This window comes from Mycobacterium sp. 360MFTsu5.1 (genome assembly GCF_000383495.1).
GTDB lineage: Bacteria > Actinomycetota > Actinomycetes > Mycobacteriales > Mycobacteriaceae > Mycobacterium > Mycobacterium mucogenicum_B.
Window position 1 is genome coordinate 474,595 of the sequence record NZ_KB911462.1, and the last position, 55,034, is coordinate 529,628.

Annotated in this window: 61 protein-coding genes (2 of these 61 only partly in view); 36 read left to right on the forward strand and 25 right to left on the reverse strand. The window is 67.6% G+C overall.

What is annotated here, in order from left to right:
• Positions 1–147: the beginning of a lipid-transfer protein gene (locus tag H289_RS0102445; RefSeq protein ID WP_020099167.1), read on the reverse strand. The gene continues 1,047 nt to the left of window position 1, outside the view; 147 of the gene's 1,194 nt are visible here — the first part of the coding sequence; the start codon lies at positions 145–147; the stop codon falls past the left edge of the window.
• Positions 148–286: 139 nt separating this feature from the next.
• On the opposite strand from H289_RS0102445, the gene H289_RS0102450 reads away from it, so the two are divergent.
• Positions 287–1,336, forward strand: a complete 1,050-nt coding sequence (locus tag H289_RS0102450; RefSeq protein ID WP_020099168.1) for an NAD(P)H-dependent amine dehydrogenase family protein — start codon at positions 287–289, stop codon at positions 1,334–1,336.
• Between the two features lie 103 nt (positions 1,337–1,439).
• Here the strand turns inward: H289_RS0102450 and H289_RS0102455 are convergent, their stop codons facing one another.
• Positions 1,440–2,483, reverse strand: a complete 1,044-nt coding sequence (locus H289_RS0102455; RefSeq protein WP_029104706.1) for a zinc-binding dehydrogenase — start codon at positions 2,481–2,483, stop codon at positions 1,440–1,442.
• A 40-nt stretch (positions 2,484–2,523) separates the two neighbouring features.
• Between H289_RS0102455 and H289_RS0102460 the strand changes: the two genes are divergently transcribed.
• On the forward strand, positions 2,524–3,009 hold the full coding sequence (locus H289_RS0102460; RefSeq protein ID WP_020099170.1) for an SRPBCC family protein: 486 nt from the start codon (positions 2,524–2,526) through the stop codon (positions 3,007–3,009).
• 39 nt (positions 3,010–3,048) lie between these two features.
• Positions 3,049–3,900, forward strand: a complete 852-nt coding sequence (locus H289_RS0102465) for a patatin-like phospholipase family protein (RefSeq protein WP_020099171.1) — start codon at positions 3,049–3,051, stop codon at positions 3,898–3,900.
• On the opposite strand, the gene H289_RS0102470 is transcribed toward H289_RS0102465, so the two are convergent.
• From H289_RS0102470 to H289_RS0102485, 4 genes are all read right to left on the reverse strand, one after another.
• The gene (locus H289_RS0102470; protein WP_020099172.1) at positions 3,897–4,865 is read right to left on the reverse strand and encodes a patatin-like phospholipase family protein; all 969 of its coding nucleotides are present in this window, start codon (positions 4,863–4,865) and stop codon (positions 3,897–3,899) included. The genes H289_RS0102465 and H289_RS0102470 overlap by 4 nt on opposite strands.
• A 47-nt stretch (positions 4,866–4,912) precedes the next feature.
• Positions 4,913–5,128, reverse strand: a complete 216-nt coding sequence (locus H289_RS29515; protein ID WP_020099173.1) for a hypothetical protein — start codon at positions 5,126–5,128, stop codon at positions 4,913–4,915.
• A gap of 348 nt (positions 5,129–5,476) precedes the next feature.
• Complete coding sequence (locus H289_RS0102480) at positions 5,477–7,099, reverse strand: LCP family protein (protein WP_029104708.1); 1,623 nt, start codon at positions 7,097–7,099, stop codon at positions 5,477–5,479.
• A gap of 198 nt (positions 7,100–7,297) precedes the next feature.
• Complete coding sequence (locus H289_RS0102485; protein ID WP_020099175.1) at positions 7,298–7,720, reverse strand: lipoprotein LpqV; 423 nt, start codon at positions 7,718–7,720, stop codon at positions 7,298–7,300.
• Between the two features lie 187 nt (positions 7,721–7,907).
• Here H289_RS0102485 and H289_RS0102490 point away from each other — a divergent pair, with 187 nt between their 5' ends.
• Together H289_RS0102490 and H289_RS29520 are read left to right on the forward strand one after the other, a co-directional pair.
• Positions 7,908–8,465 carry a cysteine dioxygenase gene (locus H289_RS0102490; protein ID WP_029104710.1) on the forward strand — a complete coding sequence of 186 codons (558 nt, stop codon included), beginning with the start codon at positions 7,908–7,910 and terminating at the stop codon, positions 8,463–8,465.
• A 77-nt stretch (positions 8,466–8,542) separates the two neighbouring features.
• Positions 8,543–8,938, forward strand: coding sequence for a rhodanese-like domain-containing protein (locus H289_RS29520; protein ID WP_081633294.1), 396 nt, complete (start codon positions 8,543–8,545; stop codon positions 8,936–8,938).
• Here H289_RS29520 and H289_RS0102500 read toward each other — a convergent pair.
• The 3 genes from H289_RS0102500 to H289_RS0102510 all read right to left on the reverse strand — a co-directional run bounded on the left by H289_RS0102500 (position 8,915) and on the right by H289_RS0102510 (position 12,493).
• Positions 8,915–10,570 carry an alpha/beta hydrolase gene (locus H289_RS0102500; RefSeq protein WP_051128378.1) on the reverse strand — a complete coding sequence of 552 codons (1,656 nt, stop codon included), beginning with the start codon at positions 10,568–10,570 and terminating at the stop codon, positions 8,915–8,917. The genes H289_RS29520 and H289_RS0102500 overlap by 24 nt on opposite strands.
• Positions 10,571–10,675: 105 nt before the next feature.
• Positions 10,676–11,449 (reverse strand): enoyl-CoA hydratase, encoded by a 774-nt coding sequence (locus H289_RS0102505; protein ID WP_020099179.1) that lies wholly within the window; start codon positions 11,447–11,449, stop codon positions 10,676–10,678.
• A gap of 9 nt (positions 11,450–11,458) precedes the next feature.
• A complete protein-coding gene (locus H289_RS0102510; RefSeq protein ID WP_020099180.1) occupies positions 11,459–12,493 on the reverse strand; it encodes an enoyl-CoA hydratase/isomerase family protein in 1,035 nt (344 codons plus the stop codon).
• Between the two features lie 161 nt (positions 12,494–12,654).
• Here H289_RS0102510 and H289_RS0102515 point away from each other — a divergent pair, with 161 nt between their 5' ends.
• Positions 12,655–13,497, forward strand: coding sequence for a Bax inhibitor-1/YccA family protein (locus H289_RS0102515; protein WP_036419946.1), 843 nt, complete (start codon positions 12,655–12,657; stop codon positions 13,495–13,497).
• Positions 13,498–13,564: 67 nt separating this feature from the next.
• On the opposite strand, the gene purT is transcribed toward H289_RS0102515, so the two are convergent.
• Positions 13,565–14,767 carry a formate-dependent phosphoribosylglycinamide formyltransferase gene (gene purT / locus H289_RS0102520; RefSeq protein WP_020099182.1) on the reverse strand — a complete coding sequence of 401 codons (1,203 nt, stop codon included), beginning with the start codon at positions 14,765–14,767 and terminating at the stop codon, positions 13,565–13,567.
• 309 nt (positions 14,768–15,076) lie between these two features.
• On the opposite strand from purT, the gene H289_RS0102525 reads away from it, so the two are divergent.
• Positions 15,077–15,955, forward strand: a complete 879-nt coding sequence (locus tag H289_RS0102525) for an endonuclease domain-containing protein (protein WP_020099183.1) — start codon at positions 15,077–15,079, stop codon at positions 15,953–15,955.
• A gap of 148 nt (positions 15,956–16,103) precedes the next feature.
• Here H289_RS0102525 and H289_RS0102530 read toward each other — a convergent pair whose 3' ends face one another.
• Both H289_RS0102530 and H289_RS0102535 read right to left on the reverse strand, forming a co-directional pair.
• Positions 16,104–17,321, reverse strand: a complete 1,218-nt coding sequence (locus H289_RS0102530; protein ID WP_020099184.1) for an acetyl-CoA C-acetyltransferase — start codon at positions 17,319–17,321, stop codon at positions 16,104–16,106.
• A 42-nt stretch (positions 17,322–17,363) separates the two neighbouring features.
• Complete coding sequence (locus H289_RS0102535) at positions 17,364–18,332, reverse strand: SGNH/GDSL hydrolase family protein (protein ID WP_020099185.1); 969 nt, start codon at positions 18,330–18,332, stop codon at positions 17,364–17,366.
• Between the two features lie 206 nt (positions 18,333–18,538).
• Between H289_RS0102535 and H289_RS0102540 the strand changes: the two genes are divergently transcribed.
• From H289_RS0102540 to H289_RS29530, 7 genes are all read left to right on the forward strand, one after another.
• Entirely contained in the window at positions 18,539–19,591 is a 1,053-nt protein-coding gene (locus H289_RS0102540) for an alpha/beta hydrolase fold domain-containing protein (RefSeq protein ID WP_029104712.1), read from the forward strand.
• A 42-nt stretch (positions 19,592–19,633) separates the two neighbouring features.
• On the forward strand, positions 19,634–21,028 hold the full coding sequence (locus H289_RS0102545; protein ID WP_020099187.1) for a cystathionine beta-synthase: 1,395 nt from the start codon (positions 19,634–19,636) through the stop codon (positions 21,026–21,028).
• An 85-nt stretch (positions 21,029–21,113) separates the two neighbouring features.
• Positions 21,114–21,494, forward strand: coding sequence for a CD225/dispanin family protein (locus H289_RS0102550; RefSeq protein ID WP_020099188.1), 381 nt, complete (start codon positions 21,114–21,116; stop codon positions 21,492–21,494).
• A 12-nt stretch (positions 21,495–21,506) separates the two neighbouring features.
• Positions 21,507–21,935, forward strand: a complete 429-nt coding sequence (locus tag H289_RS0102555) for a DUF2752 domain-containing protein (RefSeq protein ID WP_020099189.1) — start codon at positions 21,507–21,509, stop codon at positions 21,933–21,935.
• A gap of 52 nt (positions 21,936–21,987) precedes the next feature.
• Positions 21,988–23,097: a DUF2189 domain-containing protein gene (locus H289_RS33300; protein WP_020099190.1), complete on the forward strand. Its 1,110-nt coding sequence runs from the start codon at positions 21,988–21,990 to the stop codon at positions 23,095–23,097.
• 84 nt (positions 23,098–23,181) lie between these two features.
• A complete protein-coding gene (locus H289_RS29525; RefSeq protein ID WP_081633284.1) occupies positions 23,182–23,652 on the forward strand; it encodes an RDD family protein in 471 nt (156 codons plus the stop codon).
• A complete protein-coding gene (locus tag H289_RS29530; RefSeq protein ID WP_020099192.1) occupies positions 23,652–24,146 on the forward strand; it encodes an RDD family protein in 495 nt (164 codons plus the stop codon). The genes H289_RS29525 and H289_RS29530 overlap by 1 nt, the downstream gene beginning before the upstream one ends.
• On the opposite strand, the gene H289_RS0102575 is transcribed toward H289_RS29530, so the two are convergent.
• Positions 24,130–25,296 carry an acyl-CoA dehydrogenase family protein gene (locus tag H289_RS0102575; RefSeq protein ID WP_020099193.1) on the reverse strand — a complete coding sequence of 389 codons (1,167 nt, stop codon included), beginning with the start codon at positions 25,294–25,296 and terminating at the stop codon, positions 24,130–24,132. The genes H289_RS29530 and H289_RS0102575 overlap by 17 nt on opposite strands.
• A gap of 84 nt (positions 25,297–25,380) precedes the next feature.
• On the opposite strand from H289_RS0102575, the gene H289_RS29535 reads away from it, so the two are divergent.
• Genes H289_RS29535 through H289_RS0102590 form a run of 3 tightly spaced genes read left to right on the forward strand, consistent with a single transcriptional unit; the run spans position 25,381 to position 27,576 of the window.
• Positions 25,381–25,899 (forward strand): DUF4190 domain-containing protein, encoded by a 519-nt coding sequence (locus H289_RS29535; RefSeq protein ID WP_020099194.1) that lies wholly within the window; start codon positions 25,381–25,383, stop codon positions 25,897–25,899.
• Positions 25,900–25,913: 14 nt separating this feature from the next.
• Positions 25,914–26,393 carry a TM2 domain-containing protein gene (locus H289_RS33845; protein WP_020099195.1) on the forward strand — a complete coding sequence of 160 codons (480 nt, stop codon included), beginning with the start codon at positions 25,914–25,916 and terminating at the stop codon, positions 26,391–26,393.
• 10 nt (positions 26,394–26,403) lie between these two features.
• Positions 26,404–27,576 (forward strand): cystathionine gamma-synthase, encoded by a 1,173-nt coding sequence (locus H289_RS0102590; RefSeq protein ID WP_020099196.1) that lies wholly within the window; start codon positions 26,404–26,406, stop codon positions 27,574–27,576.
• Here H289_RS0102590 and H289_RS29540 read toward each other — a convergent pair.
• From H289_RS29540 to H289_RS0102610, 3 genes are all read right to left on the reverse strand, one after another.
• Entirely contained in the window at positions 27,573–28,235 is a 663-nt protein-coding gene (locus H289_RS29540; RefSeq protein WP_020099197.1) for a GOLPH3/VPS74 family protein, read from the reverse strand. The two genes, H289_RS0102590 and H289_RS29540, sit on opposite strands and share 4 nt — an antisense overlap.
• Before the next feature lie 46 nt (positions 28,236–28,281).
• A complete protein-coding gene (greA, locus tag H289_RS0102605) occupies positions 28,282–28,776 on the reverse strand; it encodes a transcription elongation factor GreA (RefSeq protein WP_020099198.1) in 495 nt (164 codons plus the stop codon).
• Positions 28,777–29,040: 264 nt separating this feature from the next.
• Positions 29,041–29,463, reverse strand: a complete 423-nt coding sequence (locus H289_RS0102610) for a DUF4307 domain-containing protein (RefSeq protein ID WP_020099199.1) — start codon at positions 29,461–29,463, stop codon at positions 29,041–29,043.
• A 120-nt stretch (positions 29,464–29,583) separates the two neighbouring features.
• Between H289_RS0102610 and mca the strand changes: the two genes are divergently transcribed.
• From mca to H289_RS0102630, 4 genes are all read left to right on the forward strand, one after another.
• Entirely contained in the window at positions 29,584–30,450 is an 867-nt protein-coding gene (gene mca / locus H289_RS0102615; RefSeq protein ID WP_020099200.1) for a mycothiol conjugate amidase Mca, read from the forward strand.
• Positions 30,447–30,737 carry a hypothetical protein gene (locus H289_RS29545; protein WP_020099201.1) on the forward strand — a complete coding sequence of 97 codons (291 nt, stop codon included), beginning with the start codon at positions 30,447–30,449 and terminating at the stop codon, positions 30,735–30,737. Before mca ends, H289_RS29545 begins: the two co-directional genes overlap by 4 nt.
• A 75-nt stretch (positions 30,738–30,812) precedes the next feature.
• Positions 30,813–32,789: a thioredoxin domain-containing protein gene (locus tag H289_RS0102625; RefSeq protein WP_020099202.1), complete on the forward strand. Its 1,977-nt coding sequence runs from the start codon at positions 30,813–30,815 to the stop codon at positions 32,787–32,789.
• A gap of 10 nt (positions 32,790–32,799) precedes the next feature.
• On the forward strand, positions 32,800–33,162 hold the full coding sequence (locus tag H289_RS0102630) for a nuclear transport factor 2 family protein (protein WP_020099203.1): 363 nt from the start codon (positions 32,800–32,802) through the stop codon (positions 33,160–33,162).
• 52 nt (positions 33,163–33,214) lie between these two features.
• Here H289_RS0102630 and trhA read toward each other — a convergent pair whose 3' ends face one another.
• Complete coding sequence (gene trhA / locus H289_RS0102635) at positions 33,215–33,937, reverse strand: PAQR family membrane homeostasis protein TrhA (protein WP_020099204.1); 723 nt, start codon at positions 33,935–33,937, stop codon at positions 33,215–33,217.
• 116 nt (positions 33,938–34,053) lie between these two features.
• On the opposite strand from trhA, the gene H289_RS0102640 reads away from it, so the two are divergent.
• The 4 genes from H289_RS0102640 (at position 34,054) to H289_RS0102655 (ending at position 37,278) form a co-directional block, all read left to right on the forward strand.
• Complete coding sequence (locus H289_RS0102640) at positions 34,054–34,851, forward strand: (2Z,6E)-farnesyl diphosphate synthase (RefSeq protein ID WP_020099205.1); 798 nt, start codon at positions 34,054–34,056, stop codon at positions 34,849–34,851.
• A gap of 21 nt (positions 34,852–34,872) precedes the next feature.
• Positions 34,873–36,237 carry a hypothetical protein gene (locus tag H289_RS0102645; RefSeq protein WP_020099206.1) on the forward strand — a complete coding sequence of 455 codons (1,365 nt, stop codon included), beginning with the start codon at positions 34,873–34,875 and terminating at the stop codon, positions 36,235–36,237.
• A gap of 128 nt (positions 36,238–36,365) precedes the next feature.
• Positions 36,366–36,785 carry a hypothetical protein gene (locus H289_RS0102650; RefSeq protein ID WP_020099207.1) on the forward strand — a complete coding sequence of 140 codons (420 nt, stop codon included), beginning with the start codon at positions 36,366–36,368 and terminating at the stop codon, positions 36,783–36,785.
• Positions 36,786–36,876: 91 nt separating this feature from the next.
• Positions 36,877–37,278: a hypothetical protein gene (locus tag H289_RS0102655; RefSeq protein ID WP_020099208.1), complete on the forward strand. Its 402-nt coding sequence runs from the start codon at positions 36,877–36,879 to the stop codon at positions 37,276–37,278.
• Between the two features lie 63 nt (positions 37,279–37,341).
• Here the strand turns inward: H289_RS0102655 and coaA are convergent, their stop codons facing one another.
• On the reverse strand, positions 37,342–38,280 hold the full coding sequence (gene coaA / locus H289_RS0102660) for a type I pantothenate kinase (RefSeq protein WP_029104715.1): 939 nt from the start codon (positions 38,278–38,280) through the stop codon (positions 37,342–37,344).
• A gap of 63 nt (positions 38,281–38,343) precedes the next feature.
• On the opposite strand from coaA, the gene H289_RS0102665 reads away from it, so the two are divergent.
• The 6 genes from H289_RS0102665 (at position 38,344) to phoH2 (ending at position 44,793) form a co-directional block, all read left to right on the forward strand.
• Positions 38,344–39,576 (forward strand): hypothetical protein, encoded by a 1,233-nt coding sequence (locus tag H289_RS0102665; RefSeq protein ID WP_020099210.1) that lies wholly within the window; start codon positions 38,344–38,346, stop codon positions 39,574–39,576.
• A 9-nt stretch (positions 39,577–39,585) separates the two neighbouring features.
• Positions 39,586–40,041, forward strand: a complete 456-nt coding sequence (locus tag H289_RS0102670; RefSeq protein WP_155943998.1) for a hypothetical protein — start codon at positions 39,586–39,588, stop codon at positions 40,039–40,041.
• Positions 40,042–40,090: 49 nt separating this feature from the next.
• Positions 40,091–41,563 (forward strand): glycine hydroxymethyltransferase, encoded by a 1,473-nt coding sequence (locus H289_RS0102675; protein WP_029104717.1) that lies wholly within the window; start codon positions 40,091–40,093, stop codon positions 41,561–41,563.
• A 243-nt stretch (positions 41,564–41,806) separates the two neighbouring features.
• Positions 41,807–42,409: a DUF4190 domain-containing protein gene (locus tag H289_RS29550; RefSeq protein ID WP_196809969.1), complete on the forward strand. Its 603-nt coding sequence runs from the start codon at positions 41,807–41,809 to the stop codon at positions 42,407–42,409.
• Positions 42,410–42,467: 58 nt separating this feature from the next.
• Complete coding sequence (locus H289_RS0102685) at positions 42,468–43,289, forward strand: acyl-ACP desaturase (RefSeq protein ID WP_020099214.1); 822 nt, start codon at positions 42,468–42,470, stop codon at positions 43,287–43,289.
• 190 nt (positions 43,290–43,479) lie between these two features.
• Positions 43,480–44,793 carry an RNA 5'-3' helicase PhoH2 gene (gene phoH2 / locus H289_RS0102690; protein WP_029104718.1) on the forward strand — a complete coding sequence of 438 codons (1,314 nt, stop codon included), beginning with the start codon at positions 43,480–43,482 and terminating at the stop codon, positions 44,791–44,793.
• Here the strand turns inward: phoH2 and H289_RS0102695 are convergent.
• Both H289_RS0102695 and H289_RS0102700 read right to left on the reverse strand, forming a co-directional pair.
• On the reverse strand, positions 44,771–45,772 hold the full coding sequence (locus H289_RS0102695; RefSeq protein ID WP_036419947.1) for an NAD(P)H-quinone oxidoreductase: 1,002 nt from the start codon (positions 45,770–45,772) through the stop codon (positions 44,771–44,773). The two genes, phoH2 and H289_RS0102695, sit on opposite strands and share 23 nt — an antisense overlap.
• 28 nt (positions 45,773–45,800) lie before the next feature.
• On the reverse strand, positions 45,801–46,358 hold the full coding sequence (locus H289_RS0102700; protein ID WP_020099217.1) for a hypothetical protein: 558 nt from the start codon (positions 46,356–46,358) through the stop codon (positions 45,801–45,803).
• A gap of 154 nt (positions 46,359–46,512) precedes the next feature.
• Between H289_RS0102700 and H289_RS0102705 the strand changes: the two genes are divergently transcribed.
• Positions 46,513–47,388 (forward strand): polysaccharide deacetylase family protein, encoded by an 876-nt coding sequence (locus H289_RS0102705; protein ID WP_036419949.1) that lies wholly within the window; start codon positions 46,513–46,515, stop codon positions 47,386–47,388.
• Between the two features lie 230 nt (positions 47,389–47,618).
• On the opposite strand, the gene H289_RS0102710 is transcribed toward H289_RS0102705, so the two are convergent.
• The 3 genes from H289_RS0102710 to glpX all read right to left on the reverse strand — a co-directional run bounded on the left by H289_RS0102710 (position 47,619) and on the right by glpX (position 50,642).
• Positions 47,619–47,978 (reverse strand): hypothetical protein, encoded by a 360-nt coding sequence (locus H289_RS0102710; protein WP_020099219.1) that lies wholly within the window; start codon positions 47,976–47,978, stop codon positions 47,619–47,621.
• A 193-nt stretch (positions 47,979–48,171) separates the two neighbouring features.
• Positions 48,172–49,584, reverse strand: coding sequence for a class II fumarate hydratase (locus tag H289_RS0102715; RefSeq protein ID WP_020099220.1), 1,413 nt, complete (start codon positions 49,582–49,584; stop codon positions 48,172–48,174).
• Positions 49,585–49,613: 29 nt separating this feature from the next.
• Complete coding sequence (glpX, locus tag H289_RS0102720; RefSeq protein ID WP_020099221.1) at positions 49,614–50,642, reverse strand: class II fructose-bisphosphatase; 1,029 nt, start codon at positions 50,640–50,642, stop codon at positions 49,614–49,616.
• 90 nt (positions 50,643–50,732) lie between these two features.
• Here glpX and H289_RS0102725 point away from each other — a divergent pair, with 90 nt between their 5' ends.
• Positions 50,733–51,395, forward strand: a complete 663-nt coding sequence (locus H289_RS0102725) for a DUF4245 domain-containing protein (protein WP_020099222.1) — start codon at positions 50,733–50,735, stop codon at positions 51,393–51,395.
• Here the strand turns inward: H289_RS0102725 and H289_RS0102730 are convergent.
• Both H289_RS0102730 and H289_RS0102735 read right to left on the reverse strand, forming a co-directional pair.
• Positions 51,322–52,545 (reverse strand): AI-2E family transporter, encoded by a 1,224-nt coding sequence (locus H289_RS0102730; protein ID WP_020099223.1) that lies wholly within the window; start codon positions 52,543–52,545, stop codon positions 51,322–51,324. The two genes, H289_RS0102725 and H289_RS0102730, sit on opposite strands and share 74 nt — an antisense overlap.
• 32 nt (positions 52,546–52,577) lie before the next feature.
• A complete protein-coding gene (locus tag H289_RS0102735; RefSeq protein ID WP_020099224.1) occupies positions 52,578–53,342 on the reverse strand; it encodes an SDR family NAD(P)-dependent oxidoreductase in 765 nt (254 codons plus the stop codon).
• A gap of 267 nt (positions 53,343–53,609) precedes the next feature.
• Here H289_RS0102735 and H289_RS0102740 point away from each other — a divergent pair, with 267 nt between their 5' ends.
• The 3 genes from H289_RS0102740 to H289_RS0102750 form a co-directional block, all read left to right on the forward strand.
• Positions 53,610–54,113: a YkgB family protein gene (locus H289_RS0102740; RefSeq protein WP_020099225.1), complete on the forward strand. Its 504-nt coding sequence runs from the start codon at positions 53,610–53,612 to the stop codon at positions 54,111–54,113.
• A gap of 88 nt (positions 54,114–54,201) precedes the next feature.
• Positions 54,202–54,837 (forward strand): RNA polymerase sigma factor, encoded by a 636-nt coding sequence (locus H289_RS0102745; RefSeq protein ID WP_036420042.1) that lies wholly within the window; start codon positions 54,202–54,204, stop codon positions 54,835–54,837.
• A protein-coding gene (locus H289_RS0102750) for an anti-sigma factor family protein (protein ID WP_020099227.1) crosses the window boundary here: on the forward strand, positions 54,834–55,034 show its 5' portion. It continues 39 nt past the right edge of the window; 201 of the gene's 240 nt are visible here — the first part of the coding sequence; it begins with the start codon at positions 54,834–54,836; its stop codon lies off the right edge, out of view. Before H289_RS0102745 ends, H289_RS0102750 begins: the two co-directional genes overlap by 4 nt.

Here is a 55,034-nt window from a genome sequence, read left to right on the forward strand (position 1 = left end):
CACCTGGTCGTAGGAGATGCCGGCATCGGCGAGCGCCTTGTTGCCGGACTCGTTGGCCATCTGCGGGTAGTCCCAGCCCTCGCGGCTGCCGGGCTTCTCGAATTTGGTCATGCCGACGCCGACGACGAACACGCGATTCTTGGCCATGGGTTTCCTTTCGTTACTACCTGTAGTTCAGTCACGCCCGGCGGTTTTAGTCAAGACCCCAAAGGTCTGGTCTCCGACGCCGAGCCGGTGGTATACAACCTAGAACGTGTTCTAGTTCTGGCGGTGCTCGGGAGGGTTCATGGCGTTGCGGGTCGTGCAGTGGGCAACCGGCGGGGTCGGCGTCGCCGCGATCAAAGGCGTGCTGGAACATCCGGAACTGGAACTCGTCGGTTGTTGGGTGCATTCGGAAGCCAAGAACGGCAAGGATGTTGGCGAGATCATCGGCGTCGGGCCGCTGGGCGTCACCGCGACCAACAACATCGACGACATCCTGGCACTCGAGGCCGACGCCGTCATCTACGCGCCGCTGATGGCCAACCCCGACGAGGTCGCGGCGCTGCTGCGGTCCGGCAAGAACGTGGTGACGCCGGTCGGGTGGGTGTATCCGAGCGAGAAGCAGGGCGCGCCGGTGCGGGAGGCCGCGCTGGCCGGTGGCGCCACGCTGCACGGCACCGGCATCGCTCCCGGCGGCATCAGCGAGAAGTTCCCGCTGCTGTTCTCGGTGATGTCCACCGGCGTGACTTTCGTTCGCGCCGAAGAGTTCTCGGACCTGCGCACCTATGAGGCGCCCGACGTGCTGCGGCACGTCATGGGGTTCGGTGAGACCCCGGACAAGGCGCTGACCGGTCCGATGCAGAAGCTGCTCGACAGCGGCTTCATCCAGGCCGTCCGGATGTGCGTCGACGAGTTCGGCTTCAACGCCGATCCGAAGATCGTTGCGCGTCAAGAGGTTGCGGTGGCGACTGCGCCGATCGACTCGCCGCTGGGGCCCATCCAGCCCGGCCAGGTGGCCGCGCGCAAGTTCCACTGGGAGGCGGTCGTCGGCGACGAGGTCGTCGTGCGCGTCACCGTCAACTGGTTCATGGGTGAGGAAAACTTCGACCCCGCATGGGATTTCGGCCCCGAAGGCCAACGCTACGAGATGGAGGTCAAGGGAAATCCGGACTTCACCGTGTCGATCAAGGGCTTTCAGGGACTGGTCGGAGAGGACGGCCCCGAACCCGGCGTCGTCGGCACCGCCGCCCACTGCGTCAACTCCGTGCCCGCGGTGTGTGCCGCGGAACCGGGTATCGCCACCTATCTGGACCTGCCGCTCTTCAGCGCGAAAGCGGCGCCGCGACTGAGGTGAGCGCGACGTTTTTGCCCGCCCGCAGCGGCGTGTCGGCGTACAAACGCGCGCGCTCGCGGGAAGTTGGCAGGGGCTCGCGGGAGTAGGGGGGCTGGGGAGTGGGCTAGGGCTGGATGAGGATCCGGATCGGATTGCCTTCGGCCCGATCGAGTTTCGCGATGCCTTCGGCGACGTCCTCGAGCGGCACGATCTCGCTGATCGACCGGGTGAGGTCCAGGCGGCCGCGGGACACCAGCGTGGCCAGCGTGCCGATGTCGGCGTTCTGATAACCCAGGTGCCCGCGCACCTGCTTCTTGGTCAGGTTGAAGAACGACGTCGGGCCGATCGACGGGGCATCGGCGCTCATCCCGACGCCGACGAACCGTCCGCCCACGGTCAGCGCCGCCAGCGCCTGATCGAACGTCGACCCCTTGCCGACCGCGTCGAACGCGACGTCGAGCATCCGGCCGCCGGTGGCCGCACCGATCTGGGCCAACAGCTCCGGGTCGCGGGCGTCGAAGGCGTAGTCCGCGCCGACCTCCAGCGCGCGCTCCAACACCGCCGGATTGACGTCGACCGCGACGATCGGCGCCGCCCCGACCAACCGGGCCAACTGCACGATGTGTGTGCCGAGCCCACCCACGCCCCACACGCCGACGGACTCGCCGATACCCACCTGGCCGGTCCGCACGACGGCGCCGAACGGCGTCGATACCGCGTCGGCCAGGATCGCGGCCTGCTCCAGCGGCACGTTGTCGGGGACGCGCGTCAGCCCGAACGCCTGCGCGACGGTGTATTCGGCCCAGCCCCCGTCGTACGCGAACGCCATGAGCCGGATCCGCAGACAGTTGGACATGTCGCCGCGAAGACAGTTCACGCAGTCCATGCACGGCTTGCCGGCCGCGACGACGACGCGGTCGCCCTCGGCCCAGCCGGTGACGCCCGGTCCCAGCTTGGCGATGGTGCCCGACGTTTCGTGGCCCTGCGTCACCACCGGCAGCTGCGACGGGAACGTGCCGTTGATCAGGCTCAGGTCGGAGTGGCAGATGCCGCAGTAGGCGACCTTGACCAGCACCTCGCCGGGGCCCGGTTCCGGAATCGGAACATCTTCCACCACAACCTTTTTGGTGTCGGCATAGAACCGTTGGGCCCGCATCGTTGAGGTCATGACACTCCAGTGGTCAGCATCGATGGTTACGATCGCCATCATGGCGCAGGCATTGGTGGTCGAGCAATCACGAATAGTCCCCGTCGCGGTGGCCGACGCATTCAGCGGCACCGCACCGATCCCGTTGAACGAGCTGTTCTGTCGTTGGTACGGACCGATCCCGCCGATCAAGGCCGTGCGCAACCAGACCGGTCTCTGGGACGCGGTGGGGCAGACCCGGACGATCCTGTTGACCGGTGGCGGCAGCATGGCCGAGACCCTGACCTCGTACGACGAGCCGGACTCGTTCGGCTACACGCTGTCCGACATCAACGGACCGCTGGCGCCACTGGTGGGCGGCGTGCAAGGAATGTGGCTGTTCCAGGACGTCTCAGGTGGGCAGAATCCCCGCACCAAGATCACCTGGCGGTGGACTCTGCACCCACGCAGCTCGCTGACCGCTCCGCTGCTGCCGGTGTTCGGCAAGCTGTGGAAGGGCTACGCGGGCCGATCGCTGGAGCATCTTTCTGACCTCCTGGTGGGATGACGGTCCCACGGCGCACGCCGAATCCTGTTAGATGAACTAATGGCTAAGCGTGCGCTCGTTCTGGCTGGTGGCGGCATCGCCGGCATCGCATGGGAGACCGGCATCCTGCAGGGAATCGCCGACGAGGCCCCCGAGATCGCCGCGGCGATCCGGAATTCGGATGTGGTGCTGGGCACATCGGCGGGCTCGGCGGTCGGTGCTCAGCTGGGCAGCGCGCTGAGCATTGCTGAGCTGTTCGAGCGCCAGGTCGCCGCCGAATCGGCGGAGATCAGTCCGGGCATCAACATCGAGGCCGTCCTGACCACGTTCATCGACGCGATGTCGTCGACCAACGGCAGCCGGGCCGAACAGTTGCAGGGCCTCGGGGCAGCCGCGGCCGCCGCCGAGACCGTCAGCCCGGCCGTCCGTCGCAACGTCATCGAACGCCGGTTGCCGTCGCACGAGTGGCCCGACCATGACCTGCGCATCACCGGCGTCGACATCGACACCGGCGAGCTGGTGGTGTTCACGCGGGAATCGGGGGTGTCCCTCGTCGACGCCGTCGAGGCCAGCTGCGCGGTACCGGCCGCCTGGCCGGTGGTGACCATCGGCGGCCGCCGGTACATGGACGGCGGCATGGGCAGCAGCGTCAACATGATCGCGGTCAAGGACTGTGACACCGCCGTCGTGCTGGTGCCGGCTCCGTCGGACTCGCCGTCACCGTTCGGTGCGGGCCCCGGCGCGGACGTCAGGAGTTTTGCCGGCAGCGCCTTCGGCATCTACGCCGACGACCAGTCCCTCGCCGCCTTCGGCGTCGACCCGCTGGATCCGGCCTGTCGAATCCCGTCGGCGCAGGCCGGCCGGGCGCAGGGTCGAAAGGTGGCGGCGGAGGTCGCCGCGTTCCTGACCTAGTCCGCGAGGTCGAGGGAATCGAGTGCGGCGCAAGCCAATTCGTGCCCGATCTCGATGACCTCGGAGGCGCGGTAGAACTCCAGGCTGCGACACACCGTGCGTGGCACCTCGATCAACAGATCGGGTGGATAGGCCGCCAGGGTGTGTCGCATCAGTGCCGCCTGCGAGATTTCGATGGTGCGGTTCATGACCTCGAAGCCGCCGAGCCGCGGCACGTGCGTGTCTTCTTCGGTCTCGACCTCGGACTCGGTGGCGGCGTCGATGCCGTCGACCGCGTTGCTGAAGCGGCTCAGCACCGATCGTGCTGTGGGACCGTCGAGCAGGGTGCTCGCCGCGGCCCGGTCGATCAGTGACGTCGTGCTGCGTCGCATGCGGTTCAACAGCTCCGCGGTGGGACGCGGGGAGTCCGGCGTGGGATTCGGGTCGCTGGCGTTGAGGCTGACCGCGATGGTCAGGTCGGCGTTGACGGCCGCGAGCGGTGCCATGGGCAGGGGGTCCAGGATGCCGCCGTCGGCCAGTAGCCGGCCGTCGAGCAGATAGGGCGCGATGACGCCGGGGATGGCGATGGAGGCGCGGATGGCCGCGTCGATCGGGCCGCGCTGCAGCCAGACCGATTTGCCGGCGATCAGGTCGGTCGAGACGGCGGTGTAGGGGATCGGCAGGCTCTCGATGGTCCGCGGGCCGATGATCTCGCGGACGGCCGCCAGGATTTTCTCGGCGCGGAGCACACCGGCGGCGGTCAGGGATGGATCGAGGAGGCGGAGGACCGCGCTCTGCGTGAGAGCGCTGGCCCAGGAGGTGAATTCGTCGAGTTTGTCGGCGGCCTGCAGCGCGCCGACGAGGGCGCCCATTGAGGAACCGGAGATGCCGACGACGTCGAATCCGCGCTCGCGGAGCGCGTCGAGGACGCCGATGTGTGCGTAACCCCGGGCGCCACCGCTACCAAGGACCAGTGCGACCCGCATGGGCCTATTTTGGCGTGCGGATCAGACGGCGGCGAGACGAGGCCGCGTCAGCAGCGGATGCGCGAGAAGAACGCCGCCGAGATGAGCCCGATGATCAGAGCCACCTGCGGCTGTCCGCTGCTCATGGCGAAGAGGATGCCGCTGACGGCTGCTACTGCGATGAGCAGCAGGAGGATGCCCATGAAGAGCACTCGGCGCCCGTTGACCGCGCCACTGTGGACCCGGGCGACCGGTACGTGCTGAGGAGCAACCATTGAGCTCATCCCTTCGACAATGAGTGAGACACCCCATAGTGTGCACCATTGTGTGAGTCAAAGCACAATTACTGACCAGTAGTTGGGAAATGCGCCGCATTCGTTAGCTGATCTCATTGCTTTCGCGGCGTTTTGCCTGGTCGGCGGGCAAATTTGTTAGATGTGCTTTGTGTTCTGGGAATGGCGTAAGGGCCCGATTTTTGAGTCGCAAGAGGCTGCAAATTAATTCGTTGAACTAATCTAATTAGTTTGCGCGTGCAAGCGGTGGCTCTGCATCGCGAGCGTGCGTTCAGACCGCGGAATCGGCCGGTTCGACGGTCTGTGTGCACATTCGCGGCACGGAAAAGCTGACGTGCGTCAGTTGACGCAGGGGAGTCCGTCGTTGGCGCGCACCGGCGGCCCGGATTCCGGGGTCGGCAGCGTGGTGTCGTAGTTGGACGACTTGGCCGCGGCCAGGGACACGCTGTCCAGGGTGTCGGGCACCTGATAGCCCGGTCCCAGCGTGACGTGGATACGGCCGGCAGGCACCGACGGATCGGCGCGGACGGCGTCGATGCCCAGCAGTTCGGCCAGGTGCTTGGCTTCGGCATCGGTACCGGCGCCGAAGTCGACGGCCGTCGAACTGAGCTCGCCGTCCTGCGAGCTACGGGTCTGGCCCATGGAGTACTCGAGATCGCCCAGGATCTCCGACATCTGCCGGCCCAGACCCATCACGTCGGAACCGTTGATGACGTCGATGACGGCGGTCTTGGCGTTCTTCGACGTCGTACCGGTGCTGTCGGCGGCCTTGTCCAGCGTGGACGGCTCGGTCGACGTGCTGGGTGTGGACGTCGGTGCGCCTGCCGGCGGCTTGAGGCCGAAGGCCTTGGCGACCTCGACCTTGATGGCCATGGGGTCGACGATGTTCACGTCCTGGCCGTCGATGTTGTCGTAGCGCACGACGGGCAGCGTCCGGTACTGGACGTTCGCGCCGCCGGCGATCTCGCCCATGCGCTTGAACTGCTCCTGGCCCCAGCCGGCCGACAGCACGACGTCCTTCTGTGCGACGCCGATCAGCTGGTTCAGCTTGCCGAGGTCGCTGAACGAGCCGTCCTTCTGCAGCTGGTGCATCACCGAGATCAGGAAGGCCTGCTGGCGGTGGGTCCGGTCCAGGTCGCCGTTGTCCAAGCCGTGGCGCTGCCGGACGAAGGCGACGACCTGGGAGGCGTCGAGCATCTGGCGGCCGGCCGGGAAATCGGCGCCCGAGTAGTCGTCGTACACGGGGTGGTTCAGGCAGATCTCGACGCCGCCGAGGCTCTCGGCGATGTCATAGAAGCCGGCGAGGTTGACCTCGGCGAAGTAGTCGATGGGCGCGCCGGTCAGATTGCGGACCGCGGCCAGGGTGGCGGCGCGCCCGGCCTCGCGGCTCTTGCGCTCCAGCTCGGCCTGGTCGGTGACGCCCTTGTCCATCAGGTGCTGCATGGCGTTGGCCTTGGTCAGGCCGTACGCCTCTTTGATCTTGATGTGGTCGTATCCGGGGATGCCGGTGACCCGCACGTAGTCGTCACGCGGGATCGAGAACGCGACCACATGGTTGTCGGCGGTGATGTGCGCCAGGATCAGCGTGTTGGTGTTGTAGCCGCCGTTGTCCGAATCCCCGGCGTGCAGCTTGTCGAGCAGCGCCTGCGGCAGGTCGTTGCCCTGCTGGTCTTTGCGCGAGTCCAGGCCGATCAGCAGGATGTTCATCGCCCCGCCGGTGGACTTCGGTGCGTCCGCCCCGAGCGCGTCGCTGACCGTGATGCCGTGCAGTGCCCCGCGCACCGTCCACCAGCCCAGACCGGTCGTCGCCACCGCCACCGCGGTGACCAGCGTGAGCACCACGCGCCCGACGGTGTCCCAACCCACGCGGGTGCTGAGCAGGCTTTGCAGCCGGCTCCGGCGGTGCCGGGCTGGAAGACGGTGGCGCGCGGAATCGCTGCGCTGGAAATCGGAGGTGCTCAGATGCGACCTCGAGGGGATGCGGTCGTGGCGTTCATCTCGGCGGGCCTCGCGGGTACGTGAGGACCGCCGGTCGGCTCCGGCGGTCGGGAGTTTGCTGTCACCGCGGCCCGCGTGGATGCGTCAGAGCGATCGGACGGCAGTGCGACCGATTTTAGGGCAACGCCGCAGACTCAGCGAATCCTCAGTGAACGCCGGGTATCAGCCGCATTCACCTTTGGCGGCGCTGGTCGCGGCCATGATCACGCCGGCCTGCTGACCCGCGGTGAGCTCGGTCCAGGGGGTGTTGAAGTTACCGGGATCACGTGTTTCCGGCCGCTGCATGAGGTTCAGGTACGGCTCGACGAGCGTCGCCGGGTCGGCGTGCTGAGCGTCCATCCACAGCTTCGCGGCGTGGCAGGCCTGGCCGAACTCGGACTCGGTCGCCGCCGGCGGGGCGTCGACGGCGGTCGTCACGCCGCTCGGCGAGACGGCGGCGCCGCCGGGTGCCGGGTGTTCGTGCGACTGCGTGGGGAGCTCGGCGGGAGTGTGGTCGGGGGCCGCTTTCTTGTCCGGACCACAGGCTGTCAGGAACGTCAGTGCGGTGGTCGTGAGCAGCGCTGCCCGGATGACGTTGATCTGCATGCTTGCCAATCTAGATGCGTCGGCATTCAGGATCACCCTGACGCTAACCCTTTCCGGCAGGCCGTGCGGTCGTCACGATGGGGAACATGGCAGTGCAGAACGTGCAGAACGCGACATGTTGTCGGGCTTGAGCCCGGCCTTGTGAGGGCGCCAAGCCCACCGTTCGTTTCTGCATTGGAGTTCCGTCATGTCTGTCCTGACAGATTTTTCTGTTTCCGGTCCCACTTCCCTGGCCCCGACCCGCTTGCGGCTACCCGACCTGCTGCATGCCACCGATCGGTGCGCTGACGACGTGCTGAGCGGCCGCTACGACCGGCTGCTGCCGGCCGACGGCCTGCCCCTCCACGAACGCTGGTTCCGCCGGTTGTACGGCGACGACGAACTCGACCTCTGGCTGATCAGCTGGGTCCCCGAGCGCAGCACCGAGTTGCACGACCACGGCGGATCGCTCGGCGCGCTGACCGTGGTGTCCGGGGCGCTCGAGGAAACCCGGTGGGACGGTCGCGGGCTGCGGCAGCGCACGCTCGAGGCGGGTGACCAGGCCGCGTTCCCGCTGGGCTGGGTGCACGACGTGGTGCGGGCGGGTAGCAAAGACACCGCGGGAGTGTCGCCGGCCCCGCCCACCCTGAGCGTGCACGCCTACTCGCCGCCGCTGACCGCGATGTCGTACTACGACGTCACCGAGAGCCAGAAGCTGCGCCGCGTCTACACCGAACTGACCGACAAGCCCGAGGGGGACGGATGAGCGTGGCGAGCGAAGCGACGGGAAGCGTGGCCGAGCCGGGCGAAACGACGGGCAACCAGATAAGCCGGGTCGACGCCATGCTGAACGCGGCCCGCGAGCGGCTGGTCCGGCTGTCCGCCGCCGAAATCCCCGCCGCGCTGAACCGGGGCGCCATCCTGGTGGACATCAGGCCGGCCGCGCAGCGCGCCATCGAGGGCGAGTTCCCCGGCGCGCTCGTCGTCGAACGCAATGTCCTGGAATGGCGCTGCGACCCGACCAGTGACGCGCGCCTGCCGCAGGCGACAGGCGTCGACGTCGAGTGGGTGGTGCTGTGCTCGCAGGGCTACACCTCGAGCTTGGCCGCCGCGGCGCTTCAGGACCTGGGGCTGTACCGGGCCACCGACGTCGTCGGTGGCTACCGTGCGCTGGTCGATGAGGGACTGCTGGGCGGGACCGCCGCCTCGGTCCTGCTACGTGCCGGCGCTTGGGTGTAGCAGCGGACGCAACCGCTCCGTCTTCTCCGGGGTCCACCCCGGCGGCTGCAGCACGTCGGCCCAGGCGTTCGCGACATCACGGATGTAGACGTGGCCATGCCCGTCCGGCACATCGACCGCGACGGCCATGTCGGCCGACACCTGCAGGAACGTCACGACGGGAATCCACTCCATCCGCGGTGACACGTCCCGGCCGCGCGGTTCATCCAGCCAGTCGGGCCGGGCGAACAGCAGGTCGGGATTCCACCAGGCGATCGGGTCGGACGCGTGCTGCAGATACACCACCCGTGGGTGGTCCCACGGCGCGTTGGCCGGACGGTTCAAATCCTCAGGGCGAGAACCGAACCGGGCATTGCGGCCATCGTCGTAGATCGGCAGCTTTTCCAGGGACCCGGCATCGCGGTACCGGGTCAGCTCGGTCCAGATCGGATTGTTGAACGTCGGCCCGGAGAACAACGCGCCGTTCGTGCGGGCCACCAGGTTGTTCAGTGCCTGGAACGGCGCCTCACCGCCGAATGAACCGAGGCTCTCGCCGAACACGACCAGCTTCGGGCGCTTGCCCTCGGGCATCTGCCGGATCAGCGCGTCGACCTCTTCGAAGAGGTCCTGGCCGGCTTCCTGGGCGTTCGCCTTGTCGACGAGGAACGAGATCCAGCTGGGCAGGAACGAATACTGCATCGACACGATCGCGGTGTTGCCGTTGTACATGTACTCCAGCGACGCGGCTTCGGCTTCGTTGATCCAGCCGGTGCCGGTCGTGGTGGCGACGGCGACGACGGCGCGCTCGAGTCCACCGGTGCGCTTGAGTTCCTGCGCGGCCAGCTTGGCCGTCGCCCGGATGCCGTCCGCCGAATGCAGGCCCGCGTAGGTGCGGATGGGCTCGATTGCCTTGCTGCCGTTGAACTTCGACAGTTCCTCGACGCTCGGTCCGTTGGCTACGAAGATGCGGCCCTGGCGGCCCAGCGAGGACCAGCTGGCCAGTGAGCCGGGCCCGCCGGACCGCAAAGGTGTTGTCGGAGGCGGGTTGTCGGGGTCGTCCTCATCGTTGGCCGAGGCGAAGGTGTTGTTGATCCACGACATCGCGTAGTTGCCCACGACGCCGTTGAACACTTCCACCGATACGGCGACGACCAGCAGTACGGCCACCACGCCGGATACCCGCGGCGGTGCCACCCGCTCCAGTTGCCGCATCAGGAAACGCACCAATTTGCGGATCAGCTGGCCGATCTCGACGAAGCCGAACAGGAAGACGATCGAATACACCGCCGTGAGTGGGTGATCCCAGAACTTCATCCGGGGCACGCCCATCATGTCGCGGACCTCGTCCTGCCAGACGTGGAACCAGATGATCGCCAGCACCTGGCCGATGACGCCGATCCCGATCAGGACCAGCCACGCCCAGCGGGGTGCCTTGGGGCTGCTGTCCTTCGAGCGCATGTAGCGCACCAGCCAGACGCCGAGCACCCCGAGGCCGTAGCCGCACGCGCCGGCGGCGCCGCTGACGATGCCCTGGAAGAGCGGCCCGCGCGGCAACAGCGACGGGGTCATCGAGAGCCAGATGAAGGTCAGGCCGACGGCGGTGCCGAAGAACGTGTAGCGGCGAACCCACCAATCCGAGGGCGGCTCTTCCAGTTTCGCGACGAGTGACTCCTCGCCCGACGGCTCGGCTACCGCGACAGCGGCGCCGTCGTCGTCGGCGGGATCAGGCGGTGGTGCGGTGTCGGCCACCGATCGACTTTACCGATGCGTGAAGTTCGGCGCGCGCTTCTCGGTGAACGCCGCCATGCCCTCGGTCTGGTCGTCGGTGGCGAAGGCCGAGTGGAACAGTCGGCGCTCGTAGAGCAGGCCCTCGGCGAGAGTGCTCTCGAACGCGCGGTTGACGGCCTCCTTTGCCATCCGCGATGCGGAAAGCGACATGCCGGCAATGGTTTTGGCGACGGCGTTGGCCTCTTCGAGCAGCTTGTCGGCCGGTACCACGCGCGACACGAGGCCGCAGCGTTCGGCTTCCTCGGCGTCCATGTTGCGGCCGGTGAGGATCAGGTCCATCGCCTTGGCCTTGCCCACGGCGCGCGTCAGACGCTGGCTGCCGCCCATGCCGGGGAGCACACCCAGCTTGATCTCGGGCTGGCCGAATTTGGCGGTGTCGGCGGCGATCAGCAGGTCGCACATCATGGCCAGCTCACAACCGCCGCCGAGCGCGTAGCCGGCGACGGCGGCGATGGTGGGGGTGCGGGTCGCGGCGAACTTGTTCCACAGCGCGAAGAAGTCCTGCGAGAACACGTCGGCGAACGTCAGGCTCGCCATCTCCTTGATGTCGGCGCCCGCGGCGAAGGCCTTCTCGCTGCCGGTGATGATGATGGCGCCGATGCCCGGGTCGGCGTCGAGTTCGGCTGCGGCCGTGGTGACTTCGGCCATCACCTGGCTGTTGAGGGCGTTGAGCGCCTTGGGCCGGTTCAGGGTGATGGTGGCGACGCGGTCGTCGCGGGTGACCAGGATGGTTTCGAAAGTCATCAGGGAATCCTAGAAGGTGAGGTCGGGGTCGGCGGAGACGAAGTAGGCGTCGACGTCGGCTGCGGTGCAGTCCGAGAGGTTGGCCGGGGACCACTGCGGGTTGCGGTCCTTGTCGACGAGCTGGGCGCGGATGCCCTCCACGAAATCGTGAGACTTGTGCGATGCCATCGAGACTCGGAATTCCTGTACGAGGGCGTCCTCGAGGGTGGGCAGCTTCGCGGCGCGGCGCACGGCTTCCAGGGTCACCGTCAGCGCGATGGGGGACCGGGTGACGATCAGGTCGGCCGCGGCGTTGGCGGGTGCGGCGTCGCTGTTCCGCAGGTTCTCTACAATCTCCGCGACGGTGTCGGCCGCGTAGCACTCGTCGATCCAATGCTGTTGCGCCAGAAGCTCACTGGCCGGCGGCTCGACGGCGTACTTCTTGAGCGCCGCGTCGGGCCCATCGCTGATGACCAGGTCGCGGAAGGCGGGCAGGTCGGCCTGCGGGACGAAATGGTCGGCGAAGCCCAGGGCGATGGCGTCCGCGCCGGAGAACGGGGCACCGGTGAGCGCGGCGTGCAGGCCGATCAGGCCGGGCGCGCGGGACAGCAGGTAGGTGCCGCCGACGTCGGGGATGAAGCCGATGCCGACCTCGGGCATGCCCAGCTTGGTCTTCTCCGTGACGACGCGGATGTTGCCGTGCGCTCCTACCCCGACGCCGCCGCCCATCACGATGCCGTCCATCAACGAGATGTACGGCTTGGGGTAGCGGCCGATGTGGGCGTTGAGCAGGTACTCGTCGTGCCAGAACGTCCTGGCGTTGTCGTCCTGCGCCTTGGCGGAGTGGTAGAGCGCGACGACGTCGCCGCCCGCGCACAGGCCGCGCTCGCCGGCGCCGGTCAGCAGGACCGCGCGCACGCTGTCGTCGTGCTCCCACGCGGTGAGCGCCTCGGCCAGGCCCGTGACCATCACCTGGTTGAGCGAATTGATGGCCTTCGGACGGTTCAGCGTGACGACGCCGACGCCGTTCTCGACATTTACTAGGATATCCTCGTTTTCCGCCACGGTAAGCAATCTAGATCGTCGCGCAACCGCTGCGCCGACCAGGTACCGTTTCACAGTAAGTTCCCAGTTTCTCCGTCTCGCCGGGAACCAACACCCGAAGCCGTACGTTGAGTGGGTGTTCGTCAGCAGACGGACCACAGCTTCAGGAGAGGAACCCGACGGTGCGCGAGAGCAGCAACCCGATATTTCGTTCCCTGCCCAAGTCGCAGGGCGGATACGCGCAATTCGGTAGTGGCGCCGCCGCTTATGGTGCCCAGCAGACCATGGCCCAGCCATACACTCAGTACCCGCAGCAGCAGGCCGGGTTCTCCCGCCCGCTGACCATCGACGACGTCGTCACCAAGACCGGCATCACGCTGGCGGTGCTGACGGTCAGTGCGGTCGTTTCGTACTTCGTGATCATGTCGAACCTGGCGCTGGCCGGGCCCATCGCCATGATCGGCGCCATCGGCGGTCTGGTGATGGTCCTCATCGCCACGTTCGGCCGCAAGCAGGACAACCCGGGCATCGTCCTCACCTACGCGGTGCTCGAGGGCATGTTCCTCGGCGCCTTCTCGTTCGTGATGGCCAACTTCGCGGTGCAGGGCATCAGCGCCGGCGCCCTGATCAGCCAAGCCGTTCTCGGCACCTTCGGGGTGTTCTTCGGCATGCTCGTCGTCTACAAGACGGGCGCCATCCGCGTCACCCCGAAGTTCACCCGCATGATCGTCGCCGGCATGTTCGGCGTCCTCGCACTGATGCTGGGCAACTTCATCATCGGCCTGTTCAACGGCGGTGCCGGCATGGGCCTGCGCAACGGCGGCACCCTCGCGATCATCTTCTCGCTGGTGTGCATCGCGTTGGCGGCGTTCAGCTTCCTGCTGGACTTCGACGCTGCCGACCAGATGATCCGCGCCGGTGCGCCGGAGAAGGCGGCGTGGGGCGTCGCGCTCGGCCTGACCGTCACCCTGGTCTGGCTGTACGTGGAAATCCTGCGACTGCTGAGTTACTTCAACAACGACTAGCTCCGTTGACAGAGAAGGGGCGTCCGCTTCGGCGGGCGCCCCTTCTTCGTGTCGTGCTGTGTCGTGCTCAGACTGCGCGCGGCTTGACGCGGCCGGCAGCTTCGGCGGCGTTGCGCCGTGCGGTGTCGATGTCCTCGGCCCGCGCCAGGGCCACGCCCATCCGGCGGGTGCGGAAGCTCTCCGGTTTGCCGAACAGCCGAATATCGGTGCCCGGCACCTGCAGGGCCTCGTCGACGCCGTCGAAGACGATGCCCTGGGCCTCGACACCGCCATAGATCACCGCGCTGGCGCCCGGGCTCTTGAGCGACGTGTCCACCGGCAGACCGAGGATCGCGCGGGCATGGAGCTCAAACTCGTTCTGCCACTGCGTGATCATCGTCGTCATGCCGGTGTCGTGCGGCCGCGGGCTCACTTCGCTGAACCACACCTGGTCGCCCTTGACGAACAACTCGACGCCGAAAACGCCCCGCCCGCCAAGGTTTTCGGTGACCTTGTGCGCGATCTCCTGGGCGTTGGCCAGGGCGGCGGCCGACATCGGGTGCGGCTGCCAGCTCTCCACGTAATCGCCGGAGACCTGACGGTGCCCGATCGGCTCGCAGAACTGGGTGACGACGGCACCTTCCGCGTCGTTGGCCCGGACGGTCAGCAGCGTGATCTCGTAATCGAAGTCGACGAAGCCCTCGACGATGATGCGGGTGTTGGTCACGCGCGCGCCGCCCATGGCGTAGTCCCACGCCTTCGCGACGTCGTCCGGGCCGTCGAGCTTGCTCTGGCCCTTGCCGGAACTGCTCATCACGGGCTTCACGACGCAGGGGTAGCCGATGCCGCCGTCGATGGCGGCTCGGAGTTCCTCGAGCGAATCGCAGAACTTGTAGGGGCTCGTCGGCACGCCGAGTTCCTCGGCGGCCAGGCGCCGGATGCCCTCGCGGTCCATGGTCAGGCGGGCGGCCCGTGCGGTGGGGATCACCCGCACGACACCGGCCTCCTCGAGTTCCTGCAGCGCGGGCGTGGCGATGGCCTCGATCTCCGGCACCACGAGGTCCGGCTTCTCGGCCTCGATCAGCGCCTTGAGCTGGTCGGGATCGGTCATCGTTATCGTCCGCGCGTGGTGGGCCACCTGCTGGCCCGGCGCGTTCTCGTAGCGGTCGACGGCAATGGTCTCGACGCCCAAGCGCTGTAACGCGATCAGCACTTCGCGACCGAGTTCGCCGGAGCCGAGCAGCATTACCTTGGTCGCGTTCGGCGACAGTGGGGTTCCGATGGTGGTCATCGGGGGCAGAGTCTATGGGGTCGGGTCCGATTTGGGTTGCGCAAGGTCGGCGCGGTCGTGGTCCGCTGGCCCGTTGATCCTGTACTGAGGGCGTAGGTTTCTCGCGCTTTTGCGCCGTGGTTTCAGAGTCAAGGTGCTGATCGCGCATCGACGCATTGATCCTGTACCGATGGCGCGGGCTACTCGCACGAATGCGCCGCGGATACAGACTCAACGTGAGTTATCCACAGTTCGCAGTTGATCCACACTCCACGGCGGTGGCGGCGCTATCGAGACATTTCTGTCAGCGGGGCGGCAGACGGTTGCGTCGTGACCACCGAATCGGACCCATTCATCGGTAGCGAGGCGCTCGAAGGTCGATCGCTCACCCGCTACGAGCTGCGCCGCTACTACCGGGCGATACTGCCGAACATCTACGTGGACAAGCGAATTGACCCGTCGCTCTACCAGCGAACGCAGGCCGCGTGGCTGTGGTCTGGGCGCGAGGCCACCATTGCCGGGTATGCCGCGGCCGCCCTTCACGGGGCGAAGTGGGTGCCTGATGACGCACCGATAGAACTCATCCACGCCAATACCAGGCCGCCCAGGAACGTCATCGCCCGTGATGACCTGCTCTTCGACGACGAGAGCCAGTTGCTCGGCGGATTGCCTGTGACGACGCCGCACCGTACGGCATTCGACCTCGGTCGACGCGGGTCGCTCGTTGACGCGGTTGCCCGACTCGACGCTCTCGGTGCCGCCACCGGATTCAACGTCGACGCAGTGCATGAGGTGGCGGGGCGCCACCGGCACGCGCGAGGTTTGCGCCAACTGGAGCAGGCTCTGGGTCTCTACGACCCGGGCGCCCAGTCCCCGCAAGAATCCTGGCTTCGACAATTGCTTATCGCGGAAGGCTTTCCACGACCGCAGACTCAGATCCCGGTGCCCGGCCCCGATGGCCGTGCCAAGTACTTCCTCGACATGGGGTGGGAAGACATGATGCTCGCTGTCGAGTACGACGGCGAGCAGCATGCGGGCCAGATCGGCTACGACATCGTGCGCAGCGAGTACATCGCCGGCGTGGGGTGGACGGTGGTCAGAGTGGCCGCCGGACATCGCCGGGCGGAGATCATCGCGTGGGTGAATCGGGCCTGGGCGCGGGCACTCTATCGACGAAATCCCGCGGTGTTTCTGCCTTCGCGGACTTGAGTTGAGCCGTGGGCTCAGGGTCAACGCGAGCCAACCCCAAAAACACGTTGACCCTGTACGTGGGGCGCATGTCACTCGAACAAATGCGCCCTGAGTACAGGGTCAACGCGAGGCGGCGGGACGCCGCTCCAGAGACTGGTCCAGAGACTTACGAAAGCCGCTCGATGATCATGGCCATACCCTGGCCACCACCGACACACATGGTCTCGATGCCGAACTGCTTGTCGTGGGTCTGCAGGTTGTTGATCAGCGTCGCGGTGATGCGGGCGCCGGTCATGCCGAACGGGTGGCCGAGGGCGATGGCGCCACCGGAGACGTTCAGGCGGTCCTCGTCCATGCCCAGGGCACGAGCCGAGCCCAGCACCTGCACGGCGAAGGCCTCGTTGATCTCGTAGAGGTCGACGTCGTTGATGGCCATGTTGGCGCGGCCGAGGGCCTGCTTGACGGCCTCGATCGGGCCCAGGCCCATGATCTCCGGCGACAGACCCGACACACCGGTCGAGACGATGCGCGCCAGCGGGGTCAGGCCGAGGGCCTTGGCCTTCTCGTCGCTCATGATCACGAGGGCGGCGGCGCCGTCGTTCAGCGGGCAGGCGTTACCGGCGGTGATGGTGCCGTTCGGGCGGAACACCGGCTGCAGCTGGCTGATCTTCTCGTAGGTGGTGCCGGCACGCGGGCCGTCATCCTTGGAGACGACGGTGCCGTCGGGCAGCGTGACCGGGACGATCTCGCGCTCGAAGAAGCCGGCGTTGATGGCTTCCTCGGCCTTGTTCTGCGAACGGACGCCCCAGTGGTCCTGGTCCTCACGGCTGATGCCGGTGTGCAGGACGACGTTCTCGGCGGTCTGGCCCATGGCGATGTAGACGTCGGGCAGGACGCCGTCTTCGCGCGGGTCGTGCCACTCGGTGGCGCCTTCGGCCTGCTTGACGGTGCGGGCCTGGGCCTCGTCGAAGATCGAGTTCTTGCTGTTCGGGGCGCCGTCGGCAGCACCGACGCCGAAGCGGGACACGGTCTCGACACCGGCCGAGATGAACACGTCGCCCTCGCCGGCCTTGATCGCGTGGAACGCCATGCGGGTGGTCTGCAGCGACGACGAGCAGTAGCGGTTGACGGTGGTGCCCGGCATGAAGTCGTAGCCGAGCTCGACGGCCACGGCGCGGCCGATGTTGTAGGCAGCCTCACCGCCGGGCTGTCCGCAGCCGATCATCAGGTCGGCGACATCACGCGGGTCGAGTGCGGGCACCTTGTCCAGCGCGGCGCGCACCATCTGGGCGGCGAGGTCGTCGGGCCGCATGGTGGCCAGCGAGCCCTTGACGGCACGGCCGATGGGGGAGCGGGCGGTGGAGACGATGACGGCTTCGGGCATGGCAGGAGCTCCTAAGGATCCAGGAAATACTTCCTGGCGAATTTATCCCGTGACGGGAGCGACGATCGGCGCGGGTACGCCTGTCGTGCGCCGCCACAGGTGCGCCACGCCTGCCAGGCGGGCCAGCAGGCTCGTCACGTCCGCGGTCCGGGAGACCAGCGCGGATGCCGGCGGCGACTCAGTTGTCCACTCGCCCAACGCTTCACACAAGGCGGGTAGCAGCTGCTGGGCGGCCAGCGAGTATCCGGCGGCCGATGGATGGAACATGTCCGAGGAGAACAGCACCTCGGGCGCCTTGAGGAAATCGGGTGCCAGCAGGTCGGAGAACGGCACCGGCACGCCGCCGTTCGACCGGACCTGACCGGCTTGTGCGCGCGCCAGGCGCAGACCGCGGCTGCGGGCCACGAACCGTAGCGGCTGGGGGATGGCCGCGATGGCCCCGAAGTCCGGACAGGTGCCGACGACCACGACGGCACCGCTGGCGCACAGGCGCTGGACCGCGTTGCCGAGCCGCCGAGCCGACTGCCCGATGCCGTTGACGGCGGTGATGTCGTTGGCCCCGATCATGATGACCGCGGCGTCCGGGGGTGGGCCGGCGACGAACATGGCGTCGATCTGGCCGGACAGGCCTTTCGACGTCGCCCCGACGATCGCCTTGGTGGACAACCGGATTCGCTTGTCGGACTGCTGCGCGAGCCCGCGGGCGAGCAGGACGCCGGGCACCTCGTCGGCGTCTCGGCAGCCGTACCCGGTGGCGGTGGAGTCACCGAAGATCATCAGGTGCAGGTCGAACGGCACGCCGCGTTGCCACTTTTCGGCGGGTCCGCCCCCGGGGCTGTAGACGCCGTCGGCGCGCGGCGGGACCTCCCATGACTTGGGGATGACCCGGCGCGCCTTGGCCGCTTGGCCGCTCAGGAGGTTGCGGGCCCCGACGTAGACCGATCCCGTCGAGGCAATGGTGGCTGCGGTCGCCAGAGCGATTGTCGTCCGGCGCGGTGCACGTATGCCCACGGCGTTCAGTCTAGGTCGGTTGCGGAGATTCGCAGGTCGATGAACCGCGGGCAGCCCGGTCACGTAGTCATATCGACTGGGGCATTAATTCGGCGACTTTGATTGTTGATCTATGCAGCAGTGGCAAGCTAAGTTACGCGGGTTGTCTATTAAGTGACGTAAATAACGAAGTGCACCGGAACTACAAAGGCGTAGGAGTGGTGGCGATGACCGCACCGAGCAGGGTTGTCAGAACCCATAGTGTTGCTATAAGTCCTGTTAAGGGGCGGAAACCACGCCGCTACCCGGTCAGCGACGGCGCACCGGTAGAGATCGTCGAGGACGGTCCCAGCCTCGCCGGCCGCCTGATGTCGGTAGCCGCGACACTTGCCATCAAGTCAACTCTGACCATCGGCAGCTACGTCCCGAAGGCCCCCTGGCCGTGGGGGATGGTGGACTTCGTCGCTCGCGTCATGAGGCCTGAGCCGGGCACCGTCCGCGCCACGATTGGTTTGCCGAACTGTACGGCGCACCTGGTCCGCGCCAAGGGCGTGCTGCCGGCCGACGGCCGTCGCAGCGTCATCCTCTACATGCACGGCGGGGCATTTCTGACCTGTGGCGTGCACACCCACGGCCGCGTCGTCGGCGCGTTGTCGAAGTACGCCGACGCCCCCGTTCTGGTCGTCGACTACCGGATGATCCCGAAGCACTCGATCGGCGAGGCCCTTGAGGACTGCCACGACGCCTACCGGTGGCTGCGTCTGAAGGGCTACGAGCCGGATCAGATCGTGCTGGCCGGGGATTCGGCCGGTGGTTACCTGTCGCTGGCGCTGGCCGAGAAGCTCCAGGAGGAAGGCGAGCTGCCGGCCGCGGTGACGACGATGTCGCCGCTGTTCGAGATCGACAACGAGAGCCGGGCGCAGCACCCGAACATGAAGTCCGACGCGATGTTCCCGGCGCACGCCTTCGATGCGCTCATCGAACTCATCGAGGACGCCGCGTCGCGCCACATCGTCGACGGAAAGCCCGAAGAGGTGTACGAGCCGCTCGACCACATCGAGCCCGGCCTGCCGCGCACCCTGATCCATGTGTCCGGTTCCGAGGTGCTGCTCAACGACGCCCGCAAGGCCGCGCACATGCTGGCCGCCAGCGGTGTGCCGGTCGAGGTGCACGTCTGGCCCGGCCAGATGCACGTGTTCCAGCTCGCGGCCCCGCTGGTCAAGGAAGCCGACCGCTCGCTGAAGCAGATCGGCGAGTACATCCGCGAGGCAACCTGGTAATCCCGCATGCGCGACCCGGGTGCGGCCTGACAACATGTACCCATGCGCATCGCCAGGCACGTCAGTGAACTCATCGGCAATACGCCTCTGGTCCAACTGAACTCGGTTGTTCCAGCGGGTTCGGGGGTGGTGGCGGCCAAGATCGAATACCTCAACCCCGGCGGCAGCGCCAAGGACCGCATCGCGGTCAAGATGATCGACGCCGCCGAAGAGGCCGGACTGCTCAAGCCGGGTGGGACCATCGTCGAGCCCACCTCCGGTAACACCGGTGTCGGGCTCGCCATCGTCGCGCAGCAGCGCGGCTACAAGTGCATCTTCGTCTGCCCCGACAAGGTCAGCGAGGACAAGCAGAACGTGTTGCGCGCGTACGGCGCTGACGTCGTCGTCTGCCCGACGGCCGTGGCCCCCGACCACCCGGACAGCTACTACAGCGTCTCCAACCGGCTCGTCACCGAGATCGACGGCGCCTGGAAGCCGGACCAGTACTCCAACCCGAACGGCCCGGCCAGCCACTACGAGACCACCGGCCCGGAGATCTGGGCCGACACCGACGGCAAGATCACGCATTTCGTGGCGGGCGTCGGTACCGGCGGCACCATCACCGGCACCGGCCGCTACCTCAAAGAGGTCTCGGGCGGGCGGGTGAAGGTCGTCGGCGTCGACCCCGAGGGCTCGGTGTACTCCGGCGGTACCGGCCGGCCGTACCTCGTCGAGGGTGTCGGTGAGGACTTCTGGCCGTCGGCCTACGACCCGAGCGTCCCCGACGAGATCATCGCCGTATCCGACGCCGATTCGTTCGAAATGACCCGGCGCCTGGCGCGCGAAGAGGCCCTGCTGGTCGGCGGCTCGTGCGGTATGGCCGCGGTCGCGGCGATCAAGGTCGCCGAGCGCGAGGGGCCCGACGCTCTCGTCGTCGTGCTGCTGCCGGACGGCGGAAGAGGTTATCTGTCAAAGGTTTTCAACGACGAGTGGATGTCGTCGTACGGCTTCCTGCGCACCCGGCTGGACGGCTCGCCCGAGGAACACACCGTCGGCGACGTGCTGCGCGGCAAGTCCGGCGGGCTGCCGGACCTGGTGCACACCCACCCGTCGGAGACGGTGCGCGACGCCATCGGCATCCTGCGCGAGTACGGCGTCTCGCAGATGCCGGTCGTCGGGGCAGAGCCGCCGGTGATGGCCGGCGAGGTCGCCGGCAGCGTGTCCGAACGTGAGCTGCTCTCAGCGGTTTTCGAAGGCCGGGCGAAACTGGCCGACGCCGTGGCGCAGCACATGAGCCCGCCGCTGCCGCTGATCGGTGCCGGCGAGCTGGCTTCCGCGGCGGCCAAGGAACTGCGTGAGGTCGACGCCGTGATGGTCGTCGACGACGGCAAGCCCGTCGGCGTGCTGACCCGACACGATCTGCTGGGATTCCTGTCACAGGGCGGCTCGCGTAAATAGCCGCGTAAGTCGGGGGAGATTGACTTATCTTCTCCGATAGGGCGAGACATTCACCTCTCGCTGGTTCACCATTCGAAAGGCCGCAATGACCGAGTACCCGCCTCCGCCGCCCGGGAATTTCCCGCCGCCCCCTCCGGGGAATTTCCCGCCGCCGCCGCCGGGTGGTTACCCGCCGGCCGGTGGATATCCCGCTGCCGGCGGCCCGCCGGACAACAACCTGGTGTGGGGCATCCTCGTCACCATTTTCTGCTGCTTGCCCTTCGGCATCGTGTCGATCGTCAAGGCCACTCAGGTATCCGGGCTGTGGGCGCAGGGCCGGCCCGACCTGGCGCAGGCCGCCGCCGATGACGCCAAGAAGTGGGCCATGTGGGGCGCCATCGCCGGTGCCGTCGTGGCCGTGCTCTACATCATCTTCGTCGTCGTGCTCGGCGCGTTCTCGTTCTCGACGTCGTCCTATTCGGGATAGGTCACTCCTCCAATGCAACACCTGCAGCGGCCCAAGGCGGTTAGTCCGCTCCTTGGGCCGCTCGGTGTTGCGGCCGGCGCCGGCGTCGTGTGCTGCGCGATCTGGCTGAGCAATCCGACTATGCCGGGCGGCCCGATCCCGGTTTGTCCGACCAAGGCGCTGTTGGGCATCGATTGCCCCGGCTGCGGGAGCATGCGAATGCTGTATTCCGTGATGCACGGCGACCTTTCGGCTGCATTGCACTTCAATGCGGTGGGTCTGGTCGCCTTGGTATTGCTCGTCTGGTCCTATGGCGCTTGGACCTATGGCCGCATTGTGGGCCGAAAAATCACCAGTTGGCAGCATCGGGGCTGGGCCGCTCCGGCCGTTTTGACGGTAATGTGCATTTGGTTTGTTATTCGCAATGTGCCGATAGCGCCGTTCATTTCGTTGTACGTGTAGTTCACGTTTGTAATTGGAAACGCCACATCCACATCGCTCGGAGGGACGAAAGATGACGGACCAACCGACGGAAGGCACGCCGCCGGACGCCAATAAGCCGACGGAGTACATTCCGCAGCCACCGCCGGGTGGGTTCCCCCCGCCTCCGGGAGGCGCTCCGACGGAATACATTCCGCAGGCGCCGCAGGGTGGCTACCCGCCGCCTCCGCAGGGTGGCTACCCGCCGCCTCCGCAGGGTGGCTACCCGCCGCCGCCTCCGCCGCCCGGCGGATTCCCGCCGCCTCCGCAGGGTGGTTATCCGCCGCCGCCGGGGCAAGGTGGCTACGCCCCGCCGCCCCCACCGCCGGGTGGTGCCTACCCGCCGCCCCCGCCGCCGCAGGGCGGCTTCGCGCCGCCGCCTCCGGGGGCCTACCCGCCGGCCGGATACCAGTACGGCGCGCCGGGTGGTGCCGCCCCGTTCAGCGTCGGCGACGCGCTGTCGTGGGCATGGAACAAGTTCACCAAGAACCCGGGACCGCTCATCGTGTCGACGCTGGTCTACGGCCTCATCGTCGGTGTGATTGTCGGCATCGTGGAGTTCAGTGTGCTGGGCTTGGCTGAGACTTCGGTGTCGAGCTACTCGGCGGATGACGCCGGCTTCAGCTACTCGTACAACGTCACGTCACTGGGACCGGCCAGCATCGCCGTCTTGGTGCTCGGTTACCTCGTGCTGCTGGTAGTCGCGGCGGCCATCTCGTCGGCGCAGTACGTCGGCCTGCTGGGCATCGCCGACGGACAGCCGACCACCATCGGGTCCTTCTTCAAGCCGCGCTACATCGGCCCGATGATTCTGCTGACGCTCATCGTCGGTGTGCTCGTGGCTATCGGCTACGTGTTGTGCGTGATCCCTGGTTTGATCGTCGCGCTTTTCGCGATATTCGCGCACGCGGTCCTGGTCGACCGCGGCCAGTCGCCGATCGACTCGTTGAAGGCCAGCATCGAGATCGTGAAAGCCAATGTCGGACAGGTGATCCTGGTGTGGCTGGTGGCCGGCCTGATCGGAATCGCCGGTGCGCTCGCGTGCGGCGTCGGTGTGCTGGTCTCGGCGCCGGTGGCCTCGCTGATGCTGGTGTACACCTACCGTCGTCTCAGCGGTGGTCAGGTCGCCCCGCTGACGCCGTGACGTCGTGATCTGTTCGGGGGACGGGGCCGCTGGGTCGCGGCCCCCGAACAGGCATGACGGCAGTACCAACTGAGACGGGACGACTTGAACTACACACCATGGTGGGCCCGCGTGGTGGCCAGCCTGATCGACCGGTTCCCTCCGCTGTTCGTCATCGTCGTCGGCGGTCTGGTCGAGCGCTCCCAGCGCGTGACGAAATGCCTTGCCGACCAAGCGGACTACAGCATCGGCCCGTACTGCGCCACCGGGAACTCTGTTGCCGGCGTGCTGATCTGGCTGGCCGGCCTCATCGTCGCGCTGTTGTTCATGGTGTGGAATCATGGCTATCTGCAGGGCACCACGGGCTCCAGCCTGGGTAAACGGGTACTGCATTTCCAGGTGATCGACGAAAAGACGGGCCTGCCCGTCGGTTTCGGTCGCTCGGTGCTGCGGCAGCTGGCCCACGTCGCCGACGCCATCCCGGTGTTCGCCGGGTACCTGTTCCCGCTGTGGGACGCCAAGCGGCAGACCCTGGCCGACAAGATCATGTCGACCGTCTGCGTGTCGACGCGATGATGGCGTACGCCCCGTGGTGGCGACGAGCCGCTGCGGCCGTCATCGACCTGCTGCCGCTCGTGGTACTCACCGCCGCCGGCGCGGCGCTGGTATGGTTCACCCGAGATCGGCTGTGCGACACCGATACCTCCGCGTTCGACGGTGGCGCCCAATGCGGCGACGGCTACTCGACGCTGGGCTATGTCAGTCTGGTGGCCACCTGGGCGCTCATGGTCGGCTATCTGGTCTGGAACTTCGGCTACCGTCAGGGCCGCACCGGCGCCAGCCTCGGAAAGACCGTCCTGCGCTGCCGGGTGGTCGGCCAAACCTCGGGGGCGCCAATAGGTTTCGCGCGGTCACTGCTGCGGCAGGCGGTGCACCTGGCCGACCTGTCGATCGTCGGCTACCTGTGGCCGCTGTGGGACGCCAAGCGGCAGACCTTCGCCGACATGGTCATGGAGACCGTCTGCGTGACGCCGCCGCGCACGCGCACCCCCGTCAGCGGAACGCACTGACTCCCGTCAACGCCTGCCCGATCACCAGCTGGTGCACCTCGGACGTGCCCTCGTAGGTCAGTACCGACTCGAGGTTGTTGGCGTGCCGGATCACCGGGTACTCCAGCGTGATGCCGTTGGCGCCCAACAGGGTTCGGCACTGCCGGGCGATCTTGATGGCCTCGCGGACGTTGTTCAGCTTGCCGACGCTGACCTGCTCGGGCTGAATCTTGCCGGCGTCCTTGAGTCGGCCGAGCTGCAGGGCCAGCAGCTGCGCTTTGCCGAGTTCGACGGCCATGTCGGCGATCTTGGCCTGCGTCAGTTGGTATTCCGCCAGCGTCTTGTCGAAAACCGTACGGGTGCCGACGTAGTCCAGCGTCGCTTGCAGGCAGTCGCGGGCCGCGCCCACCGCACCGAACACGATGCCGAACCGCGCCTCCGACAGGCAGCTCAGCGGGCCGGACAGACCGCGCGCGCCGGGCAGCCGCGCGGACTCCGGCAGCCGGACGTCGTCGAGGCTGAACTCAGAGGTCACCGAGGCCCGCAGCGACATCTTGCGCGTCATCTCCCGGGCGCTGAAACCCGGTGTGTCCGTAGGCACCGCGAACCCCAGCACACCTTCCTCGGCGCGGGCCCACACCACCGCGACATCGGCGACCGAGGCGTTGGTGATCCACATCTTCGACCCGTTGAGCACCCAGTCGTCGCCGTCGCGGCGGGCGGTCGTGCGCATGCCACCGGGGTTGGAACCGAAGTCCGGCTCGGTGAGACCGAAACAGCCGATCAGGTCGCCGGCGGCCATGCCGGGCAGCCACTGCTCCCGCTGCTCCTCGCTGCCCCAGTGATGGATCGCGAACATCGCCAGCGAGCCCTGGACCGAGACGAGGGAACGAATGCCGCTGTCGACGGCCTCCAGCTCCTGGCACACCAGCCCGTACGCCGTCGCCGTCGAACCGCTGCAGCCGTAGCCGGTGAGGTGCATACCGAGCAGGCCCAGCTTGCCCACCTCGGCGGCGATCTCGCGCACCGGAACCGAACCGTTCTCGAACCACTCGGCGATGTAGGGACGCAGCCGCTGCTCGCCGAACTGGCGCACCATGGTGCGCAATTCGATGTCCTCGGCGCTCAGCAGGTCGTCGGTGCCGAGCAGATTGTCGATCGAGGCTGTCATGGTGCAGTTCTACACCGGGAGTTCGGCGTAAAGCGAGAGCAGGCCCCGGCTACGCTGGTCGCTCAGGGACAGACGGGGTGGACGATGACTGAGCAGGAACAGAACCAGGGCGCGGGCGAGCCGGAGGCGTCGACCCCGGCTTACGGCATGCCGCCGCTGCCGGCCTACGGCGGCGAGCCCTACCCGTCCATGCCGGCGCCCGAGCCGTTCCCGCCGCCGGCCGCCGGTTTCCCGGGGCCGGGTTACCCGCCGCCGGTCGGGCCGTATCCGCCTGCGGCCCAGGGCTATCCGGGTGTGCCGCCGATGCCCGGCATGATGCCGTTCGGTTATGCGCCGGTGCCGAAGACCAACGGGCTGGCCATCGCGTCGTTGGTCTGCTCGCTGCTGGGACTGGTGACGTGCGCCGGCACCTCGATCCTCGGCGTGATCTTCGGGCACCTCGCCAAGTCGCAGATCAAGCAGAGCGGTGAAGAGGGCGAGGGCATGGCTCTCGCGGGCTTGATCGTCGGCTACATCGGGTTGGCGCTCTTCGCGCTGATCGCCATCTTCTACTTCGGTCTGATCGCGCTCATGCTGGGCAGCAGCGGCAGCACCACCTACTAGACGGGACCCACACAATGACGAATCCGTACGAGCCGACGTCGCATGCATACGAACCCGGCGACAGTTCCAGCCAGCAACAGCCGGGTGAACCGCAGTTCGGGCAGCCGGAGTACCCGGGCTACCCGCAGCAGCCCGGGTACCCGCCGCCCGGCTACCCGCAGCAGCCGGGCTACCCGCCGCCGGGTTACCCGCAGCAGCCGGGCTACGGCTACATGCCGCAGTACGCGGCTGATCCGTCTGCGCCCTGGGGCCGCGACCCGCTGACGGGACTGCCGCTGTCGGACAAGTCGAAGGTGACGGCGGGCCTGCTGCAGATCCTGTTGGGCGGCTTCGGCGTCGGGCGATTTTATCTCGGCTACACGACCATCGGCGTGCTCCAGCTCGTCGTCTCGTTGGTGACCTGCGGCATCGGCGCCATCTGGCCTTTGATCGACGGCATCATGATTCTGATGGGGAACGTTCCCGACACCCAAGGGCGCAAGCTGCGCGACTAGGCTGGCGCCTGTGAGTGAGCAGCGCAGCCAGGCAGACCACTACCGCGCCTACGGACCCGCGACCCGGGCCATTCATGCCGGGTTCCGGCCGGACCCACAGACCGGTGCCGTCAACACCCCGATCTATGCCAGTTCGACGTTCGCGCAGGACGGCGTCGGCGGGCTGCGCGGCGGGTTCGAGTACGCCCGCACCGGCAACCCGACCCGGGCGGCGCTGGAGGCACTGCTGGCCGCGGTCGAGGGCGGGCACTACGGCCGCGCGTTCAGCTCCGGCATGGCGGCCACCGACTGCGCGCTGCGCGCCGTGCTGCGTCCGGGCGACCACATCGTCATCCCCGACGACGCGTACGGCGGCACCTTCCGGCTGATCGACAAGGTGTTCACGCAGTGGGGCATCACGCACACGCCGGCGCAGCTGTCGAACCTCGACGAGGTGCGCGCGGCGATCACCTCGAAGACCCGGCTGATCTGGGTGGAGACCCCGACCAACCCGCTGCTGTCCATCGCGGACATCTCGGCCATCGTGCAGATCGCCGCGACATCGGGCGTGAAGGTGTTGGTGGACAACACCTTTGCCTCACCGGCGTTGCAGCAGCCGCTGTCGCTCGGGGCGGACATCGTGCTGCACTCGACCACCAAGTACATCGGCGGCCACTCGGACGTCGTCGGTGGCGCGCTGGTGACCAATGACGAAGAACTGGACTCGAAATTCGCGTTCCTGCAGAACGGCGCCGGCGCGGTGCCGGGCCCGTTCGACGCCTACCTGACCTACCGCGGCCTCAAGACGCTGCCGCTGCGCATGCAGCGGCACTGCGAGAACGCCTTGCGGGTGGCCGAATTCCTCAATGACCACAAGGCCGTCTCGACGGTGCTGTACCCGGGTCTGTCGAGTCATCCGGGCTACGAGGTGGCGGCCAAGCAGATGAGCGGCTTCGGTGGCATGGTGTCGGTGCGGCTGCACGGCGGCGAGCAGGCTGCACGCGAATTGTGCTCGCGCACCGAGATTTTCATCCTCGCCGAGTCGCTGGGTGGCGTGGAGTCGCTGATCGAGCATCCGGGCGCCATGACGCACGCGTCCACCGCCGGCTCGCAGCTGGAGGTGCCGAACGATCTGGTCCGGCTGTCGGTCGGCATCGAGGATGTCGCCGACCTGATCGGGGACCTGGAGCAGGCCCTGGGTTAACCCAGGGCAGCCCGCACCGCGGTGGCCGTGACGGCGAGATTCACCTCGGCGACGCCGGTCTCGTACTCGTTGACCCAGTGGCCGCTGGCGATGTCGCCGGCGCGGGCATGCACCCACCGCCAGCCGCGGTCGTTGAGGCTCATCAGCGAGCCGAGACCGTCGACGGTGTGCAACAGCGTCACGATGGCCGCCGTCGCCGGTGCGGGCGGTCTGCGGTCGAACAGGGCCGACAGCATCTCCGCGCGCGCCTGGCCGACGCGCGTCCGGTCCGTCAGCGGCAAGGCATACTGCGCCCGGAACCTGTTGCCGCCCAACGGCTGACGGCGCAGCTGTCCCGCGCGCTCCAGCCGGTCGATGAGACTGTCCTCGGTGCTCTTGCGCAGTTTGGACATGACGTCGGCAGGTCGCCGCGGCCGCTGACGAAGCAGTTCCAGTGCCGGCGCGGACACCGGGTCGACGGCGTCGTTGCCGGAGAGGGCGACCAAATGGCCGTCGGGTGCGCCGTCACCTGGCGCGGCGGGCCGAATACGGCACGCCAGCGCCAGGTCCAGCAGGACGGCACCGGACAACACCCGGTGCCGACGTGGTTGATCCAGACCCGGCTGTGCGGACGAATTGTCCAGGAGCAGCAGATACAGGTCTTCGGCGATCTGAGCCATGGGCTGTCAGCTGGTGGCCGGCGGGGTAGCGCCGGCCGTCGCAGGGCTAGGCGTGATAGGGCTCGGCCTTGACCAGCGTGACCTTGACGGTGGCGCCGCTGGGGACCGTGTAGCTGCGCTCCTCGCCGACCTTGGCGTCGATCAGCGCGTGGCCGAGCGGCGAGTTGGGGGAGTACACCTCGAGCTTGCCGTCGGTGACGCCTTCCTGGCGCGTGGCGATGAGGAACGTCTCGGTGTCGTTCTGGTCGCCGTCGTAGTAGACGGTCACGACCGAGCCGGGCAGTGCCACACCGGACTTCTTCGGTGCCTCGCCGACCTTGGCGTTGTTGAGCAGTTCCTGCAGCTGACGGATGCGAGCTTCCTGCTGGCCCTGCTCTTCGCGGGCCGCGTGGTAGCCACCGTTCTCGCGGAGGTCGCCCTCTTCGCGGCGGTCGTTGATTTCGGCAGCGATGACCGGACGGTTGGCGATCAGCTGATCGAGCTCGGCCTTCAGGCGCTCGAATGCCTCTTCGGTGAGCCAGGTGACCTGGGTATCGGTCATGTCTGCTGCTCTCCTGTCGTAGTAAGCGTGCGTGTATGCCCGGGCGGTCTGTCCGGGGTTGCCCCGTTGCTTGGGGCCGGCGGTGCTGCGATTGCGAGGGCAGGTCCAGGTCCCCCCAGAAGGTGCCAGCAGGTGCCCGCTAATGCATCAATACACGGCCCCAGTCGGAACCGTGTACTGAGCAAGCGTACCACTTGGGCGTCTCCGAACGGTCATGATTTCGCAGTTCGGAGTTCGCCGGATGGTTGGTCAGCCGGCCGCCATTCAGGGCGCGACGAGGTACGACGGCACGTCGGTGCCGCAGCCGTAGACGTCGCCGACGACCGGCGGTTTTGTGGACTTCACGACCGCCGTCACCTGGACTGTCTTGGCCTCCGCCGGCACGACGAGGATCTCGCGCCGTCCGGTTTCGCTGCCGTCGAGAGCCCTGGCCCGCACGATGCACACCGCGGGTTGGGCCGGGTCCTCGCGGGTGACGGAGATCGTCACCGCAACAGTTTCGTTGTCGATGAGTTTGTAGGTGCTCAACTCACCCTTGACGGGCGATGTCCCCAGGCGCTGGAAACCGACGAACGCAAGCGCCACACCAGCGACGACGATGAGGAGCGTGAGGCCGATCGCGATACGGCGACGGGTCAGCCGGGACATGCGCTGGCGCCCGTAGCGGGCGGTCGGACGCTCGATCATGGCTGCTTTGGGTGCCCCATCGGTCGGTTCGGATTGCTTGGACTGGAACTATAGGACGCAGCGACATGGTTGGACTGCACCGAGTTGTCCCACCGAGTAGAGACAGTAGGTAAGGCACACGTGAGCGAACTGCGGTTGATGGCGGTGCACGCGCACCCCGACGACGAGTCGAGCAAGGGTGCGGCCACCATGGCCAAGTACGCGGCCAACGGCGCCCGGGTCATGGTCGTGACCCTGACCGGCGGCGAACGCGGCGACATCCTGAACCCGGCGATGGACCTGCCCGAGGTGCACGGCCGCATCCATGAGGTACGCCGCGACGAGATGGCCCGGGCCGCCGAGATCCTCGGTGTCGAGCACCACTGGCTGGGGTTCGTCGACTCCGGACTGCCCGAGGGCGATCCGCTGCCGCCGCTGCCCGAGGGCTCGTTCGCGGTGGTGCCGATCGAGGAGCCCGTCCGCCGGCTGGTACGGGTGATCCGCGAGTTCCGGCCGCATGTGATCACCACCTACGACGAGAACGGCGGCTACCCGCACCCCGACCACATCCGGTGCCACCAGGTGTCGATGGCCGCGTACGAAGCGGCCGCCGACCACGTGCAGTTCCCCGACGAGGGCGAACCCTGGAGCATCTCGAAGCTGTACTACGGCCACGGTTTCCTGCGCCGGCGCATGCAGATGCTGCAGGACGAGTTCGCCAAGCACGGCGAGGTCGGGCCGTTCGAGAAGTGGCTGCAGCACTGGGACCCCGAGCACGATCCCTTCGCCAACCGGGTGACGACCCGCATCGAGTGCGCCGACTTCTTCGAGCAGCGAGACCAGGCGCTGCTGGCCCACGCCACGCAGATCGACCCGAACGGCGATTTCTTCCGCGCGCCCATCGAATGGCAGCAGCGGCTGTGGCCGACCGAGGAGTACGAATTGGCCCGATCCAGGGTTCCGGTGACGTTGCCCGAGACCGATCTGTTCACGGGAGTATCGCTGTGATTTCTGTTCCGCTCACCATCCTGCTGGCCGAAGGTCCACGCCAGACGGGTCCCGACTTCGGCAAGGCCAGCCCGGCCGGGCTGGTGATCACGCTGATCCTGCTGATCGCCGTGGTGGCCCTGGTCTGGTCGATGAACCGGCACCTGCGCAAGCTGCCCGAATCCTTCGATCCCGCGCATCCCGAGCCGGATCAGGCCGTCGACGACGGCACCGTCGGCGGCGTGCCGCACGATGCGCCGGCGGGCGACACTGGGCCTGACAGCACTACAAAGCCGGAAGCTGGGTAAGACTCCAGGTATGGCAACGTCTGATGCACCGGCCTTCTCATCGCGGCTCGTACCTCACCGCTTGATCGGCGCCCGATGAACACCCTCGGCTCAGCCACCAGCCCATACCTGCGCCAGCACGCCGACAACCCGGTGCACTGGCAGCAGTGGACACCCGAGGCGCTGGCCGAAGCCGCGGCCCGCGACGTGCCGATCCTGCTGTCCATCGGCTACGCGGCCTGCCACTGGTGCCATGTGATGGCGCACGAGTCGTTCGAGGACTCGGACGTCGCTGCGGTGGCGAACGAGAACTTCGTCTGCATCAAGGTCGACCGGGAGGAACGTCCCGACCTCGACGCAATCTACATGAGCGCCACCGTCGCGATGACGGGCCAGGGAGGCTGGCCCATGACGTGCTTCCTGACGCCCGACGGCCGGCCCTTCTTCTGCGGCACGTACTACCCGAAAAGCAACTTCCTGCAGTTGCTTTCGGCTGTCACCGACACCTGGCGGAACCGGCGCGACGAAGTCGAGCAGGCCTCTGACCAGATCGCCACGGAGCTGCGCAAGATGTCGTCCGGGTTGCCCTCGGGTGGGCCGGCGCCGTCGCCCGAACTGTGCGACCACGCCGTCGCCGCGGTGCTGCGCGACGAGGACCTCACCCGCGGTGGCTTCGGCCGGGCGCCCAAGTTCCCGCCGTCGGCATTGCTGGAAGCGCTACTGCGACACCACGAACGCACCGGGTCCGCGCTCGATGCGGTGGAGCGCACCGGCACCGCGATGGCGCGCGGCGGCATCTACGACCAACTGGCGGGTGGCTTCGCCCGGTACAGCGTCGACGCCTCGTGGGTGGTGCCGCACTTTGAAAAGATGTTGTATGACAACGCTTTGCTGCTGCGGGTGTATGCGCACTGGGCGCGGCTGACCGGAAACCCGTTGGCGCGCAAGGTTGCCGATGAGACGGCGCGGTTCATCATCGACGACCTCGGCGACGGCGGCATGTTCGTCTCGTCGCTGGACGCCGATACCGCCGGGCACGAGGGCCTGACGTACGTGTGGACGCCGGCCGAGCTGGTGTCGGTGCTGGGCGACGACGACGGTCGTTGGGCCGCTTCGCTTTTCGAGGTCACCGACACCGGGACGTTCGAACACGGCAGCTCGGTGCTGCAGCTGCTGGCCGACCCCGACGATGCCGAACGCTTCGAGCAGGTCCGCGCGAAGTTGATGGCGGCACGGGCATTGCGGCCCCAGCCGGGGCGTGACGACAAGGTCGTCACCGCATGGAACGGCTTCGCCATCACGGCGCTGGCGGAAGCCTCGATCGCGCTCGGGAAACCCGAATTCCTCGACGCGGCAACGGGTTGCGCCTGCCGGCTACTGGACCTGCATCTCGTCGACGGCCGGCTGCGCCGGGCCAGCCTGGGCGGCGCCGTCGGCGACAGTGCCGGAATCCTGGAGGACTACGCGGCGCTGGCGACGGGCCTGCTGACGCTGCACCAGGTGACGGGCGACTCGTCGTGGCTGACTGCCGCGCACTCCCTCCTCGACACCACGCTCACGCACTTCACCGACCCCGACCGCGGCGGCCGGTGGTTCGACACCGCGGACGACGCCGAGGCCCTGCTGGTGCGTCCCGCCGATCCGGTCGACGGGGCGACGCCGTCGGGCGCGTCGTTGGTCGCCGAGGCGCTGCTGACGTTCGCGCACCTCGCCGCCGAACCCGAGCGATACATCAATGCGGCCGCCGCCACGCTGGCGGCCGCGACCCCGATCCTGGCCCGCTCGCCGCGCGGCGGCGGCCACTGGCTGGCGGTCACCGAAGCGGCCGTCCGCGGCCCCATCCAGATCGCGGTGGCGTGCGCCGGGCCGGATTCGGAATTGCTGAGTGCGGCACGCAGATTGGCGCCCGGCGGCGCCATCGTCGTCGGCGGTGCCGAAGGGTCGTCGGTGCTGCTCGACGGCCGTGGTCGCGTGAACGGTCGGGACGCCGCGTACGTCTGCCGTGGCCAGGTGTGCGACCTGCCGGTGACGACGGCGGGGGATCTCGCCGCTGCCCTCGGGGCGGCCGTGTAGCGTGCGGCGCATGCCCAGCGCTGAGCAGATCACCGAAAACGTCAACCGCTACCTGGACCTCGTCGACGTCGCCGACGCCGATGGGATCGCGCAGCTGTACGCCGTCGATGCCGCCATCGAGGACCCGGTCGGCGGTGAGGTGCACGTCGGCCGTCAGACGATTCACGGCTTCTACTCGAACATCGCGGGCACCAAGAACTCCCACGAACTGCACACGCTGCGGGTCTGCGGCCACGAGGCCGCGTTCTACTGGAGCCTGACCGTCAACGGCGCCATGCGCATCGACATCATCAGCACCATGAACTTCGACGCCGAGGCCAAGATCACGTCGATGAAGGCCTACTGGGGCCCGGCGAACGTCACCCAGCTCTGAGCGATTTGTGCACGATTTTCCGCGCTGGCCGCGGAAAATCGTGCACAAATCCCTAGGAGAAGACCGCGAACCACATCGCGATGTAGTGGCAGATGGCCGCGACCGCGGTGCAGGCGTGGAAGAACTCGTGGTGCCCGAACGTCCGGGGCCACGGGTTGGGCCACTTGAGCGCGTAGAGCACGCCGCCGATCGAGTACAGCGCGCCGCCGACGATCAGCAGCACGACGGCCGTGACGCCCGCGCCGTCGAGGATCGGGCCGATGAACCACGCCGCCACCCAGCCCAACAGGATGTACAGCGGCACGCCGAGCCAGCGCGGTGCCGTCGGCCACAGCATCTTGAGGGCCACGCCGGCCAGCGCCCCGCTCCACACGATCCAGAACAACAGCCAGCCGTCGGTGCGCACCGCGAGGAGCGCGAACGGCGTGTAGCTGCCGGCGATGAAGATGAAGATCATCGAGTGGTCGAGGCGCTTCATCCAGATGCGGGCGTTCTGCGATTTCCAGTTCACCCGGTGATAGGTGCCGCTGACGGTGAACATCGCCACGATGGTGAAGGTGTACAGCAACGTCGCCAATCCGGCGCGCGTGCCCTGCATGGCCCACGACACCGAAACCAGTGCGGCACCGGCAAAGAACGCAACGACCGCCGAGTAGACGTGGATCCAGCCGCGGGCGCGGGGCTTGCCGAAAAATTCGACGACGCTTTCCACGACCACGTCGGGAAGCGTTTCCGAATGGCGGAGCACCGCGGCGGCACGGTACGGCTTGGTCATGTTCGACGGTGCCTCAGCCCGTTCGGAGGCAGCCGGATCTGTATTGCTCGGAGCGGTCAACGTTCCTCCACTAACAGCCATGGGATACCCAGAAGTCCACAGTAGTCTGGTTTCTCGTGGACATCATTCCCCCGCGCCTCAAGGAACCGGCATACCGGCTCTACGAGCTGCGGCTGCGTCAGGAGCTTGCGCACTCGAAAGCGCAACTGCCACGCCATATTGCGGTGCTGTGCGACGGGAATCGGCGCTGGGCCCGTGAGGCAGGTCACGACGACGTCAGCTACGGCTACCGCATGGGTGCCGCCAAGATCGCCGAGGTGCTGCGCTGGTGCCAGCAGGCCGGCATCGAGATGGCGACGATCTACCTGCTCTCCACCGAGAACCTGCAGCGCGACCCGCAGGAGCTGGCGCCGCTGATCGACATCATCACCGACGTCGTCGAGGAGATCTGCGCGCCCGACAAGCACTGGACTGTGCGGACCGTCGGCGACCTCGAGCTGCTCGGTGAGGAACCGGCCAAGCGGCTGCGCGACGCCGTCGAGTCGACGGCCGAGCACACCGGCGCCGGTTCGTTCCACGTCAACGTCGCCGTCGGTTACGGCGGCCGCCAGGAGATCGCCGACGCGGTGCGCACCCTGCTGAGCAAGGAGCTCGCCAACGGTGCGACGGCCGAAGACCTCATCGAGGCGGTGACCGTCGACGGCATCTCCGAGAACCTCTACACGTCGGGCCAGCCCGACCCCGACCTCGTCATCCGCACGTCGGGGGAGCAGCGGCTCAGCGGGTTCCTGTTGTGGCAGAGCGCCTATTCGGAGATGTGGTTCACCGACGCGCACTGGCCGGCTTTCCGGCGGGTGGACTTCCTGCGTGCGCTGCGTGACTACACGCTGCGGAACCGCCGCTACGGAAAATAGCGTTCGTGCCAGACTGAAGACATGGCTGCGCTGTCGGCAGTGGTCTTCGCCCTGAGCTGGTGGCTGGGGCTGTACCTGCTGGCGCGCGATCCCCGCAAGCCGATCCTGGCGTGGTCCGCGGTCGGGTTGTGCAGCTTCGCCGTGGTGGTCGCCGTCGACGCGATCCGGCTGGCGGGCGACGCACCGACCGGCCCGCTGAGCCACATCGAGGCCTATCTGGCCGTAGTGCCCGGCATCGCCTGGCTCACCGTGCTGCTCGAGTTGTCCCGGCCCGTCGATTCGGCGCGCAGCCGGTGGGGCTTCGTCGCGGTGGCGACGGTGGCGGCCATCGCCTTGGTGGGCGCCGGGATCTCCGGCGGTGTGCACCCGCCGCTGCGGCCCGGGCACTGGGTCATGGTCGGTGCCATCGCCCTGTCGGCGTTCAGCGCGCTCGTGCTGGCGGTGCGACGGCTGCGCCGCGGTGCGTCGTCCCGCAAGATCGTCCCGGCGGTGGTGGCGGCGACCATCTTCTTCGGACTCGGCAACGCGATCCTGCTCATCCCGCTGGGACTCCTGCCGAGCTGGCTGGTGCTGGCGTCCGCGGCCTTCGACGTGCTGCTGCTCGGTATCGCGGTGGCGTGGTGGGACGCGTTCGACGAAGGTCAGGCCCTGCGCGCAGGCATGCGCCGCTCGCTGGTCGGCAGCATGGCGGTGGCCGTGCTGTTCGGCGGCCAGGTGCTGATCGGCCTGGCGGTCACGGGCGAGCATCTGGCGCTCATGGTGTTGTTGTTCACCAGCCTCGCCGTGGCGATCGCCATCAACGTGCTGGCCGACCCGCTGTCGGGGCTGCTGGACCGGCTGGCCTTCGCCCGCGAACCGGATCTGCGGGCCGACCGCGCCGCGCTGCGTCGCACCGAGGCGGCGCTGCCGCTGCGCGCCACCAACCCGCTGGACCACGTCGACGACGAGACCTTCGTCCGCCTGACCCGTCGCGCGCTCGGCCACTACGCCGACCTCTCCAAGCTCGTCGCCTCCCCGCTGACGACGCTGCCGGTGATCGACGACCGACTGGCCCGCCGCGGCGCGCCCGACCAGCCGCTGGAGCGCGCCAACGAGCTCAAGGATTTGCTGGCCGATCGCATCGCTGCCCTCAAGCCACGCGACGGCGGCGACTTCGGCACCACCGAGCAGTGGCGCCACTACAACTCGCTGTACTTCCCGTACGTCGTCGGGGTCCGGGCCTACGCGCAGAACGCCACCGCGGCCGGGCTCGACCCGGTGGCCCGGCAGGCGTGGCAGTGGTTCGTCACCGAAGTGCCGCAGCGGTCGCTGCACAACTGGCAGAACGCGGCGGCGCGAGTGATCGCCGCCGACTTGCGCGGTACCCCGGTGTCAACGCTGACCTAGGCACCTCGCGTCGCTGACCTGCGGTTGGCAGTGCCTGGCAGTAATCGGCAGCGTTTGGTGCAGACGGAGCGACCCGGTTCGAGCAGTGTCGTGGGTGTCCCCAACCGGCACCGCAAGGAGCGACCGCCATGACCGCAATCAACCCCGGGCTCCACACCCGCCCACTGTCCGACAGTTCCGATTCCCTGCTCCGTTTCGCCCTCCGCGTCGACGGCACGTTGTGCTCGCTCACCGGCCTGCTGATGGCGTTCACCGCTGATCCGCTGTCCCGGTTGTCGGGGCTGTCGGCGACGTCCGAATGGATCATCGGCGCGGTACTGGTCGTGTGGGGGTTTGCTCTGTACGTCATGGCCGCCGTGCCCAGGATTCGGCGCGTCGGGACCGGCGTGCTGATCGGCAACCTGATCGGCACCGTCGCGGTGCTGGGTGTGCTGGCTTCCGGAGTGCTCCCGCTGACCGCGGCAGGCAACGTCCTCGTGCTGGCCGTCATGGCCGTCGGCCTGGGCTGCGCCTGGCTGCAATACCTCGGAGTGCGCCGTCTGGCGTGACTCCCGTCCCGCCGGGCGGGGGCGTCGCTGAAAGAGGTTGCAGTTGACGTCCCCGCGCCGGCCTTCCAACCCCTCCACCGAAAGGAAACCCATGACCACCATCACCGCACCCGCCCGCGTCCGCTCCGACCGTCTGCTGCGTCTGGCCCTGCGCGCCGACGCCCTCATCAGCGGCACCGGCGGCGTCATCCTGGCGGCCGCGGCCGGCGCCATCGCATCGGAGTCCGGCATCCCGCGGCCGGCCGTGTACGTCCTTGCCACGGTCCTTGTCGTCTACGGCGTCGGCGTCTACGGGCTCTCGACCCTGGCGGCGGTGCGTCGTCCCGGTATCGCGGTGGCGATTGCCAACGTGGTCTTCACCATCGCCGCGGTGCTGGCCGTGATCGACGACGTCTGGCCGCTGACGGCGACGGGTGTGGCCATGCTGATCGTCAGCGCCGTCTACACGCTGGCCATGGCGGAGCTGCAGTACGCCGGCGTCCGTCGCGCCTGACCCCCCTGGGATTTGTGCACGATTTTCCGCGCCTACCGCGGAAAATCGTGCACAAATCCCTGTTCAGAGCTTGCGGAGGCGCAGCCGATTGATGGAGTGGTCGGCGTCTTTGCGCAGCACCAGCGTGGCGCGGGGCCGGGTCGGCAGGATGTTGTGGATCAGGTTGGGCAGGTTGATGGACTGCCAGATGTCGCGGGCGGCGAAGATGGCCTGCTCGTCGGTCAGCGTCGAGTAGTGGTGGAAGTGCGACTGCGGATTGGCGAAGGCGCCCGCCCGCATCGCGAGGAATCGCGACACGTACCACTGCTCGATGTCCTCGATGCGGGCGTCGACGTACACCGAGAAGTCGAACAGGTCCGAGATCATCAGCGCCGGTCCGGTCTGCAGGACGTTGAGGCCCTCGATGATCAGGATGTCGGGGTGCCGGACGACGACCTTCTCGCCGGGCACGATGTCGTAGATCAGGTGCGAATACACCGGGGCGGACGCCTGATCGGCGCCCGACTTGACCGCGGTGACGAACCGCATCAGTGCGCGACGGTCGTAGCTCTCGGGAAAGCCCTTGCGGTGCATGATCTTTCGCCGCATGAGCTCGGCGTTCGGGTACAGGAACCCGTCGGTGGTGACGAGGTCGACGCGCGGGTGGTGGCCGAACCGGGCGAGCAGCGCCTGCAGCACGCGCGCGGTGGTCGACTTGCCGACGGCGACGCTGCCGGCCACGCCGATGATGAACGGCACCGGGCGGTCGGGATTCTGCTGTGGTTCGCCGAGGAACTCCGCCGTCGCGGCGAAGAGGCGCTGCCGGGCGGCGACCTGCAGGTGGATCAGACGGGCCAGAGGCAGGTAGACCTCTTCGACTTCCAGCAGGTCGAGCTGCTCGCCCATACCGCGCAGGCCCAGCAGTTCATGAGCAGTGAGTTTCAGGGGAGTCGCCATACGCAGCGCGCGCCATTGGCGCCTGTCGAACTCGACGTAGGGACTCGGCTCGCTCGGCCGCGGCATGTGCCCAGTCTTGCAGTCATTGCCGGGCGATGAACGCGGGGGTACCGGCTAACGTGGGCGGGTATGAGCGCTGGGCAGATCCCGATGCCGGTTCCCGACACCGCCGCCGACGGCTTGATCCGCGAATACTTGCTGCTCGGTCTGCGGTTCGACCGCATCGAGGAGGGCTACGTCGACTCGTTCACCGGCGACCCGGCGTTGCGGAAGCAGGTCGCCGATGAACCCGCGCCGGACCCCGCGGCACTGGCCCGCCAGGCCCGCCGGCTGCACGGCGAGGTCGACGGTTCCGGGCTGGACCCGCAGCGCGCGGACTACCTGAAGGCGCATCTGCGGGCCCTGGACTGCGCGGGGCGCAAGTTCGCGGGGGAGGACGTCGGCTTCGTCGACGAGGTCCGCGACTACTTCGACGTGTCGATCGCCAAGGGCGACGAGGACCGCTACCGCGAGGCGCATCGCCTGCTCGACGAGGCGCTGGGCGGCAGTGGCCCGCTGGTGGAGCGCATGCAGGCCCACCGCTCGGGCGAGGAGATTCCGCCCGAGCGGCTCGAGGAGTGCATCCACGCGTTCTCGTCCGCGCTGCGCGACCGGGTCCGGGTCGACTTCCCGCTGCCGGACACCGAGACCATCAACTACGAGATCGTCACCGACAAGCCGTGGTCGGGCTTCAACTACTACGAGGGCAACTACCGGTCGACGGTGGCGGTCAACGCGGACCTCAAGCAGCAGATGTCCAACCTGCCGCGGCTGGTGGCGCACGAGTCGTACCCGGGGCACCACACCGAGCACTGCCGCAAGGAGGCGGGCCTCGTCGAGCTGGGCGGCCAGGCCGAGCAGACGATCTTCCTGGTCAACACCCCGCAGTGCCTGATGGCGGAGGGTCTCGCGGACCTGGCGCTGTACGCGGCGGTGCCCGAGAACTGGGGTGCGTGGGCCGCCGAGATCTACAAAGACCTGGGCCTGCGCTTCGATGGTGAACGCGCAGAAGCGATCTCACGGGCCAGCGCGGCGCTGGCCGACGTCCGCCAGGACGCCGCGCTGATGCTGCACGACGAACACCGCGACGCCGACGATGTGGTCGCGTTCCTGCAGCGCTGGCTGCTGACCAGCCCCGAGCGGGCCCGGCAGTCCATGCGGTTCCTGTCGTCGCCGCTGTGGCGCGCGTACACGTCGACCTATGTCGAGGGCTACCGGCTGCTGCGCGGCTGGCTCGACGCCCGGCCCGACGGCGTCAGCCTCACGGCGCGGTTCGGCCGCCTGCTCGACGAGCCGCTGATCCCGTCGTCCCTGCGGAGTTAGCCGCCGGTGGTGACCCTGCGGCGCGAAAGCGCCGGAAAGGCCATGCCGCTCAACATCTTGTTGGTGGGGTGGATGGCGATCGGGCGGGGCTTGTTTGTCCCCCTGGGTTGGATGACGGTGTTCGTCGTCCTCGTCTCGCCGGTGCTGCTGATCTGCCTGACGATGACGACCAGGATGATCCGGCAGCTGCCCGGGCGGGAGCTGACCCCTGCTCAGACCCGCGCGCAGGTGACCGTGTGGTCGGCGATGTTCGGCTTCGGCGTGTTCTGCGCAGACGGCGGCGACAGCGGCACCACGTCGTCGATCCTGATGAAACTGCTCGGAGAGCCGTCCTGGTCGGAAACCGCGAGCCTGGCGCTGTGGTGGGCCTGCGTCATCGCCGGGCCCGTCGCGTGGTGTGTGCTGTTCGCCAAGCTCAGCGGTAGCCGTGCGCCCGCCCAGCCGCCGTTTCCGCACCCCGGCTAGGCGTCACCCTGGGGCGGGAGCGATGCGACCAGCGGATTAGTCTGGGGGCATGACCTCTGACGCTTCCGTGTCCAACGCCGGCCTGGGTGCCGAGTACGCCGCCACCGCCAGCGAGGCCTACCAGGCGGCGCTGCGGGTCATCGAGCAGGTCGAGCCGCGGGTCGCTGCGGCCACCCGGAAAGAGCTTGAGGATCAACGCAGTTCGCTGAAGCTGATCGCCAGCGAGAACTACGCGTCGCCGGCCGTGCTGCTGACCATGGGCACCTGGTTCTCCGACAAGTACGCCGAGGGCACCGTCGGGCACCGGTTCTACGCCGCCTGCCAGAACGTCGACACCGTCGAGGCACTGGCCGCCGAGCACGCCCGCGAGCTGTTCGGCGCGCCGTACGCCTACGCGCAGCCGCACTCGGGCATCGACGCCAACCTGGTCGCCTTCTGGGCCATCCTGGCCACCCGCATCGAGGCTCCGGGCCTGGCCGAGCTGGGCGCCAAGCACGTCAACGACCTGTCCGAAGCGGACTGGGAGAAGCTGCGCAACAAGCTGGGCAACCAGCGTCTGCTGGGTATGTCGCTGGACACCGGCGGCCACCTGACCCACGGCTTCCGCCCCAACATCTCGGGCAAGATGTTCCACCAGCGCAGCTACGGCACGGACCCGCAGACCGGGCTGATCGACTACGACGCCGTCGCCGCTGCCGCCCGCGAGTTCAAGCCGCTGGTGCTCGTCGCCGGCTACTCGGCCTACCCGCGCCGCGTGAACTTCGCCAAGATGCGCGAGATCGCCGACGAGGTCGGCGCCACCCTCATGGTCGACATGGCCCACTTCGCGGGCCTGGTGGCCGGCAAGGTGTTCACCGGCGACGAGGACCCGGTGCCGCACGCCCACGTCACCACCACGACGACGCACAAGTCGCTGCGCGGCCCGCGCGGTGGCCTGGTGCTGGCCACCGAGGAATACGCCCCGGCTGTCGACAAGGGCTGCCCGATGGTTCTCGGCGGCCCGCTGTCGCACGTGATGGCCGCCAAGGCCGTCGCGCTGGCCGAGGCCCGTCAGCCCGAGTTCCGCAGCTACGCCCAGAACGTCGCCGACAACGCCAAGTCGCTCGCCGAGGGCTTCCTCAAGCGTGGCGCGACGCTGGTCACCGGCGGCACCGACAACCACCTGGTGCTGCTCGACGTGCAGTCGTTCGGCCTGACCGGCCGCCAGGCCGAGTCGGCGCTACTGGACGCCGGCGTCGTCACCAACCGCAACGCCATCCCGAACGACCCGAACGGCGCCTGGTACACCAGCGGCATCCGCTTCGGCACCCCGGCGCTGACCACGCGCGGCTTCGGCGCCGACGAGTTCGACAAGGTCGCCGAACTGGTGGTCGACGTGCTGAACAACGCATCGGCCGACGCCGGCCCGAATGGCCCGTCGAAGGCCAAGTACACGCTGGCCGACGGCACCGCCGACCGCGTCCGCGCGGCCTCGGCCGAGATGCTCGACGCCAACCCGTTGTACCCGGGCCTGACGCTCTGATCTTGACGCCGAACGTGGGGCCTATGACCGGAGGATCGCGAGATTCTCGGTCATAGGCCCCACTTTCGTGTGGTGCTGGCTAACAATTGCGCCTGAGAACCCGCCCCCTGTAGCTCCTCATCGGCTAGCGTCCTCAGCGGACACGCGCAATGCCGTGTCACCGGCACTGAAGGGGGCCTGGCGTTGGCTTTCTTGATTCCCATCGTCATTCTGCTCGTATCGGTCGGGGTTGCCATGTTTGCCATGGCGCCCGGCCGGAAAGAGCTGCCACCGACTGCGCAGGCAAAGCCGATTGGTCCCTTTGTCGCCCTCGCGTTGTTGTCGATCCCCGGCGCCGTCGCCGTCATCATCGGCATGAACTCCCTAGCCAGCCACGGCGGCTACGGGATGCGCACGTCGGGAAACGTCATCGCGATCGCTACCGGTGTGGTGCTCGTCATCGGCTCGTTCGTCGCGCTGATCCGCCGCGCCAGGTACAACGGCGCGGTCCGGCGTGCGCAGGCACGCGTCGCCATCGCGGCCCCACTTGGCTACACCCCCGAAGGTCAACCCATCTACCCGGTCGTCGGCTACACCCCGGACGGAACTCCGGTCACCGCCGACAGGGCGCCGGGAGTTCGGGTCCCCGGTGCCGCCGGCACGAACGGGTTGGCCACCGCCGCGTTGATCTGTGCGTTCTTCGTTCCGGTGGTGGGCGCGATTCTCGGTTTCGTCGCGCGGTCTCAGATCTCCCGGACAGGCCAGGACGGTAGTGGTCTGGCCCTGGCGGCGATCATCATCGGTCTGGTCCTGACGATCGCCAACGTGGCGATCGTTCTCGTGATGTTCAAGGGGCTGCATGGCTGACTGTTCTTTCGGCGGGGCTGATTTCAAAAACATGTGAACTCGGGTTACAGTTACTTTCATGGCTGAGAAACCGGTTGCCAACGCACTGACCCTCGAGCTCGAGCCCGTGGTGGACACCGAGCTGTCCCGGCACCTCGCGACTGAGGAAGCCTGGTACGCCCACGACTACGTGCCGTTCGAGCAGGGTGAAAACTTCGCCTTCCTCGGCGGCACCGACTGGGACGCCTCCGGTGTCACGCTGCCCAAGCCGGTCACCGATGCGCTGGAAATTCTGCTGATCACCAAGGACAACCTCGCCGGCTACCACCGTGAGCTGGTCGAACACTTCATCCTCGAGGACAAGTGGGGCCGCTGGCTGGGCCGCTGGACCGCCGAGGAGCACCTGCACGCCATCGCGCTGCGCAACTACCTGGTGGTCACCCGCCAGATCGACCCGACCGCCAACGAGGACGTGCGCGTCGAGCACGTCATGAAGGGCTACCGGGCCGACAAGTTCAGCCAGATCGAGACGCTGGTCTTCATGGCGTTCTTCGAGCGGGCGCACGCCGTCTTCACCCGCAACCTGCAGGCCCAGATCGACGAGCCGGTGCTCGCCGCCATGGCCGGCCGCATCGCCCGCGACGAAGAGCGGCACGAGGAGTTCTTCGCGAACCTCGTCTCGCACCTGCTGGAGACGCACCGCGACGAGACCATCGCCGCCATCGCGGCCCGGGCCGCCGGCCTTGAGGTCATCGGTGCGGACATCGACGCCTACCAGGACAAGGTCCAGGTTGTTGCTGACGCCGGCATCTTCGACGGTGCGGCGCTGCGCACGGTCATCTCCGACCGCATCAAGGCGTGGGGGCTGAGCGACGAACCGTCGCTCGCTCAGTTCATCTAGACGTCACAAAAGAGTCACGGCGCGCCAGTGAGCGCGCGGCCGTCGCCGGGGGTAGCGTCGCCGGTGATGGCTAGCGAATTGCTCTGCTATCCGGGCGGTACCCGATTAGAGATTGGGACCGGCCCCGGTCCAGGTACCGCTGCGTCCACCGAAGTACTCGTGTGGGGCCGCACGGGCCGAGGAGCGCCACGTGTCTGATTCGCAGGTCCGTACCTACGTGCTCGATACCTCCGTGTTGCTGTCCGATCCCTGGGCATGCACGCGTTTCGCTGAGCACGAAGTGGTTGTCCCCCTGGTGGTCATCAGTGAGCTGGAGGGTAAACGCCACCACCACGAACTGGGCTGGTTCGCCCGGCAGGCCCTGCGCATGTTCGATGACTTGCGATTGGAACACGGTCGGTTGGATCAGCCGATTCCTGTTGGGACGCAAGGGGGAACGCTCCAGGTCGAGCTGAACCACGTCGACCAGTCGGTGCTGCCCTCGGGCTTCCGCACCGACACCAACGACCACCGCATCCTCGCCTGCGCCGCCAACCTCGCGGCCGAGGGCAAGCGAGTCACGTTGGTCAGCAAAGACATTCCGCTGCGCGTCAAGGCCGGCGCGGTGGGCCTGACTGCCGACGAGTACCACGCGCAGGATGTCGTGACGTCCGGCTGGACCGGCATGACCGAGATGGACGCCTCGCCGGAAGACATCGACACGCTGTTCGCCGACGGCGAGGTGGACCTGTTGGAAGCGCGGGATCTGCCGTGCCACACCGGAATCCGCCTGCTCGGTGGCACGTCGCACGCGCTCGGTCGGGTCAACGCCGAGAAGCGGGTGCAGTTGGTCCGCGGTGACCGCGAAGTGTTCGGCCTCCGGGGAAGGTCAGCCGAACAACGCGTCGCCCTCGATCTGCTGCTCGACGAGTCCGTCGGCATCGTCTCCCTCGGCGGCAAGGCCGGTACCGGTAAGTCGGCGCTGGCGCTGTGCGCGGGGCTCGAGGCGGTGCTCGAGCGCCGCACCCAGCGCAAGGTCGTCGTGTTCCGGCCGCTGTATGCCGTTGGCGGACAAGACCTCGGCTACCTGCCGGGCAGCGAGAGCGAGAAGATGGGCCCGTGGGCGCAGGCCGTCTTCGACACCTTGGAAGGCCTGGCCAGCCCGGCCGTGCTGGAAGAGGTGCTGTCCCGCGGAATGCTGGAAGTGTTGCCGCTGACCCACATTCGCGGCCGCTCGCTGCACGACTCGTTCGTCATCGTCGACGAGGCCCAGTCACTCGAGCGCAACGTGCTCCTGACCGTGCTGTCCCGGCTGGGCTCGGGCTCTCGGGTGGTGCTCACGCACGACGTGGCACAGCGCGACAACCTGCGCGTCGGCCGGCATGACGGTGTCGCCGCGGTGATCGAGAAGCTCAAGGGGCACCCCCTGTTCGCGCACATCACCCTGATGCGCAGCGAACGCTCGCCGATTGCCGCGCTCGTCACCGAGATGCTCGAGGAGATCAGCCCCGGCACCCTGCCGTGACGCGGTTGTCGAGGATGACCTTGCCGACGGTCTCGCCGGACTCCAGCAACCGGTGAGCCAGCCCGGCATCGCGTAGCGGTACGACGGTGTCGACCACCGGGTGGATTGCCCTTGTGTCGAACAAGGGCAATACCTCGCGGATGACGCCGGCGACGATCGCGGCTTTCTGATCGGCCGGGCGGGCCCGCAGCATCGTGGCGGTCACGCTGGCTCGCTTGGCCATCAGCAGGCCGAGGTCCAACATCGCGGGCTCTGTGGAACCGCCGATGACGACCAGATGTCCGTCGGGTGCCAGGCAGTCGAGGTTGCGTGCCAGGTAGCTCGAGCCCACTACGTCGAGGATGGCGTCAACGCCCCGACCTCCGGTGGCCGACAGCGTGGCGGCGACGAAATCCTCGGTGCGGTAGTTGATCGCTGTGCGCGCACCGAGGTCACGCCCGGCGCGCACCTTGTCGTCGCTGCCGGCGGTCGTGATGACGTCAGCCCCGATCGCGGCGGCCCATTGAATGGCGAACGTGCCGATGCCGCCACCGGCGCCGTGGATGAGCACGGTGTGCCCGCCGGTGAGTCCGGCGACCATCGCGAGGTTGGAGTACACCGTGCAGGCCACCTCCGGGACCGCGGCGGCTTCGATCATGCTCAGCCCTCGCGGGATCGGCATCACCTGGGTCGCACGAACCGCCACCTGGTCGGCGTAGCCGCCGCCGTCGAGCAGAGCGCACACCTGGTCGCCCGGCGACCAACCGGTGACGCCTTCGCCAACTGCGACGATGGTTCCCGCACATTCCAGTCCGAGCGGCCGCGGCGCCCCGGGCGGCACCGGGTACCGTCCGCGCCGCTGAAGCAGGTCGGCGTTGTTGATCCCGGCGGCCTCGACGCCGATCACCACCTCGCCCGGGCCGGGAAGCACGGGGGCCACGGCTTGCCATTGCAAGACGTCTGGGTCGCCGGGGCGATCGAACAGCACTGCTGAGGGCATGTGAAACGTCCTTTGCCTGGTTGAGTGACTATGCGGCGGTTGCCGCGCGGTCGGCCGCCCAACGGGCGATGCTCTGGGCGTACCGCGGGGTCTCGACGCGGCAGTGGCGCCCGGAGGCGTCCTGACGGGCCGCGGCCGCCTCGGCGAAGGTCTGCCCGTGCTGGGCGATGAACTCCAAGAAATGTTCGGTGGGGTGCGAGGTGACCGTATTGGTGTAACGGCAGCGGTCACCGTCGAGCTGCTCCATGCGCAGCTCCCAGATGACCTGTGTGCTGGTCCACCCGAGCGGAGTCAACACATCAGACAGCGACACCATCCGGCAGTAGTGCGGCTCGGCGACCTCGAACCGGTACTGCTGCACCACCAACCCGGTGCCGATCATCTCCACGTTGATGGACATAGGGGTGCCGTCGTCGTCGACGGTATAGCCGGCTGCCTTGTGGTCGCCCGGGGCGCACCGCTGATATTCGTGTGTGGGCAGGGTTTTCAGCCACCGCGCGATGTCGACGTGATCGAACGGCGCCTGCACCTCTGCGGTCACCCGCGCCTGCGACAAGATCAGATCCTCACGAACCGCCGAACTCATGAAATGCTCCCTTCAATCCGATGTTGTGTGTGATCAACCCTGCTCGAAGGGAAACTCGGGCACCACGCCGCTAGCCGCACATTCGGCGGTAGTGCTAGCCCCCACACGTGCCGGTGTCAGGGACCAGCCAGCCGCGGCCGGTAGCATTTCTCCCGTGCCACGCCGACCCGATAGCCCGTTCTGGTCCTATTGGCGAACCGTCCTCGGCGTGTGCGCCGGTGTGACGATCGTCGTGGTCGGGTGCCAGACCGGCAATGTCGCCAAGGCAGACGAGGTCGACTGCAGCAAGTACAAGTGCATTGCGCTGACCTTTGATGACGGTCCCAGCCCGTACACCGACCGGCTGCTGAAAATCCTGCAGGACAACGACGCCAAGGCGACGTTCTTCGAGATCGGCAACAAGGTCGCCGCCAACCCCGCCGGCGCCAAGCGCGTCGTCGACGCCGGGATGGAGCTGGGCAGCCACACCTGGGAACACCCCAACATGACGACGATCCCGCCGGAGTTCATCGCGGGTCAGTTCAGCAAGGCCAGCGACGCCATCGAGAAGGCCACCGGGCAGCGGCCGAAGCTGGTGCGCACCGCGGGCGGCCTGATCAACGACCAGGTGCTCGCCGAGGCGAAGAAGCAGGGCCTGGCCGACATCAACTGGGACGTCATCCCGTTCGACTGGGCCAATGACTCCAACACCGCGGCGACCCGCTACATGCTGATGAGCCAGATCAAGCCGAATTCGGTGGTGCTGTTCCACGACACCTACTCGTCGACGGTCGATCTGGTGCAGCAGTTCATCCCGGTCCTCAAGGCCAACGGCTACCACATGGTGACCGTCAGCCACATGGTCGGCCACCGTGAGCCGGGCACCAGCTATGGCAGCCGGGAGAACGGCCCGCCGGTCAACGACCTGACCGACATCCCGCCGGCGGAGATTCCGACGCTGCCCAACACCCCGTCGCCGCCGCCGATGCCGAACATCCCGATCACCGACATCCCGGGCGCCAATTCCGGCGGCTCCAACAACGGTCAGTAGGTACGCCGAGCGGCTGCCGCAGAGGTAGGTGCCGCCACCGGAAGTACGTGGCTTCAATCACGACGGGCCGCGGCTGCGGTGACTGAACCCAGGTACTTTTTCCGGCCACCAACGGTTCCTGAGTGCAAAAACCACCGGCACGTTGCCATCGCGATTGAACTCACGGACTTTCCGCCCGGTTCGGCGCGGGCGCCCGCCAACGCATCCGCAATCCACGACGTGCGGGAAAGCTACGCAGTGGGGAAGCGGTCGACGATCGCGTCGACCATGGCCAGGAGTTCGGCGATGCGCCCGTGCAGTACGTCGAGATGCTTGTCGGCACCCTGCTTGGCCGCCCGGCGCTCCGTCACCGCCAGTTGCAGGTGCAACTCGGCCAGTTCGTCCTCGAGCAGTTCGATGAACAACCTGGCCTGCAGGACATCCGCATTGCGCTGACCCGGTGATGTCGTCACGAGTTTGAGGACCTCGGCCTGGGGTTTGGACAGCCGCTCGCCGGTGTGCGTGTGCGGCATGTGGAAGCGGCCGTGCGTCATGCACGGGACGGCATCCAGGCGGGCACCTCGGTGCGAATCGGTGAGGTCGGCCGTCATTGCAACACAATCGCAAACGCACGGGTCGAATCCCGTTTCCCGGCAGTATCTGTCCAGTAAGGAGCTGTTCACATTGGCTTCACCTGCGGTGTGAGAAGAGCCTGCGGGAGGGCAACAAAAAAGTGCCCCCTTCCGAAGAAGAGGGCACTTTCGAAGCGAAACTGATCGCCGACTGCTCTGGAGGCTCCTCGCGCTAGCGCTCGTCGCGGACCTTCGCCATGGCCAGCACGTCGAGGCGCTTGTCCAGCTCGGCCAGGGAGAGGTTCTCGCCGATCAGGCCGCGGTCGATGACCGTCTGCCGGATGGTCTTCTTCTCCTTGAGGGCTTCCTTGGCCACCTTGGCGGCTTCCTCGTAGCCGATGGCCGAGTTCAGCGGCGTCACGATCGACGGCGACGACTCCGCCAGCGTCCGCAGGTGGTCCTCGTTGGCGACGAGGCCGTCGATGCACTTGGAGGCGAACAGCCGCGAGACGTTGGACAGCAGCGTGAAGGACTCCAGCACGTTGCGGGCCATCATCGGGATGTAGACGTTCAGCTCGAAGGCGCCCGACAGGCCGCCGACGGTGACGGCCGCGTCGTTGCCGATGACCTGCGCGGCGACCTGGGTAACCGCTTCGGGCAGAACAGGATTCACCTTGCCCGGCATGATCGAGCTGCCCGGCTGGAGGTCCGGCAGCTGGATTTCGCCGAGGCCGGTCAGCGGGCCGGAGCCCATCCAGCGCACGTCGTTGGCGATCTTGGTCAGCGACACCGCGATGGTCTTCAGCGCGCCGGACGCCTCGACGAGTCCGTCGCGAGCGGCCTGGGCCTCGAAAGAGTCTGCGGCGGTGCGCAGTTCGGCGATGCCGGTCTGGTTCACCAGCACCTCGACGACCTTGGCGCCGAAGCCGTCGGGGGCGTTCAGGCCGGTGCCGACGGCGGTGCCGCCGATGGCCAGCTCACCCAGCCGGGGCAGCGTCGCCTTGACGCGCTCGATGCCGGCCTCGATCTGGCGGGCGTAGCCACCGAACTCCTGGCCCAGGGTGACGGGGACCGCGTCCATGAGGTGGGTGCGGCCGGACTTGACGACGGTGCGCCACGCGCGGGCCTTGTTGGCCAGCGACTCGTGCAGCACCTCGAGGGCCGGGATCAGGTGGCGCACAGCGGCTTCCGTCGCCGCGATGTGCGTGGCGGTGGGGAAGGTGTCGTTGGAGCTCTGCGACATGTTGACGTGGTCGTTGGGGTGGACCTCGACACCGTTGCGCGCCGCGATCGAGGCGATGACCTCGTTGGCGTTCATGTTCGAGCTGGTGCCCGAGCCGGTCTGGAACACGTCGATGGGGAACTGGTCGTCGTGCAGACCGTCGGCGATCTCACCGGCGGCGGCGATGATCGCGTCGGCCTTCTCGGGGTCCAGCAGACCCAGGTCCTTGTTGACCTGTGCGCAGGCGCCCTTCAGCAGACCCAGCGCGCGGATCTGGGTGCGCTCCAGGCCGCGGAACGAGATCGGGAAGTTCTCCACGGCCCGCTGCGTCTGCGCGCGCCACAGGGCGTTGATCGGCACCCGGACTTCGCCCATGGTGTCGTGCTCGATCCGGTACTCGGCTTCGACAACGTTGTCGGACATGTGCTCCCTTTTGTTGAGGTGAACGGAAACTACGGCAGGGGGTGTGCGGCGGAGAGGTCCCCGGTGAAGTCCACCGCGGAGTACTCGTTGAGCTTGGACAGCCGGTGGTAGGCCTCGATCATCCGGACGGTGCCGGACTTCGAGCGCATCACGATCGACTGGGTGGTGCAACCGCCGGCGAAGTAACGCACACCGTTGAGCAGGTCGCCGTCGGTGACGCCGGTGGCGCAGAAGAAGACGTTGTCGCCGGCGACCAGGTCTTCGGTGGTGAGCACGCGCTCGAGGTCGTAGCCGCGGTCGAGGGCCCGCTGGCGCTCGTCATCGTCGGTGGGGGCGAGGACGGCCTGGATCGCGCCGCCCATGCAGCGGATGGCGGCCGCGGCGATGATGCCCTCCGGGGTGCCGCCGATACCGGCCAGGATGTCGGTGCCGGATTCGGGGCGGCAGGCCGAGATGGCGCCGGCGACGTCGCCGTCGGAGATCAGCCGGATGCGCGCGCCGGCCTCGCGGACCTCGCTGATCAGCTGGGCGTGGCGGGGCCGGTCCAGGATGCACACCGTGACGTCGGCGACCGACTCGTTGAGGCGCTTGGCGACGCGGCGGATGTTCTCGCCGATGGGCACGGTGATGTCGATGACGTCTGCAGCGTCGGGGCCGACGGCGATCTTGTTCATGTAGAAGACGGCCGACGGGTCGAACATGGTGCCGCGCTCGGAGACCGCCAGCACCGAGATGGCGTTGGGCATGCCCTTGCTCATCAGGGTGGTGCCGTCGACCGGGTCGACGGCGAAGTCGCAGTCGGGGCCGTCGCCATTGCCGACCTCTTCGCCGTTGTAGAGCATCGGGGCGTGGTCCTTCTCGCCCTCGCCGATGACCACGACACCGCGCATCGAGACCGAATTGACCAGCTCACGCATGGCATCGACGGCCGCGCCGTCGCCGCCTTCCTTGTCGCCACGGCCGACCCAGCGGCCGGCTGCCATGGCGCCGGCTTCGGTCACGCGGACCAGTTCGAGGGCGAGGTTGCGGTCTGGGGCTTCCCGGCGCGAAGGCGTCATGCGCAAATTGTCCCATTAGCCGGTGTGCCCGGGGGAGCTGGGATACTGAGCACCGTGACGTCATCATCCCCGGAACCTGAGGGCCAGCCTGTGCCCGCGCCCGACGTGGTCACCGAGGGCCAGTCGGTGCCGGTGCCGCGCCCGGCGAAGGACCGGCTGCTGCAGGACGGCCGCGACATGTTCTGGTCCATCGCCCCGCTGGTGGTGGCGTGTATCGCGCTGGCCGGGATGCTCGGGATGTGCTCGTTCGCGCCGCAGGGTCCGGGCAAGGGGCCGGCTCCCCAGTACGACGCCCCGGCCGCGCTCAAAGCCGACGCCGCCGCGCTGCGCATCCCGATCCGGGTGCCGGAGCTGCCGTCCGGTTGGCACGCCAATTCCGGGTCGCGCGGTGCCATCGAAGCCGGTCGCACCGACCCCGTCACCAAGCAGCCGACGCGCGCGCTGACGTCGAAGGTCGGCTATCTGACCGCCGTGGGCATGTTCGTCGCGCTCGTCCAGAGCAACGCCGACGAGGAGAAGCTGGTGTCCTCGATCCACACCGGCATGTACCCGACCGGTGCGCAGGACATCGGCGGCGTGCACTGGGTGGTGTACGAGGGTGCCGGTGAAGACCAGCAGGGCACCGAACCGATCTGGACCGCGAAGCTCGACGGGCCGACGGGCCCGTCGCAGGTCGCGGTCAGTGGTTCGGCGAGTCCGGCGGACTATCGGACTCTGGCTGAGGCGACGCAGAAGGCGCAGCCGCTGCCTTAACCGGCGGCGTGCGACGGGCCCGGATCGCGGCGATGAGCCGTCCGAGACGGCCCGGGGCGCGGGGTGCGTCGGGTTCCGGCTCGCTCAACGGAACACCTTTGTAGACAGCGAGATACACGCTGATCGTGGTGACCACGACGATCATCAGCACGGGGCCGATCACCAGGCCCAGGAAACCGAACATCGCGATCCCGGAGAACACCGAGAGCAGCATCAGCGCCGAATCCAACCGGGCCGCCTTGGGCACCAGGATGGGCCGGAGCACGTTGTCGATGTTCGTGACCACGAGGACGTGGAACAGGATCACGAACAGGCCGCCGCCGACGTTGCCGAACAGCGCCAGGCCGATGCCGAACGGGATGCTGACGATGCCGCCGCCCAGCGGGATCACCGACAGCGCGCTCAGCAGGATCGCGAAGATGAAGAATCCGTCGTGGAAGCCCGCGATGTAGATCGAGATCGCGCCCGAAACACCTTGGGCCAGTGCGATGACGAACTGGCCGAGGACCGTGCCGCGCACCATCGCGCCCATCTTGGCCAGGTACAGGTCGGTGACGTCCTCGCCGAGGGGGTTGAGCCGACGGATCAACAGGATCAGTTCATCGCCGTTGACCAGCATCGAGATGAACACGTAGATGAAGATCACGGCACCGGCCAGCGCGCCGAACAGCCCGCCCGCCGCGGTCTGCAGCACGTTCAGGCCCCACTCGCCGGCGCGCTGCGCGAAGCTGACGATCCATTTCTGCACCGACTCGGGCGTCAGCGTCACGTGGTGCAGGTACGGGATTTGTGCCAGTAGGTCATTGGCGGCCTGCAGCGCCCGGGTGCCCAGCGCGCCCATGTCGTTGCGGCTGACCCAGTCCGACACGTTGCGGATCATGGTGGTGATCTGGACGACGCCGATGGCGACGGCCCCGCTGATCGGCACGACCACCACGAGTAGCGCCGCCAGCAGGGTCAGTGTGGCCGACAGGCCGGTGCTCAGCCGTGCCGAGAGTCGGCGGAACAACGGGGTGAACAGATAGGCCACCACTCCGGCCACCACGACCAGCATGAACTGCCCGCGCAGGAAGTAAGCGCCGAATCCGACCGCCAGGATCGTCGCGACGGCGAGCGCCCGCTTCTGGGTGACCGTGAAATCGGTGTCCATGACGGTGATTCTGACGGATCTGCCGCCGGTTGTTATCCCGACGCGAGCTTGAGGATGTGGCTCATGATGTCGGGGTAGCGCTTCAGGTGGGCGCCGCCGTTGAGGTCGAGCACCTCGCCCGTCATCCATGACGACTGCTCCGAGCACAGGAACAGCACGGCGTTCGCGATGTCCTCGGGCGTACCGGCGCGGCCCAGCGCGGTGTTCTCCACGTACTCGTCGACGACGCCGGGGACCATCGCCGCACCTTCGGTCAGCGGCGTGTGCACGAAGCCCGGTGCGACGGCGTTGACGCGAATTCCCTTGGGGCCCAGCTCCAGTGCGGCCACCTCGGTCAGCATCGACAGGCCCGCCTTGGCGGCGCTGTAGGCGCTCATCCCGATGGCCGGCTGGCGCCCGTTGAGCGACGAGATGCACACCAGGGACCCGCCTTCGCGGAGCTGCCGTCCGGCGTACTTGGTCACGATGAAGGAACCGGTCAGGCAGCAGTCGACGACGGCACGGAAATCTTCGACCGGCGTGTCCACGATGAGCCCGAAGGTCGAGAATCCGGCGCAGCTGACGACGGCGTCGAGCTCGCCGGCCTGCTCGAAGGCGGCGGCGACGGATGCCTCGTCGGTCACCTCGACCGTGACTGCGGTGTGCGGTTCACCGAGTTCGGCGGCGCGGGCCTCGGCGAGTTCGGCGTTCCGGTCGGCAATGGTGACGCGGTAGCCCTGCGCGGCCAGGCCTTGGGCAGTGGCCCAGCCGATACCGGATGCCCCACCGACGATGAGGGCGTTGCGCTGTGTGCTCACTGATTTCTCCCCTGCCGTGATCGACGACCGGCCAGACCGGGGCGCCGCAGTGTGAACAGATTAACAAATCTGTTCACACTGCGGTTTGAGTCGCGAATATGGCTGCCGGCCGGCTGCTTACTTGGCGTTCGGGTATGCGATGTCGAGGCAGCCCCGTCCCTGTTACGGCCGATTCCTGTCGTCGCGTAACGCTCACGCCGCGACAACACACTCAGTTTCGTAATCGTCGGCGGACAGCCCGCCGCGACGGAGCTGAAGGGGAAACCAATGACCGCGACCAAGATTCGGGACTACGCACAGTCGGCGACATCAGAGGCCATCGTGAACCGAATCGCCGGCGATCTCGCCCGCTACGGACTTGTCATCGTGATCGGCTGGATCGGCCTGCTGAAGTTCACTTCGTATGAAGCACAAGGTATTCAGCCGCTCGTCGCGCACAGTCCGTTCATGAGCTGGATGTACGACGTCTTCTCCGTGACCACGTTGTCGTCCCTGCTCGGTGTGCTCGAAGTCGGCACCGCGGTGTTGCTTGCCGTCAAGCCCTGGTGGCCGAGGGTCTCGGCGGTCGGCAGTCTGATCGCGGTCGGGCTGTTCGTCGCGACAATCAGCTTCCTGTTCACGACACCGGGGGTCGGCGAGGCGGCTGCGGGTGGGTTTCCGGCGCTGTCGATGACGGGCCAGTTCCTGATCAAAGACGTTGCACTGCTTGGGATTGCGGCGTGGACGCTCGCCGATGCGCTGCAGGCCGCGCGGACGGCTGATCGTGCCTGAGCAGTCCTTCGACTTCGGGTGCGATGGCGGTTGTCGGTACGACTTCGCCGGCCCGACTCATAGCTGAGCGACTATGCTCCCGGTCATCATGACCAGGGTCGTAGGTGACGAAGACGCCCTTGTCGCCGCGTTGAAGCGCGGCGACGAGAGCGCGTTCGCCGAGCTGGTGGACCGTCACACTCCGGCGCTGCTACGGGTCGCGCAAGGTTATGTACCCAGCCGTGAGATTGCCGAAGATGTCGTGCAGGACACCTGGATCGCACTGCTCAAAGGGATCGGCTCATTCGAAGGCAGAAGCTCCTTGCGCACTTGGCTTTTCGCGATCCTGATCAATATCGCCAAGAATCGGGGTGTCCGTGAACGGCGGAACGCCGATCTGGCGGTCGCGGCATTCACCGGTGGAACCGTCGACCCCGCGCGGTTTCGTGGCGCTGACGACCCGTACCCGGGGCACTGGCTGCCGGCCGCTGCGCCGTCGCCATTTCCGGACACCCCGGAGGGCTCCATCTTGGGCCAGGAACTGATCACGGTCGCGCGACGGGGACTCGACACGTTGCCGGAACGTCAACGCGTCGTGGTGACAATGCGTGACATGCTGGGACTGGACTCCGACGAGGTCTGCGAGCTGCTCGAGATCAGTGCAGCCAACCAGCGCGTTCTGCTCCATCGAGGCCGCGCCGCCGTCCGGCAGGTGCTCGAGGACTATCTGAGGGATACGGCATGACGACCAATCCGATTGACTGCAATGAACTCGTCGAGTTGGTGACGTCCTACCTCGACGGAACGCTCGATCTGGAGGACCGGTCGCGCTTCGACATGCACCTGCTCGAATGCGACGGTTGCGAGAACTACCTTCAACAGTTTCGCAGCACCATCGCGACCGTCGGCAAGATCGGGGCAGATGAACTCGACCCCGGCTTC

Bases quoted from the DNA above. Each gene is read 5' to 3' on its own strand.
- H289_RS0102450 (WP_020099168.1), top strand. From the start codon at position 287: ATGGCGTTGCGGGTCGTGCAGTGGGCAACCGGCGGGGTCGGCGTCGCC.
- H289_RS0102455 (WP_029104706.1), bottom strand. From the start codon at position 2,483: ATGACCTCAACGATGCGGGCCCAACGGTTCTATGCCGACACCAAAAAG.
- H289_RS0102460 (WP_020099170.1), top strand. From the start codon at position 2,524: ATGGCGCAGGCATTGGTGGTCGAGCAATCACGAATAGTCCCCGTCGCG.
- H289_RS0102465 (WP_020099171.1), top strand. From the start codon at position 3,049: ATGGCTAAGCGTGCGCTCGTTCTGGCTGGTGGCGGCATCGCCGGCATC.
- H289_RS0102470 (WP_020099172.1), bottom strand. From the start codon at position 4,865: ATGCGGGTCGCACTGGTCCTTGGTAGCGGTGGCGCCCGGGGTTACGCA.
- H289_RS29515 (WP_020099173.1), bottom strand. From the start codon at position 5,128: ATGAGCTCAATGGTTGCTCCTCAGCACGTACCGGTCGCCCGGGTCCAC.
- H289_RS0102485 (WP_020099175.1), bottom strand. From the start codon at position 7,720: ATGCAGATCAACGTCATCCGGGCAGCGCTGCTCACGACCACCGCACTG.
- H289_RS0102490 (WP_029104710.1), top strand. From the start codon at position 7,908: ATGTCTGTCCTGACAGATTTTTCTGTTTCCGGTCCCACTTCCCTGGCC.
- H289_RS29520 (WP_081633294.1), top strand. From the start codon at position 8,543: ATGCTGAACGCGGCCCGCGAGCGGCTGGTCCGGCTGTCCGCCGCCGAA.
- H289_RS0102505 (WP_020099179.1), bottom strand. From the start codon at position 11,449: ATGACTTTCGAAACCATCCTGGTCACCCGCGACGACCGCGTCGCCACC.
- purT (WP_020099182.1), bottom strand. From the start codon at position 14,767: ATGACCACCATCGGAACCCCACTGTCGCCGAACGCGACCAAGGTAATG.
- H289_RS0102530 (WP_020099184.1), bottom strand. From the start codon at position 17,321: ATGCCCGAAGCCGTCATCGTCTCCACCGCCCGCTCCCCCATCGGCCGT.
- H289_RS0102540 (WP_029104712.1), top strand. From the start codon at position 18,539: ATGACCGCACCGAGCAGGGTTGTCAGAACCCATAGTGTTGCTATAAGT.
- H289_RS0102545 (WP_020099187.1), top strand. From the start codon at position 19,634: ATGCGCATCGCCAGGCACGTCAGTGAACTCATCGGCAATACGCCTCTG.
- H289_RS0102550 (WP_020099188.1), top strand. From the start codon at position 21,114: ATGACCGAGTACCCGCCTCCGCCGCCCGGGAATTTCCCGCCGCCCCCT.
- H289_RS0102555 (WP_020099189.1), top strand. From the start codon at position 21,507: ATGCAACACCTGCAGCGGCCCAAGGCGGTTAGTCCGCTCCTTGGGCCG.
- H289_RS33300 (WP_020099190.1), top strand. From the start codon at position 21,988: ATGACGGACCAACCGACGGAAGGCACGCCGCCGGACGCCAATAAGCCG.
- H289_RS29530 (WP_020099192.1), top strand. From the start codon at position 23,652: ATGGCGTACGCCCCGTGGTGGCGACGAGCCGCTGCGGCCGTCATCGAC.
- H289_RS0102575 (WP_020099193.1), bottom strand. From the start codon at position 25,296: ATGACAGCCTCGATCGACAATCTGCTCGGCACCGACGACCTGCTGAGC.
- H289_RS29535 (WP_020099194.1), top strand. From the start codon at position 25,381: ATGACTGAGCAGGAACAGAACCAGGGCGCGGGCGAGCCGGAGGCGTCG.
- H289_RS33845 (WP_020099195.1), top strand. From the start codon at position 25,914: ATGACGAATCCGTACGAGCCGACGTCGCATGCATACGAACCCGGCGAC.
- H289_RS29540 (WP_020099197.1), bottom strand. From the start codon at position 28,235: ATGGCTCAGATCGCCGAAGACCTGTATCTGCTGCTCCTGGACAATTCG.
- greA (WP_020099198.1), bottom strand. From the start codon at position 28,776: ATGACCGATACCCAGGTCACCTGGCTCACCGAAGAGGCATTCGAGCGC.
- H289_RS0102610 (WP_020099199.1), bottom strand. From the start codon at position 29,463: ATGATCGAGCGTCCGACCGCCCGCTACGGGCGCCAGCGCATGTCCCGG.
- H289_RS0102625 (WP_020099202.1), top strand. From the start codon at position 30,813: ATGAACACCCTCGGCTCAGCCACCAGCCCATACCTGCGCCAGCACGCC.
- H289_RS0102630 (WP_020099203.1), top strand. From the start codon at position 32,800: ATGCCCAGCGCTGAGCAGATCACCGAAAACGTCAACCGCTACCTGGAC.
- trhA (WP_020099204.1), bottom strand. From the start codon at position 33,937: ATGACCAAGCCGTACCGTGCCGCCGCGGTGCTCCGCCATTCGGAAACG.
- H289_RS0102645 (WP_020099206.1), top strand. From the start codon at position 34,873: ATGGCTGCGCTGTCGGCAGTGGTCTTCGCCCTGAGCTGGTGGCTGGGG.
- H289_RS0102650 (WP_020099207.1), top strand. From the start codon at position 36,366: ATGACCGCAATCAACCCCGGGCTCCACACCCGCCCACTGTCCGACAGT.
- H289_RS0102655 (WP_020099208.1), top strand. From the start codon at position 36,877: ATGACCACCATCACCGCACCCGCCCGCGTCCGCTCCGACCGTCTGCTG.
- coaA (WP_029104715.1), bottom strand. From the start codon at position 38,280: ATGCCGCGGCCGAGCGAGCCGAGTCCCTACGTCGAGTTCGACAGGCGC.
- H289_RS0102665 (WP_020099210.1), top strand. From the start codon at position 38,344: ATGAGCGCTGGGCAGATCCCGATGCCGGTTCCCGACACCGCCGCCGAC.
- H289_RS0102675 (WP_029104717.1), top strand. From the start codon at position 40,091: ATGACCTCTGACGCTTCCGTGTCCAACGCCGGCCTGGGTGCCGAGTAC.
- H289_RS29550 (WP_196809969.1), top strand. From the start codon at position 41,807: ATGGCGCCCGGCCGGAAAGAGCTGCCACCGACTGCGCAGGCAAAGCCG.
- H289_RS0102685 (WP_020099214.1), top strand. From the start codon at position 42,468: ATGGCTGAGAAACCGGTTGCCAACGCACTGACCCTCGAGCTCGAGCCC.
- H289_RS0102695 (WP_036419947.1), bottom strand. From the start codon at position 45,772: ATGCCCTCAGCAGTGCTGTTCGATCGCCCCGGCGACCCAGACGTCTTG.
- H289_RS0102700 (WP_020099217.1), bottom strand. From the start codon at position 46,358: ATGAGTTCGGCGGTTCGTGAGGATCTGATCTTGTCGCAGGCGCGGGTG.
- H289_RS0102710 (WP_020099219.1), bottom strand. From the start codon at position 47,978: ATGACGGCCGACCTCACCGATTCGCACCGAGGTGCCCGCCTGGATGCC.
- H289_RS0102715 (WP_020099220.1), bottom strand. From the start codon at position 49,584: ATGTCCGACAACGTTGTCGAAGCCGAGTACCGGATCGAGCACGACACC.
- glpX (WP_020099221.1), bottom strand. From the start codon at position 50,642: ATGACGCCTTCGCGCCGGGAAGCCCCAGACCGCAACCTCGCCCTCGAA.
- H289_RS0102730 (WP_020099223.1), bottom strand. From the start codon at position 52,545: ATGGACACCGATTTCACGGTCACCCAGAAGCGGGCGCTCGCCGTCGCG.
- H289_RS0102740 (WP_020099225.1), top strand. From the start codon at position 53,610: ATGACCGCGACCAAGATTCGGGACTACGCACAGTCGGCGACATCAGAG.
- H289_RS0102745 (WP_036420042.1), top strand. From the start codon at position 54,202: ATGACCAGGGTCGTAGGTGACGAAGACGCCCTTGTCGCCGCGTTGAAG.